The sequence below is a fragment of the Sorangium sp. So ce406 genome (assembly GCF_051474675.1).
In the GTDB taxonomy this organism is placed as follows: domain Bacteria; phylum Myxococcota_A; class Polyangia; order Polyangiales; family Polyangiaceae; genus Sorangium; species Sorangium cellulosum_G.
This window is the reverse complement of record NZ_CP150340.1, coordinates 5493673-5550363: the sequence shown is the minus strand read 5'-3', so window position 1 is coordinate 5550363 and position 56691 is coordinate 5493673. Positions and strand designations below refer to the sequence as shown.

General features: G+C 73.2%; 50 protein-coding genes and 1 tRNA gene (1 of these 51 only partly in view). 30 read left to right on the top strand and 21 right to left on the bottom strand.

Going from position 1 to position 56691, the window contains the following annotated elements; translation table 11 throughout:
• Window positions 1–148 precede the first annotated feature (148 nt).
• The gene (locus WME96_RS20440; RefSeq protein WP_437291769.1) at window positions 149–1069 is read left to right on the top strand and encodes an LpxL/LpxP family acyltransferase; all 921 of its coding nucleotides are present in this window, start codon (window positions 149–151) and stop codon (window positions 1067–1069) included.
• 11 nt (window positions 1070–1080) lie between these two features.
• Here the strand turns inward: WME96_RS20440 and WME96_RS20435 are convergent, their stop codons facing one another.
• The 6 genes from WME96_RS20435 to WME96_RS20410 all read right to left on the bottom strand — a co-directional run bounded on the left by WME96_RS20435 (window position 1081) and on the right by WME96_RS20410 (window position 5840).
• Window positions 1081–1857: an ABC transporter ATP-binding protein gene (locus tag WME96_RS20435; RefSeq protein WP_437291768.1), complete on the bottom strand. Its 777-nt coding sequence runs from the start codon at window positions 1855–1857 to the stop codon at window positions 1081–1083.
• 99 nt (window positions 1858–1956) lie between these two features.
• Entirely contained in the window at window positions 1957–3555 is a 1599-nt protein-coding gene (locus WME96_RS20430) for a hypothetical protein (RefSeq protein WP_437291767.1), read from the bottom strand.
• Window positions 3556–3720: 165 nt separating this feature from the next.
• Complete coding sequence (locus tag WME96_RS20425) at window positions 3721–4965, bottom strand: hypothetical protein (protein WP_437291766.1); 1245 nt, start codon at window positions 4963–4965, stop codon at window positions 3721–3723.
• 30 nt (window positions 4966–4995) lie between these two features.
• Window positions 4996–5196 carry a hypothetical protein gene (locus WME96_RS20420; RefSeq protein ID WP_437291765.1) on the bottom strand — a complete coding sequence of 67 codons (201 nt, stop codon included), beginning with the start codon at window positions 5194–5196 and terminating at the stop codon, window positions 4996–4998.
• Between the two features lie 18 nt (window positions 5197–5214).
• Window positions 5215–5610: a type II toxin-antitoxin system VapC family toxin gene (locus WME96_RS20415; RefSeq protein WP_437291764.1), complete on the bottom strand. Its 396-nt coding sequence runs from the start codon at window positions 5608–5610 to the stop codon at window positions 5215–5217.
• Complete coding sequence (locus WME96_RS20410) at window positions 5607–5840, bottom strand: prevent-host-death protein (RefSeq protein ID WP_437291763.1); 234 nt, start codon at window positions 5838–5840, stop codon at window positions 5607–5609. Before WME96_RS20410 ends, WME96_RS20415 begins: the two co-directional genes overlap by 4 nt.
• A 1163-nt stretch (window positions 5841–7003) precedes the next feature.
• Here WME96_RS20410 and WME96_RS20405 point away from each other — a divergent pair.
• The 6 genes from WME96_RS20405 (at window position 7004) to WME96_RS20380 (ending at window position 13352) form a co-directional block, all read left to right on the top strand.
• Window positions 7004–7231 carry a hypothetical protein gene (locus WME96_RS20405; protein WP_433937176.1) on the top strand — a complete coding sequence of 76 codons (228 nt, stop codon included), beginning with the start codon at window positions 7004–7006 and terminating at the stop codon, window positions 7229–7231.
• 219 nt (window positions 7232–7450) lie between these two features.
• Window positions 7451–9238: a serine/threonine protein kinase gene (locus WME96_RS20400; RefSeq protein WP_437291762.1), complete on the top strand. Its 1788-nt coding sequence runs from the start codon at window positions 7451–7453 to the stop codon at window positions 9236–9238.
• Window positions 9231–9845 carry a hypothetical protein gene (locus tag WME96_RS20395; RefSeq protein ID WP_437291761.1) on the top strand — a complete coding sequence of 205 codons (615 nt, stop codon included), beginning with the start codon at window positions 9231–9233 and terminating at the stop codon, window positions 9843–9845. The genes WME96_RS20400 and WME96_RS20395 overlap by 8 nt, the downstream gene beginning before the upstream one ends.
• 100 nt (window positions 9846–9945) lie before the next feature.
• Window positions 9946–11307, top strand: a complete 1362-nt coding sequence (locus tag WME96_RS20390; protein ID WP_437291760.1) for a glutamine synthetase family protein — start codon at window positions 9946–9948, stop codon at window positions 11305–11307.
• On the top strand, window positions 11304–12458 hold the full coding sequence (locus WME96_RS20385; RefSeq protein ID WP_437291759.1) for an iron-containing alcohol dehydrogenase: 1155 nt from the start codon (window positions 11304–11306) through the stop codon (window positions 12456–12458). Before WME96_RS20390 ends, WME96_RS20385 begins: the two co-directional genes overlap by 4 nt.
• Window positions 12459–12713: 255 nt before the next feature.
• Window positions 12714–13352 carry a sterol desaturase family protein gene (locus WME96_RS20380; protein WP_437291758.1) on the top strand — a complete coding sequence of 213 codons (639 nt, stop codon included), beginning with the start codon at window positions 12714–12716 and terminating at the stop codon, window positions 13350–13352.
• Window positions 13353–13713: 361 nt separating this feature from the next.
• Here WME96_RS20380 and WME96_RS20375 read toward each other — a convergent pair whose 3' ends face one another.
• The gene (locus WME96_RS20375) at window positions 13714–14028 is read right to left on the bottom strand and encodes a hypothetical protein (protein WP_437291757.1); all 315 of its coding nucleotides are present in this window, start codon (window positions 14026–14028) and stop codon (window positions 13714–13716) included.
• A gap of 225 nt (window positions 14029–14253) precedes the next feature.
• Between WME96_RS20375 and WME96_RS20370 the strand changes: the two genes are divergently transcribed.
• The 5 genes from WME96_RS20370 (at window position 14254) to WME96_RS20350 (ending at window position 19456) form a co-directional block, all read left to right on the top strand.
• Window positions 14254–14790: a hypothetical protein gene (locus tag WME96_RS20370; RefSeq protein ID WP_437291756.1), complete on the top strand. Its 537-nt coding sequence runs from the start codon at window positions 14254–14256 to the stop codon at window positions 14788–14790.
• Between the two features lie 111 nt (window positions 14791–14901).
• A tRNA-Gly gene (locus WME96_RS20365) sits at window positions 14902–14974 on the top strand.
• Window positions 14975–15227: 253 nt separating this feature from the next.
• Window positions 15228–16676: a flippase gene (locus tag WME96_RS20360; protein ID WP_437291755.1), complete on the top strand. Its 1449-nt coding sequence runs from the start codon at window positions 15228–15230 to the stop codon at window positions 16674–16676.
• A gap of 272 nt (window positions 16677–16948) precedes the next feature.
• Window positions 16949–18601, top strand: a complete 1653-nt coding sequence (locus WME96_RS20355; RefSeq protein WP_437291754.1) for a protein kinase domain-containing protein — start codon at window positions 16949–16951, stop codon at window positions 18599–18601.
• A gap of 69 nt (window positions 18602–18670) precedes the next feature.
• Window positions 18671–19456: a hypothetical protein gene (locus WME96_RS20350; protein WP_437291753.1), complete on the top strand. Its 786-nt coding sequence runs from the start codon at window positions 18671–18673 to the stop codon at window positions 19454–19456.
• Here WME96_RS20350 and WME96_RS20345 read toward each other — a convergent pair.
• Both WME96_RS20345 and WME96_RS20340 read right to left on the bottom strand, forming a co-directional pair.
• Window positions 19420–19680, bottom strand: a complete 261-nt coding sequence (locus WME96_RS20345) for a GlsB/YeaQ/YmgE family stress response membrane protein (RefSeq protein ID WP_433937165.1) — start codon at window positions 19678–19680, stop codon at window positions 19420–19422. The genes WME96_RS20350 and WME96_RS20345 overlap by 37 nt on opposite strands.
• Before the next feature lie 396 nt (window positions 19681–20076).
• On the bottom strand, window positions 20077–21990 hold the full coding sequence (locus tag WME96_RS20340; RefSeq protein ID WP_437291752.1) for a protein kinase domain-containing protein: 1914 nt from the start codon (window positions 21988–21990) through the stop codon (window positions 20077–20079).
• Window positions 21991–22266: 276 nt separating this feature from the next.
• Between WME96_RS20340 and WME96_RS20335 the strand changes: the two genes are divergently transcribed.
• A complete protein-coding gene (locus WME96_RS20335; protein WP_437291751.1) occupies window positions 22267–23349 on the top strand; it encodes a tetratricopeptide repeat protein in 1083 nt (360 codons plus the stop codon).
• A 78-nt stretch (window positions 23350–23427) separates the two neighbouring features.
• On the opposite strand, the gene WME96_RS20330 is transcribed toward WME96_RS20335, so the two are convergent.
• Entirely contained in the window at window positions 23428–25005 is a 1578-nt protein-coding gene (locus tag WME96_RS20330) for a serine/threonine-protein kinase (protein WP_437291750.1), read from the bottom strand.
• A gap of 237 nt (window positions 25006–25242) precedes the next feature.
• On the opposite strand from WME96_RS20330, the gene WME96_RS20325 reads away from it, so the two are divergent.
• Together WME96_RS20325 and WME96_RS20320 are read left to right on the top strand one after the other, a co-directional pair.
• On the top strand, window positions 25243–27717 hold the full coding sequence (locus WME96_RS20325) for a hypothetical protein (protein ID WP_437291749.1): 2475 nt from the start codon (window positions 25243–25245) through the stop codon (window positions 27715–27717).
• 4 nt (window positions 27718–27721) lie between these two features.
• Window positions 27722–29539 (top strand): ATP-binding protein, encoded by a 1818-nt coding sequence (locus WME96_RS20320; protein WP_437291748.1) that lies wholly within the window; start codon window positions 27722–27724, stop codon window positions 29537–29539.
• Window positions 29540–29598: 59 nt separating this feature from the next.
• Here the strand turns inward: WME96_RS20320 and WME96_RS20315 are convergent, their stop codons facing one another.
• The 4 genes from WME96_RS20315 to WME96_RS20300 form a co-directional block, all read right to left on the bottom strand.
• A complete protein-coding gene (locus WME96_RS20315) occupies window positions 29599–30813 on the bottom strand; it encodes a phosphodiester glycosidase family protein (protein ID WP_437291747.1) in 1215 nt (404 codons plus the stop codon).
• Between the two features lie 90 nt (window positions 30814–30903).
• A complete protein-coding gene (locus WME96_RS20310) occupies window positions 30904–31395 on the bottom strand; it encodes a hypothetical protein (RefSeq protein WP_437291746.1) in 492 nt (163 codons plus the stop codon).
• Window positions 31392–31898, bottom strand: a complete 507-nt coding sequence (locus WME96_RS20305; RefSeq protein WP_433937157.1) for a hypothetical protein — start codon at window positions 31896–31898, stop codon at window positions 31392–31394. The genes WME96_RS20310 and WME96_RS20305 overlap by 4 nt, the downstream gene beginning before the upstream one ends.
• Before the next feature lie 230 nt (window positions 31899–32128).
• Window positions 32129–32887, bottom strand: a complete 759-nt coding sequence (locus WME96_RS20300) for a hypothetical protein (protein WP_437291745.1) — start codon at window positions 32885–32887, stop codon at window positions 32129–32131.
• A gap of 150 nt (window positions 32888–33037) precedes the next feature.
• Between WME96_RS20300 and mutY the strand changes: the two genes are divergently transcribed.
• Together mutY and WME96_RS20290 are read left to right on the top strand one after the other, a co-directional pair.
• Complete coding sequence (gene mutY / locus WME96_RS20295; protein ID WP_437291744.1) at window positions 33038–34264, top strand: A/G-specific adenine glycosylase; 1227 nt, start codon at window positions 33038–33040, stop codon at window positions 34262–34264.
• A gap of 323 nt (window positions 34265–34587) precedes the next feature.
• Window positions 34588–34803, top strand: a complete 216-nt coding sequence (locus WME96_RS20290) for a hypothetical protein (RefSeq protein WP_437291743.1) — start codon at window positions 34588–34590, stop codon at window positions 34801–34803.
• A gap of 89 nt (window positions 34804–34892) precedes the next feature.
• On the opposite strand, the gene WME96_RS20285 is transcribed toward WME96_RS20290, so the two are convergent.
• Entirely contained in the window at window positions 34893–35267 is a 375-nt protein-coding gene (locus tag WME96_RS20285) for a hypothetical protein (protein WP_437291742.1), read from the bottom strand.
• 454 nt (window positions 35268–35721) lie between these two features.
• Here WME96_RS20285 and WME96_RS20280 point away from each other — a divergent pair, with 454 nt between their 5' ends.
• Genes WME96_RS20280 through WME96_RS20270 form a run of 3 tightly spaced genes read left to right on the top strand, consistent with a single transcriptional unit; the run spans window position 35722 to window position 37840 of the window.
• Window positions 35722–36399 (top strand): hypothetical protein, encoded by a 678-nt coding sequence (locus tag WME96_RS20280; protein WP_437291741.1) that lies wholly within the window; start codon window positions 35722–35724, stop codon window positions 36397–36399.
• Entirely contained in the window at window positions 36396–36809 is a 414-nt protein-coding gene (locus WME96_RS20275) for a hypothetical protein (protein WP_061613632.1), read from the top strand. Before WME96_RS20280 ends, WME96_RS20275 begins: the two co-directional genes overlap by 4 nt.
• Window positions 36806–37840 carry a hypothetical protein gene (locus WME96_RS20270; protein ID WP_437291740.1) on the top strand — a complete coding sequence of 345 codons (1035 nt, stop codon included), beginning with the start codon at window positions 36806–36808 and terminating at the stop codon, window positions 37838–37840. The genes WME96_RS20275 and WME96_RS20270 overlap by 4 nt, the downstream gene beginning before the upstream one ends.
• On the opposite strand, the gene WME96_RS20265 is transcribed toward WME96_RS20270, so the two are convergent.
• Window positions 37837–39327 (bottom strand): sulfatase, encoded by a 1491-nt coding sequence (locus WME96_RS20265; RefSeq protein WP_437291739.1) that lies wholly within the window; start codon window positions 39325–39327, stop codon window positions 37837–37839. The two genes, WME96_RS20270 and WME96_RS20265, sit on opposite strands and share 4 nt — an antisense overlap.
• A 76-nt stretch (window positions 39328–39403) precedes the next feature.
• Here WME96_RS20265 and WME96_RS20260 point away from each other — a divergent pair, with 76 nt between their 5' ends.
• Both WME96_RS20260 and WME96_RS20255 read left to right on the top strand, forming a co-directional pair.
• Window positions 39404–40507 (top strand): hypothetical protein, encoded by a 1104-nt coding sequence (locus WME96_RS20260; protein ID WP_437291738.1) that lies wholly within the window; start codon window positions 39404–39406, stop codon window positions 40505–40507.
• 86 nt (window positions 40508–40593) lie between these two features.
• Window positions 40594–42687, top strand: a complete 2094-nt coding sequence (locus tag WME96_RS20255; protein WP_437291737.1) for a hypothetical protein — start codon at window positions 40594–40596, stop codon at window positions 42685–42687.
• Between the two features lie 67 nt (window positions 42688–42754).
• Here WME96_RS20255 and WME96_RS20250 read toward each other — a convergent pair whose 3' ends face one another.
• Window positions 42755–44638, bottom strand: coding sequence for an aconitase family protein (locus WME96_RS20250; RefSeq protein ID WP_437291736.1), 1884 nt, complete (start codon window positions 44636–44638; stop codon window positions 42755–42757).
• 461 nt (window positions 44639–45099) lie between these two features.
• Here WME96_RS20250 and WME96_RS20245 point away from each other — a divergent pair, with 461 nt between their 5' ends.
• The 5 genes from WME96_RS20245 to WME96_RS20225 all read left to right on the top strand — a co-directional run bounded on the left by WME96_RS20245 (window position 45100) and on the right by WME96_RS20225 (window position 52002).
• Window positions 45100–45459 carry a roadblock/LC7 domain-containing protein gene (locus WME96_RS20245; RefSeq protein ID WP_061617885.1) on the top strand — a complete coding sequence of 120 codons (360 nt, stop codon included), beginning with the start codon at window positions 45100–45102 and terminating at the stop codon, window positions 45457–45459.
• The gene (locus WME96_RS20240; RefSeq protein WP_437292334.1) at window positions 45456–45923 is read left to right on the top strand and encodes a type II 3-dehydroquinate dehydratase; all 468 of its coding nucleotides are present in this window, start codon (window positions 45456–45458) and stop codon (window positions 45921–45923) included. The genes WME96_RS20245 and WME96_RS20240 overlap by 4 nt, the downstream gene beginning before the upstream one ends.
• A 39-nt stretch (window positions 45924–45962) precedes the next feature.
• Complete coding sequence (accB, locus tag WME96_RS20235; protein WP_437291735.1) at window positions 45963–46505, top strand: acetyl-CoA carboxylase biotin carboxyl carrier protein; 543 nt, start codon at window positions 45963–45965, stop codon at window positions 46503–46505.
• 22 nt (window positions 46506–46527) lie between these two features.
• Window positions 46528–47874 carry an acetyl-CoA carboxylase biotin carboxylase subunit gene (gene accC, locus WME96_RS20230; RefSeq protein ID WP_437291734.1) on the top strand — a complete coding sequence of 449 codons (1347 nt, stop codon included), beginning with the start codon at window positions 46528–46530 and terminating at the stop codon, window positions 47872–47874.
• 291 nt (window positions 47875–48165) lie between these two features.
• Complete coding sequence (locus WME96_RS20225) at window positions 48166–52002, top strand: FAD-dependent oxidoreductase (protein WP_437291733.1); 3837 nt, start codon at window positions 48166–48168, stop codon at window positions 52000–52002.
• A gap of 99 nt (window positions 52003–52101) precedes the next feature.
• Here WME96_RS20225 and yhbY read toward each other — a convergent pair whose 3' ends face one another.
• The gene (yhbY, locus tag WME96_RS20220) at window positions 52102–52404 is read right to left on the bottom strand and encodes a ribosome assembly RNA-binding protein YhbY (protein WP_437291732.1); all 303 of its coding nucleotides are present in this window, start codon (window positions 52402–52404) and stop codon (window positions 52102–52104) included.
• Between the two features lie 431 nt (window positions 52405–52835).
• On the opposite strand from yhbY, the gene WME96_RS20215 reads away from it, so the two are divergent.
• The 3 genes from WME96_RS20215 (at window position 52836) to meaB (ending at window position 55060) form a co-directional block, all read left to right on the top strand.
• On the top strand, window positions 52836–53588 hold the full coding sequence (locus WME96_RS20215) for an arginyltransferase (protein ID WP_437291731.1): 753 nt from the start codon (window positions 52836–52838) through the stop codon (window positions 53586–53588).
• A 120-nt stretch (window positions 53589–53708) separates the two neighbouring features.
• Window positions 53709–53945, top strand: a complete 237-nt coding sequence (locus WME96_RS20210; protein ID WP_437291730.1) for a hypothetical protein — start codon at window positions 53709–53711, stop codon at window positions 53943–53945.
• 59 nt (window positions 53946–54004) lie between these two features.
• Entirely contained in the window at window positions 54005–55060 is a 1056-nt protein-coding gene (meaB, locus tag WME96_RS20205) for a methylmalonyl Co-A mutase-associated GTPase MeaB (protein ID WP_437291729.1), read from the top strand.
• A 164-nt stretch (window positions 55061–55224) separates the two neighbouring features.
• On the opposite strand, the gene WME96_RS20200 is transcribed toward meaB, so the two are convergent.
• The 3 genes from WME96_RS20200 to WME96_RS20190 form a co-directional block, all read right to left on the bottom strand.
• Window positions 55225–55518 carry a hypothetical protein gene (locus WME96_RS20200; RefSeq protein ID WP_437291728.1) on the bottom strand — a complete coding sequence of 98 codons (294 nt, stop codon included), beginning with the start codon at window positions 55516–55518 and terminating at the stop codon, window positions 55225–55227.
• A gap of 151 nt (window positions 55519–55669) precedes the next feature.
• Window positions 55670–56530, bottom strand: coding sequence for an endonuclease III (nth, locus tag WME96_RS20195; RefSeq protein ID WP_437291727.1), 861 nt, complete (start codon window positions 56528–56530; stop codon window positions 55670–55672).
• Window positions 56499–56691: the final stretch of a Fic family protein gene (locus WME96_RS20190; protein ID WP_437291726.1), read on the bottom strand. It continues 479 nt past the right edge of the window; only the last 193 of its 672 coding nucleotides appear in the window; its start codon lies off the right edge, out of view; it ends in the stop codon at window positions 56499–56501. Before WME96_RS20190 ends, nth begins: the two co-directional genes overlap by 32 nt.

Below are 56691 nucleotides of genomic sequence, written 5' to 3'. Positions count from 1 at the left end.
GCACCCTGGCGATCCGAGGTTCACCGCGGGAACGGCCGTTCGTTCGGCGAGCCGGGGCGCTCCTCGGTCGCTCCGTCGTCCAGGCATCCGGGCGCTCCGGTCGAAGCCTCTCCCGTGACCGTTATGTTTGCGCTAGATAGGCTGCCTCATGCCTGGCCTGCGCGGAGCTCTCCTCTCCGGTCTACGACCCGACTCGGCGTTCTGGCGCCGGGCCCTCACCGCGGGCGTGACGCGCGGGCCGGAGCCCTGGGTGCGCCACAGCCCGCCGGTCTTCGGCGTGCTCTTCGCGGCCGCGCTCCCCGAGCTGCGCCGGCGCGTCGAGCAGAACCTCCGCCGCCTGCGCGGCCCGCGGTCGCGCGTGGCCGACATGCTGGACACCGCCGCGGTGTTCGCCACCTACGGCAGCTGCATCACCGAGGCGCTCCTGCTCACCAGCGGCCGCGGCTACGCGGTGGAGCGGCGTTCGCGGGGCGTCGAGCACTACCACGCGTGCGCGGCGGCCGGCCGGGGGATCCTCATGGTCACGGCGCACACCGGCGGCTGGGACATCGCCGGACAGATCCTCGGCGTCGTGCACCCCGAGGGCGTCATGCTGGCGATGCAGCGGGAGCGCGACGCCGAGGCGCGCGCCATCCAGGACGCGGCGCGGCGGCGCGCCGGCGTCCAGGTGGCGCACATCGGCGACGGGCCGCTCGACGCGCTGCCGCTGCTCAACCACCTGCGGCGCGGCGGCGTCGTCGCCATGCAGATCGATCGCGTGCCGCCCGGGATGCGCAGCCGCGAGGTCCCGTTCCTCGGCGCCCGCTGGCGCGCGCCCGAGGGCCCGATCGCGCTCGCCGCGATGAGCGGCGCGCCCATCCTGCCGGTGTTCACACACCGCCTCGGCTTCCTCGAGTACGAGGCCGTGGTGGCGCCCCCGATCTGGCTCTCCCGCCGCGCCACCGAGGAGGAGCGGGACAGGGCGGCCGCGGAGATGATGGGCGCGATGGAGCGCTTCCTCCGCGCCCACCCGACGCAGTGGTTCCACTTCGCCCCCGACGGCCCCGTCGCGCCGGCGGCGGCGGGCTGAGCGGGCGTGTTCTAGAGGGGACCTTCCGTGAGGCCGTGGACGAACTGCCTGACGCGCGGGTCGTCGCTCGCCTTCGCCTCCTCGGTGGTGCCGTCGAAGATGAGCCGGCCGCGGTAGAGCATCCCCACCCGGTCCGTGACCGTGAGCAGCCGGTCGAGGTCGCTGGAGACCATCACCACGGTCGCGTTCATCGCCCGCTGCTCGGCGCGGAGCAGGTCGAAGATGCGCTGCGACGTCACCGGGTCGAGGCCGGCCGCGGGCTCGTCGTAGAGGACGATCTCGCCGCGCGCGATCGTGGCGCGGGCGACGCCGACGCGCTTCTTCTGGCCGCCGGACAGGCCGGCCGGCGTCCGGTCCTCGAAGCCCGCCAGCGACACGACGCGCAGCCGCTCGGCCACGCGCTCCTCGATCTCCTCCTCGCTCAGGTCGTAGAGCCGCCGCAGCGGGAACGCGATGTTCTCTCCCACCGTCATGTAGTCGAACAGCGCGTTGTTCTGGAACAGCATCCCGAACCTGAGCCGGAACGCCTGGAGCTCGATCTCGCTGAGCGCGTGCACGTCCTTCCCGTCGACGAGCACGCGCCCGCGCTCCGGCCGCAGGAGCCCGGTGATCATCTTGAGCAGCACGCTCTTGCCCGAGGCGCCCGGCCCGATCAGCCCGTACAGGCAGCCCGCGGGAACATCGAGGTCGACGCCCCGGAGGACGGGCATGCCCCCGAAGCTCTTCGTCAGCTGCTCGATCTGGATCATCGGTCGCGTGGCCACGGTCGCCGGGGAAGGGGCGCTCACGCCCGTACCATAGCCCCGTTCGCGGGGAGGGGGCGCGCGCGTGCGCGCTGGCAGGCCCCCGCTGCTGGGAGGGCCGCGCGCGCCCGCGTCATGGCTTCGCTACTTGAACGTCGTCCGCGCCACGTCGAGGCGCGGGTGGGACGGGAACGAGATCCCGCGGATCTGCCCGGCGATGCACGACGCGATGCCCGGGTTCGACGGGCTCGTGGTGACGGTGACGCCCACGGCGCGCCCGTTCTGCACGGCCGCGCAGACGTTCACCTCCATGCTCGAAGGCACGCCGCACGCGTTCAGGTAGCTGCCGCGGTTCAGCACGTTGCCGTAGGCGCCGGCCGTGAGATCGGGCGGGCCGTTGTTGCCGAGCTTGTACTCCTCGACATAGCGCGCCTGCGCCGCCTCGCAGCTCAGGCCACCGCCGAGCGTCGGGTAGCTGCCGCCGCCGCTCGGCCGCGCCCCCCCGCCGGCGCGCGCCGCCTTGGCGCTGCCGAGGCCGGCGTCGACCTCGATCGCGACGCGGTCGGTCGCGCCCTGCACCGCGAGCTCGCGCTCCTTCTTGTGGCTGCGCTCGCGGTACCACCAGCCCGCGCCCGCCGCGAGGATGACGCCCATCAGCGCCATCCCGAGCAGCGCCTTGTACTGCGTGCCCTGCTTCTCGGCCGACACCACGGCGTCGAGCGCGCGCTTCTCCTGCACGATGTCGCGGTTCAGCTTCGCCTGCTCGGCGAACGGCGCGAACTCCTCCCAGTCCTGGATCGCGCGCTCCTCCCCGGAGAACGTGTCGCGCAGCACCTGCTCGCCCGTGAAGGATCCGGACGCGATCTGCTGGAGCAGCTCCACGCTCGAGAACGGCCCGTGGTCCATGCCGTCCTTGATGACGACGTAGCGCGGCCGCGGATCGGACTCGAGCGCGGCCTTGAGGTCCGCGAGCTTGCGGGTCGGGTCGTTGCCGTGCAGGCGCTGCGGCTGCGCGACCGGGATGGCGACCGCGAACGGCCCGTCGCCGGACACCGCCTGGATCTTCGGCAGCGACGGGGCCGACGGGACGCGCGCCTCCTCTCCGTGCCCGCCCGGCGGCATCATCGAGAGGTTGATGTCGACCTCGAAGTCGCCGTCGCCGTCGAGGTGCGACGTGTCGGCGCTCGGCGGCATCGACGAGGCGCTCGGGACGATCTGGTAGAGCGCCTGCGCGAGGGCGGCGAGGTCCGCCGGGCGGTGCTTCGGATCGGCGACGAGCGACTTGCCGAGCACCGTTTCCAGCGCGGGCGGGATGTCGGGGATCACGTCCGCCGGCCGGCGCATCCCCGGGCCGACGCTGCTGCCGGTGAGCAGCTCGTAGAGGATGGCGCCGACCGCGAAGACGCTCGCGCGCGCGTCGCCCTCGGTGCCCTTGCGCTCCTCGGGCGCGAGGCAGGCGCGGTCGCGGGGCAGGGCGGGCGCGGCGTGCGCGAGCTCCTCGACGAGCTGGAGCGCGCCGCCCGCGCGGTAGGCGAGGGACGAGGGGTGCACGAACAGGGTCCGCCCCTGCGCGTGCAGCTCGTGGAGCTGCGTGCAGAGCGGCACGACGAGGCCGATGGCCTCGCGGATATCGAAGCGACGACCGGCCGCGCGGCGCGAATCCATCTCGGCGCGGAGCGTGCCGGCGGGGATGGACATGCCGACTGGCAACGGGGTGAGGATGACCTGGGCCTGAGCAGACATCGGGGAGGAACACTACGACAACACGCCCGCTCCGCTCAACGCTGCGACGCGATGCTTGCGGTGTGGACGTGCGAAGAAGCCTGGCGCCGACGTGTGTTGAGCAGCGTGAGCGTGCGCTTCTGACGTCAGCGTTCTTCAGCGCGCATCGGGTGTGCGTTCGTCGCTTCAGGGGGTGCGCCCGGCGGCGGTCTCAGCCGGGGTGGCGGCGTCTGCGCTGACGGCGAGGGTGTGCCCTGCGAAGAAGCGGAGCAGGTCGGCCTCGCGCGGCTTCGGCCAGCGCGCGTGGTTGATCGCGCCCTTCTTCGCGGAGCAGCGGTTCCTCAGGGCGCAGTGGGGCTCGTCTCTGCTCGCCTCGTCGAGGCGCAGGAACGCGGTCTGCGCGGAGAGCGCGTCGCGCGCGCGCAGCCACCGCTCGACCGACTCACATGGGAACACGTCGTCGCACGCGCGGTAGATCGCCATCGCGGGCGGGGGAGGGCCAGGGCACGCCCACGTGGCGGGCGGGGCGTCGCTGCCGAACGTCGCGGATGCGGCGACGCGATCGGCGCGCATCATCGCGTAGGTCGCCGCCATGTGGCCGCCGTACGAGTCGCCGAGCGCGTAGATGCGCCGCCTGTCGACGAGCTTCTTCTCGAGGAGTTGATCGATGAAGGCGTCGACGGTCGCGACGTCGACGTTGCTGTCGCCCGTGAACTCGGCGTCGAACGGCGACATCGGCGTGTACGTCTTCGAGCCGCGCTCGCGCTCGCCCTGCGTCGGGTTCTTGAAGGCGCGGCCCTGGGGGGCGAGCACGATGAAGCCCGCGTGGGCGGGGTCGCCGGTGAGGTTCCACGTGGCGCCGAGCTTGCGCAGGCCCGTCTCCTTGTCGACGGCGGTCGGGTTGTCGCCCTCGGCGTGGAAGAAGACGAGGAGCGGCAGCGGCGCGCGCGTCTCCACGCCGCTCGGCGCGATCACGCAGGCGTAGCGGGGCGACCCTTCAGCGTCGCGCGCCTCGAGCACCTGGGCGCCGCGGCACGGCGGCCTGCCCAGCGTCTTGCGCAGCTCTCGCCGTGGTTCTCCCTGCTCGGCGACGCACCTCCCCTCGCTGGGCGGCCTCGCCTCGGGCGGCTTCGGCGGCTTCGCGGCGGCGGCGGCCGAGCCGGCCGCGCGGGCGCCTGCGTCCTTCTGGGCCGCGGCCGTCCGGGGCTGTCCGGCGTCGGCCGCGGCGGCGCCGGCGCCTGCGTCCCGCTCGAAGACGCCGAGCAGGTCGCCGCCGTCGACCCCGGACGACGGCGTGGAGCACGCCGCGGCGATCCACGCCGCGGCGCCGGCGAGCGCGGCGCCCGCGAGCAGGGCGCGGCCGCGCCGGGGGCCAGGAGGGGCCGGCGTCGAGGTGCGCCGGGCGCGGAGGCCGGGTCGAGAGCGAGGCACGGGCGAACTGTAGTACGAGGGTTCCGGAGCTCAGCCGGGATTTCTCGCCCGGCAGAGCTCGGCGATCGGGTCGCCCTCGGGCGGCGGCGGGGCGGCGCAGGCGAGCGACCCGAGCACGCGCACGCGCCTGCGCTCCGTGGGCGGCGCGGCGAGGACGATCACCTCGGCCGGTCCTGGGGGGAAGTCCTCTGGAAGCGTGAAGGCGATATGGCGGTCTTCAGCGACGTTCACGTCGAGCTTTTGAGCATATCATGGACACGCCCAGAGGATTGGCGTCTGGTAGGCACGGAGCAAGTGATCCGACGTGACGAGCGTTGCGTCCTCCAACTGGGCTTGCGCCAGCAGCATTCGATCGAACGGGTCGCGATGGTGCAGTGGGAAGGCGGCCGCCGTCCAGACGTGTGCCGCTTCGATGGCCAGCTCCCGCACCGTCGGATGGCCGAGCCACCACGACCGCAGCTGCTCCGGCGGCAAGCTGCCTTGCAGCCGGCCGATGGAGTGCTTGATGGCGAGCTCCCAGCAGGAAGCGACCGAGATCAATACCTGGCTTCCAGGGTCCTGGATCGCATCGACGACCTCCGGTCGCAAGCGTCCAGGATCAGCGGCAAACCAGATCAGGACGTGCGTGTCGAGCAGCCACTTCAAGCTTCGTCTCCCTCGAGCGCGCGCCGGATGTCGTCAGGGAGAGGTGCATCGAAGTCGTCCTTGATCTCGATCTGCCCGCGCAAGCCACCTGCGACCGGCGCGATGCGGGCCGGCGGCTGCGCCTCGCCGAGCGCGATGAGCTCGACGCGCTGCCCACGAAGCGGCGAGAGGGCGGGCAGGGCGCGCACGATGGCGTCGTCCACGAGCACCTGGATCTTGAGCGCTTGCATGCACGTAGGATGCGGCATCGGGGGTAGAACGTCCATGCTCCGGAGGCCGCTGTGACGGAGCGGACGGTGGAGCCGACGGGCCGTGGCACCGGGCGGCGCCAGGGGCGGACGGACGAATGCAGGTATCAAGGGTCGTCTGCCCAATTATCCGGCACGATTGACGAGGTAGGGCGCAATGCAAGCTGACGTGCTGAGCTGGCCCAGCGTGGCTCGACGGATCGATCTCCGAACAGAAGGGCGCGCCGCTTCTTCCACGCACCATGGTTCGTCTTGCGATGGATATCGTGGTTCCGCGGGTACCACGAAGAACCGCTCCTTCGGCACGCGGAGCCGCCCGAGCGTCGCCTCCACGAACTCCGTCGCTGGCCCGTACTCCTCCGGGATCCCATGGTCGGCGACATCACCGGTGAAGCAGACGAGATCGATCGGGATCCCGTCCTCCACGAGAGCGCCGAGGTTCCTCATCTTCAGAGACCCCTCAACCAACCCTCAGCGATGGCGCGTCCGCACGGCCAGCGCGTCGATGACCCGCCTCGGCGCAGGGCGATGTAAGGAGAACGAGCCGCAGCTGCGCCCGGCGCGAGCTGGAGCGCGGCGAGAGGCCACCGGTTGGCGCATCGATGTAAGCTAACTTACTCGATGGTGCCGCCGAGAGGCGGTCAGCGCGAGTTGGAATGCCGCAAAAGGTGGCCGGGGGGTGGTTCGCGTAAGATGTCTTACTCCCGTGTGCTGCTGGGAGGGGGTTGGCGCGCGTCGGGACGCGGCGAGAGCCCACTGGGCGGCGTGTTGACGTGAGCTGTCTTACTTCAGGGCGCCGCCGAGCGGCGCTCGGCGCAAGTTGGAATGCCGCGAGGGGCTGCCGGGTGGCGATTGATGTAAGTTGTCTTACTTCGTGGTGCCACGAGCAGGCGCTCGGCGACGGCGGGAACGCGACCAGATGCCGCCGGGAGGCGACCGAGCACTCCTTCAGACCAGACTGCGAGAGCCAGACCAGACTGCGAGAGCTCGGGCAGACTGTGAGAGCTCGGTCAGCCGCCTGCGCGGATGGTAGAGACCGACGACGGCGCCCGCGCCCGTCCGGCGCGACCCGGACGAACGTACCACGACGACCCCCGGCCGCTTGCGGGGGAGCCCGCCGTGGCTAGGCTGGTGCGCACCCAGCCATGACGCCCTTCGATATCCTCATCGGCACCGCGCTCGCGGCGCTCCTTGCTTTCCAGATCTACGTGACCGTGCGCGTCTTTCGAAGCCGCGTCTACGAGCCCAAGCAGAAGGTCTACCAGGCGCAGCTCGTCTGGCTCCTCCCGATCATCGGTGCCGGGCTGGTGTTCTCGATCCTCCAGGAGGAAGACAAGTCGCGCCGCGACGCCTCCTCGCACCTCGGGAGCTGAGCCGGCGCGCTCTGCCGCCGGGCCGCACCGCCGGTCCGCGCGGTCACGCCGGCGAACCCGCCGGCGTCACGTCCAGCCGCTCGCCTCTCCTCCCTCCGTCCTCCACGCTCATCTGGCCACCTCGGCGCATCCCGCGCGATGCGACGGTGGCACAATCGAACAGGGAATTTCGGTTTCGCCCTTCGGTCCAGCGGCGCCGTGCGCTATGGCTCAGGGAGCATGGCGGACGACGTCTTCGGCATCGTCGGGACCACGCAGGCGGGTAATTTCCACGTCGAGCAGGTGGTCGCAGAGGGGGGATTCGGCGTGGTGTACCGCGCCATCCATGCCGGTTTCCGCGCGCCGGTCGCCTTGAAGTGCCTCAAGGTCTCCGAGGCGAAGACCCCGCGCGAGCGCCAGCTCTTCCTGGAGAAATTCCGCGAGGAGGCCCAGCTCCTCTTCCGGCTCTCCGCCTCCATCCCGGAGGTCGTCCGCCCCCTCCACGTGGACGTGCTGCACCTGAAGCGTGGGGAGTTCGTCCCCTTCCTCGCCCTCGAGTGGCTGGAGGGCGAGTCGCTCGACAAGGTCATCGATCGGCGCAGGCACAACCGGGAGCCGCCGATCCCGCTCCACCGGCTGATGAAGATGATGCGCCCCATCGCCCAGGCGATCGCGCGCGCGCACCGCTTCCCGAGCCCGAACGGCACGGTGTCGATCATCCACCGCGACCTCAAGCCCGAGAACATCTTCATCACGACGCAGGAGGGGACCGAGCGCCTCAAGATCCTCGACTACGGCATCGCCCAGGCGAAGACGCTCGCCGAGCAGGCCGTCGGCCGGGTGACGAACGGCGACCCGCTGAACGCGTTCTCCCCGGCGTACGGCGCCCCGGAGCAGTGGGCGCCGAAGCGGTTCGGGCAGGCGGGAACCTGGACCGACGTCTGGGGTCTTGCGCTCACCATGGTCGAGGCGCTGGTCGGGCGGCAGGTGATCGAGGGCGAGGCGCAGGCGATGATGGGCACGGCGCTCGACGTGAAGCGCCGCCCCACGCCCCGGACCGAGGGCGCCAACATCCCGCCGGAGGTCGACGCGGTGTTCGAGCGCGCGCTCGCCGTGAGCCCGCGCGACCGCACGCGGGACATCGAGACGTTCTGGTCGGAGCTGGAGGCGGCGATGGGGGTCGCGCCGACGTTCGGGCGGGCCTCCGCGGACGACGGGTACTCCGTGCCGCCGCCGTCGTCGTCGATGCGCGCGGCCCCGCAGGTCAAGCGCGCCGCCCACGTCTGGCTCGACACGCCCGCGGACGGCGGATCGCTGGAGATCGACCTCGACATGGCCCCCGCCTCGATGCGCCCGCCGAAGGGCGGCCGCCGCGACGGCCCGGCGAGCAGCATGCGCCCGGCGCCGCCCCCGGACTCGGCCGGCCTCGAGATGGATCTGCCCGAGGGGCCGCCGGCGAGCGCGATGGGCGCGATGGGTCGCGGCGTGGGCGCGCTCGCCTCCGAGGGCGTGCCCGGCAGCGGGCGAGGCCGCGCGGCGCGCGACGATCGCGCGGGCTTCGCGGAGTCGACGCCCGTCGGCGTGCTCCCCCGCGCCGTCGGGATGGAGAGCGCCCCGCCGAGCACGCGCGCGCGCGCCGGCGGCATGGGCATGATGGAGAGCGCGCCGCCGCTGGAGGTGGCGCTCAGCGTGGCGCCGCGCGCGACCTCGATGGCGCCCGCGGTGCGCCCGCTGTCGGACATGCCGTCGACCCGCTACCGGCCGTCGGCGCGCCCGCCGGCGGACCTGCGGCCGCGCCCCGCGGATCCGAAGCCGCTCGCCGGGCCGACGCTCCTCCAGCAGCTCGCCCTGCCCGTGGCCTGCATCGTGTTCGCGTGCGTGCTCACGGTGGCCGACCTCATCATCAAGCGATCGGGCGAGGCGCTGAGCTTCGGCCCGGTGCGCGCGTTCTGGGTCGCCGGCGTGCTGCTCCTCGTCGGCGTCGGCCTGTTCTTCTGGCGCATGCTCGGAGATCCCGGAGATGCCTGACGTGACCCCCGGCGGCGCGCTCGCGGAGCAGCGCGCCGACCAGAGCGTATCGGCCCGCTTCACGCGGCTGATGAACGCGTCGACCTCGCGGTGGGGCGTGCTGACCGATCCCCCGCTCGTGTCGCTCGCCTCGGGCGTCTTCCTGCTCGCGTTCCTCGGCGCGCTCGGCCGCGACGCCGGCCCCTCGGTCGCGCGCGCGCTCGGCGGCCTCGTGCTCGCGCCGCTGGCGATCGCGCTCGTCGTCAGCGTGGCGCTGCGCGGCGCGCGGCGCGCGGTCGTCGCGTGGCTCGCGCGCCAGCCGTTCCCGGTGGAGAACCTGAACGCCGTGCTGAACGGACTGGGCGAGGCGCTCGAGGTCACCTTCGCCGACGCCGTCCCCGAGACGGCGGAGCTCAACGCCGAGCTCGACAAGGTGCACCCGGATGCGTTCGTGACGGGCGGCGTCGAGGACGCGCGCTCGCTGGACATCCGCATCGGCGTCGTCGACTCGAAGCGAAACCCGGCCGTCACCAACCACCGGCGCTACGTCCGCGTCCGCGAGATCGTCGAGCGCGTGCTCGTGCCGCTCGCGGAGCGCTACCCGATCCAGAGCGTCCGGGTGAAGTAGACGCAAGCCGACGCAAGCCGACGCAGCCCGACACAAGCCGACGCCAGGCGCCGCGCGCGGCTTGCCATCCCGCCCGGTACCCCTGCTATCGTCGCGGCCCATGACCGCCTCGACCTCCGAGAAGCTCCTCTCCGATCTGGAAGCGCGGGGCATCACCCGCGCCAAGATCGGCGGCTTTGACATCGACGGGATCCTCCGCGGCAAGTACGTCTCCCTCGAGAAGCTGAAGAGCGCGCTCGGGAGCGGCTTCGGCTTCTGCGACGTCATCTTCGGCTGGGACATCGCGGACGTCCTCTACGACAACGCCAAGGTCACCGGCTGGCACACGGGCTACCCGGACGCGCACGCGGTCCTCGATCCGAGCACGCTGCGCGACCTGCCGTGGGAGCCGAACACGGTGGCCATGCTCGCCGACTTCCGCGACGAGCGCGGCGGCCCGCACCCGGCGTGCCCGCGCTCGCTGCTCCGGAGCGTCATCGCGAAGGGCGAGCGCATGGGCTACTCGGCGAAATTCTCATGCGAGTTCGAGTTCTTCCTCTTCGAGGAGACGCCCCGCTCGCTGCACGAGAAGCGCTTCGCCGGCCTGACGCCGCTCAGCCCCGGCATGTTCGGCTACTCGTGGGTCCGCGAGGGCCAGAACCAGAAGCTCATGGCGGCCATCCTCGACCAGATGCGCGCCTTCGACATCGAGATCGAGGGCCTGCACACCGAGACGGGCCCGGGCGTGTACGAGGCGGCGATCCGCTACGACGACGTGCTCCGCGCCGCGGACAAGGCCGCGCTCTTCAAGGTCGCGATGAAGCAGATCGCCCACGAGCACGGCCTCTCGGTGACGTTCATGGCGAAGTGGAACGCCGAGCTCCCCGGATCGAGCGGCCACCTGCACCAGAGCCTGTGGAAGGACGGCCGCAACGTCTTCGAGGACGCGTCGGCGCCCGACAGGCTCCCGGCCGCGCTGCGCCACTACGTCGGCGGGCAGATCGCGCTCATGCCCGAGCTGACGGCGCTCTACTCGCCCACGATCAACGCCTACAAGCGGTACGTGCCCGGCGTCTGGGCGCCGCTCACGGCGAGCTGGGGCGTCGAGAACCGGACGGCGGCGATCCGCCTCATCGGCCTCGGCACGCCCGGCGCGCGCGTCGAGTACCGCCAGACGGCCGCGGACATCAACCCGTACGTCGCCATGGCCGCGTGCCTCGGCGCGGGGCTCCACGGCATCGAGCACGGCGTCGAGCCGCCGCCGCAGGCGTCCGGGGACGCGTCGTCCGCCGAGTCGTCGCGCCTGTCGCTGCCGCGCACGCTCGCCGAGGCGACGCGGATGCTCGCGGGCAGCCAGAAGGCCCGGGAGATCCTCGGCGAGACGTTCGTCGAGCACTATGTCAGGACGCGCGACTGGGAAGTGCGGCAGTACGATCGCGCGGTCACGGATTGGGAGTTGAAGCGCTACTTCGAGGCGGTGTGACCATGAGCCAGTTCACGGTTTGGAGCTTTCCTACACGCATCCTCTTCGGCGTCGGCGTCGTCGGGCAGACGGGCGCCGAGGCGCGCCGGCTCGGGGCGTCGCGGGCGCTGATCGTCACGGACAAGGGCGTCGTCCGCTCGGGGCTGCTCGAGCCCGTCGCCGCGTCGCTGCGGAAGGAGGGCGTCGAGGTCGCCGTCTTCGACGACGTGCTCGGCAACCCCATCGAGAAGAACGTGCACGACGGCGTCGCCGCGTTCCGCGAGGCGCGCGCCGATCTCGTCGTCGCGCTCGGCGGCGGCTCGCCGCTCGACGTCGGCAAGCTCGTCCGCCTCGGCGTGAACCACGGCCGGCCGCTCGTCGACTACGACGACGCCACGGGCGGCGATCGCTTCATCACGCCCGACGTCCCGCCGATGCTCGCCATCCCGACCACCGCGGGGACCGGCAGCGAGGTCGGCCGCTCGGGCGTCGTGACGCTCGACGTGAACCACCGCAAGACGGTGATCTTCTCGCCGTACCTGCTCGCGAACGCCGCGCTGCTCGACCCGGAGATGACGCGGTCGATGCCGGCCTTCCTCACGGCGGCGACGGGCTTCGACGCGCTCACCCACTGCGTCGAGGCGTACGTCTCGAAGGGCGATCACCCGATGGCCGACGGCATCGCGCTCGAGGGGATCCGCCTCGCCGCCGCGCACCTGGAGCGCGCGGTCACGCACGGCAACGATCTCGACGCGCGCGGCGGCATGATGAAGGCGGCGATGATGGGCGCCGTCGCGTTCCAGAAGGGGCTCGGCGCCTGCCACTCGCTCGCCCACCCGCTCTCGAGCGAGTGCGGGCTGCACCACGGCCTCGCCAACGCCCTCTGCCTGCCGCCGGTCGTCGAGTTCAACGTCGCCGCCGCGGGGCCGCGCCTCGCCCGCGTCTCCGCCCTCCTCGGCGGCCCCGAGGACGCGGCCGCCTGCGCGGACGCCATCCGCGCCCTGCGCACCCGCATCGGGCTGGCGGCCGGCCTCGAGAAGGCCGGCGTCCCGCGCGACAAGCTCGACGCGCTGGCCGACCTCGCCGCTCAGGACGCATGCCACTCGTGCAACCCGCGCCCGTGCTCGCGCGAGGATCTCCGCCAGCTCTACGAGGCCTCCTTCGCGGGCTGACGCGCGCGCCGCGCCGCGCCGCACGGGCACCCTCGCCGCGTCCGACGCGCGCCGCGCGGCGAGCGCGCGTCGGACGCGTGCGGTGCCCGCGACGCTCCGGTGACGCGCCCGCGCCGTCGACGCCCGGAGCGCTGACGAGGCGCTGACGAGCGCTGACCGCGACGGGATCTCGGCCATTTGCCGGCATCCAGCGGGTCGCTGGAGGCCGGCCTACCTCTGGCCGACAATGGATAAATGAGGTAGCAGGGGGGCACGATGACCGTGACGACCACCGAGCGCACCGCGCGTCCAGCGACATGCCAGATGTTCGAGACGCCGCTCATCGAGCGGTTTTCGCGGATTCATCCGATCACGCCGTTCGCCTTCTGGCTCCCGGTCTACGGGTATCTGATCGTCCGCGCCGCGCGCCACGGCGTCGGCCTGCTGGAGGGGATCGGGCTCGTGCTGGTCGGCCTGTTCCTGTGGACGTTCGCCGAGTACGTCCTGCATCGATACGTGTTTCACTACGTCGGGCCGCGCCTGTGGCAGCGCCGGATGCACTTCGTCCTCCACGGGGTGCACCATGATTTCCCGCAGGACGCCGACCGGCTGGTCATGCCGCTCGGCGCCAGCATCCCGCTCGGCGTCGTGTTCTACACGCTGTTCCGCGTCGTTTTTGGCCCTGTTCCAGCGGATCCGCTGTTCGCGGGCTTCGGCCTCGGCTACCTCGTGTACGACGGCACGCACTATGCCATTCACCACTTCCGCATGAGCTCTCGCTGGGGGAAGTGGATCAAGCGCCATCACATGGTCCATCACCACACCGGGGAGCACGCGCGGTGGGGCGTGTCGTCGCCGCTCTGGGACTGGGTCTTCGGGACGATGGGCACCTCGCAGCCGGGAAAAGGGAGCTGACCGGGAGAGCGCGGCGCGGGCTCCGGAGCGCGGGTGTGGTGATCGTCGGGAGCGTGGGAATCGGTCAGCGGCGCCGTGGGTTGAGAGGCCGTGAATCGGTCGCGCCTGGACGCCTGTGCGTGCGTGGACGATGCGGCGCGACAGCGTCGCGCTGAGCCGATCGCGCGTCGACGAGAGGAGGGGGAGGGGGCGGCAGGTCGGCTCGCCGCGCCGCGCGATCGTCACGCGATCGCCGCGCGCGGCCTGGGGCCGGGCGCGCGGCGATCGCGTGACGATCGCGCGGCGCCCGCCGGGGCTCACGCGCGCGGCGGACGGGAGTGCTTGACGTGCGTCGCGACGGGCTCGAGGTTCAGCGGGCGCCTCACAGCGAGGGGGTCGTGCCGGGGGCAGGGGCGGGCTGACCGGCCGGCGCGTCGGGCAGCCGCCTCATCGCGCCGGCATAGAAGGTCCGCAGCGTGTTGCGTCCGCAGTAGGGGCACAGCCACGCCACGTCGAACCGGTCGAGGTGGGCGTTGATGCTGTGCGCCGGCGCGAGCTCCCGATCGGCCTCACCGGAGGCCGACCGACCGCGGGGGGCCCGGGCGGCCCACCCGGCGATGACGTGCCGGTGCTCGTCCAGGGTGGCTGAGAGGCTTGCCTGGCACTCGCAAGGAGTGGAGATGAGGAACCGACTCATGCGTAACCGTCCTTCGTAGATGTTTCCGTAAAACCATGTCGGCATGCCGCGACGCGGCGTGCCCGGGAAGCGTGCTCGGGCAGCGCCCGAGAGCTTTCTCGGCAACCCTGTCCCGGAGCCATGTCCCGAAAGAGACGCGTCCCCATATAAAGGTTGGTCAGTTTGAGCTCAAGGGGTGTTAGCCTGGAGTACGGTCGCCTTGCTGTGACCGAGGAAGGGGAGTCCATGACCGCTCGACGTGCCGCTCGTGAGCGCGCGACGCTGGCGTCCGGGAGGTTGCAGGTCGTCGAGACGCGGCGGCCTGGACCGCGCTCGGTGCGCAGCTTCAAGATCCTGCTCGCGCACGACGCGCGCGCGACGACCTGCGATCCGCTGGCCCGCGCGATCGAGGCCGCGCTGGAGAACGTCGAGATCGTGGACGCGTCGTCGATCGACGACGCCCTGCTCGCGTCGGCGACCGAGCGGTTCGACGCGTGCCTGGTCTGCCTGGATCTGCCGCCGGCCCCGCTCGGCGGCGCGCGCCTCGCGGCCGAGCTCGTGGGCACGAACCACCCGGTCGTGCTCGTGACGAGGAGCCTGCGCTGGCTGCCGCCCGACAGGCCCACGCTGCAGAACCTGCCCTGGATCCCGCCCGACGCGGGGACGGCCGAGATCACCAGGGCGATCACGGAGGCGACCAGCGAGTGCGACAGCATGATCCGCCGGCGCGCGCCGCTGCCCGGCGAGCTGCTCGACGCGCCCGCCTTGCGCGCGCGCCGGTAAGGGCGGCGCGCGCCGCGCGCCCCGCGCCGCGCACTGGGCGCCGGATCGAAAAAGCAGAGGAAGGGGCTTGCTCTGCGGCTCGAGATTCGATAGAAGCTTCCTCCACCTCACGCGGGACTAGCTCAGTTGGTAGAGCATCAGCTTCCCAAGCTGAGGGTCGCGGGTTCGAATCCCGTGTCCCGCTCCGAGGATCACCGGCCCCCTCTTGCGCTGGCGGTCCTCCTGCCGTTGGATGCCGCGAGGCCGAGGAGCATCTCGTGCTCCGACGCCTCCGGGGCGTCTCCCTGAGCTGAGCTCGGGAGCGGACGACCGGCGCTCGCGCGCGTCGCGCGCTGCGCGAGACGGACATCCTCTGGGGGCGCACGACGCCTGAATCCGGGTACCTCCCGCTGCGTGGACAGCGGTGCCCCACAACATTGGGACACTCGGAGGTGCTCATGGAGGATGGCCGGCGCATCGCGCTGAACGCGGCGCTGATGCTCCTCAAGCAGGCGATCATGGCCGTCCTCGGCGTCGTGTTCGTCGGCTACCTCGCGCGGAGGGTGGGGGTCGCCGCCTGGGGCGAGTTCCAGGCCTCGCTCGCGATCGCGAGCATCGTCACGATCGCCGCCGGCGTGGGCGTGAGGGGATACCTGGCCCGCGAGGTCGCCGTGCGGCCGGAGCTCGGACCGCGTCACCTCGGCGCGGCGCTCGCCATCCGCGGCGTCACCGGCACGCTGGTGCTCGGCGCGACGGTGGCCGTCGTGCTCGCGACCCGCTCCGGCGTCGGCGCGCAGCTCGTCGTGCTCGCCGCGGCGTCCCAGCTCGCGACGCTGCTCTACTCGACCATGTGGCTCTCGTTCGAGGCCCACGAGCGCTTCCAGTACATCCTCTACGCGGAGCTCGGCGCCAGGCTGTTCGTCATCGCGCTCTCGGCGGCCCTGCTCGCGCTCGGCTTCGGCGTGGTCTCGGCGGCCGCGGCGTTCCTGCTCGGCAACGTGCTCGAGCTCGGGATCACCGCGCACTACCTCCGCTCCCGGCTCTACCGGCCGGAGTTCGCGACGCCCCCCGCCGAGCTCTGGCTGATCGCGAAGCGCAGCCTGCCGATCGGCGCGCTCGGCGCGCTCGCGAGCGCGCTCCTCCAGGCCGACCGCGTCATGCTCCGCGCGCTCTGCGACGAGCAAGCCGTGGGCGTCTACAGCGCCGCCTGGGTGCTCAGCGAGAACTTCCGCATGCTCCCCGACGTCCTGCTCGGCGCCGCCTTCGCCGCGGGCATGCGCCTCTACGCCCAGGATGGCGACGCGTTCGGGCGCCTCTACAGCGGCTGCATGCTCGTCGCCGCGCTCTTCGGGCTGCCGGTCGCCGCGGGCGTCGCGCTGCTCGCGCCGGACATCATCCGGCTCGTCTACGGAGCGACGGGCGACTACGCCCCGTCGGCGGACGTCCTCCGGATCCTCGCCTGCGGCGTCCCCGTGACCTTCGCGTTCCAGGTCGTGACGCTGCCGCTGCTCGCCGCGAAGCGCGAGGTCGCGATGGTGCGGATGCTCGCGGTGACGCTCGTCGCCAAGCTCGCGCTGAACCTGCTCCTCCTGCCGCGCTACAGCGCCCTGGGCGCCGCGTGCGCGACGCTGGCCGTCAGCGCCGGGTCGCTGATCGCGTCGTGGGGCATGACCGCGCGCTGGGCCCAGTTCGTCGAGCTCGGCCGGATCGCCGCGATCCTCGCCGCGACGGCGGTGATGGCCAGCGCGGCCTACGCCGCGCGCGTCCTCGCCGGCATGTGGGCGTCGATGGCGGTGGGCGTCGCCGTGTACGTCGTCCTCCTCGTCGCCCTGCGCGCCGTCTCCTTCGGCGAGCTGCGCGCGCTGCTCGCGCGCCGCGTGCGCGCCTCGCCGGCCGCGGTGGCGTGACCCGCGCGCGGCGCCCGCCTCGCCGGCCCCGCGGCGCGACCGATGTCCGCCGCGGGCGGGCCCGGCGAGCGCGCCCTCCCGCGCGCGCGGAACGAGGGGCGATCCAGATTCCGCATTTTTCGCCGGAGATGCCGCTCGCCACGGGTCTCTGTGGTTGCCGACATGCGCTCTCATCCGGCGGGATTCACGCAGGAGGAGCACGACACCTGTGGCCCGGAGGTGACGGTGCAGCGGTCTTCCTCGTGGCATGCAGCGTGAATAGCGGAGGGCCGATGTGGCGGCGCGGGCAGGTCCGGGGGCTGGCCGGGGTGGGGCGACTCCGGCAATGGATGGCGCGGCGGCCGTCCTCGCTCCGCGCCCTCGGCGCGCCGGGGCGAGACGAGGTGAGCGCGGCGGAGCAACCGTGGAGGTCCAGGGAGACGGACCTGCCCATGGGCGACGGCGGCTACGCGCTCCTCGCGCGCCTGTCGGCAGGCGGCATGGCGGAGCTGTTCCTCGCGTGCCGGCGCGGGACGGCAGGTATCGCCCACCCGGTCGTCGTGAAGCGCCTTCGCCCCGAGGCGCGGCGCGATCCATCGATCGTGCGGATGTTCCTCCGGGAAGCCTGGATCAGCGCACGGCTCCAGCACCCGAACGTGATCCGGTTCCACGACTTCGTGTTTCACGAAGGGCGCCATCACCTCGTGGTCGAGTACGTCCCGGGCTGCGATCTCGCCGCGGCCGCGCGCGCGCACTTCGCCGAGGGGCGGCCGTTTCCGATCGAGGCGGCGATCGAGATCGGCCTGGGCGTGCTGCGGGCGCTCGAGCACGCGCACGGGCTCCGCGACGACGTGGGGAGCCTCGTCGGCCTCGTGCACCGCGACGTCAGCCCGCAGAACGTGCTCCTCTCGCTGGAAGGCGAGATCAAGCTCATCGACTTCGGCGTCGCGAAGATGACGGCGACGAGCGGGATGGAGGACGCCGGCCCCCTCGGCCCGGCGTGGTCGGCAGGGGGGGCGGCGCCGTCGAGCGGCGCCGGCACGGTGAAGGGCAAGCTCGGCTACGTGGCGCCCGAGCAGCTCCGCGGGCAGCGGATCGACGCGCGAGCGGATCTCTTCGCGGTCGGGGTGATCCTGTTCGAGCTGCTGACGGGTCGGCGCCTGTTCCACCGGAAGGACGACGGCGCGACGATGCGCGCGGTGCTCTCCGGCGAGGTGCCGGCGATCGCGCCGCTCCGCCCGGCGTGCCCTGCGCTGCTCGAGGAGGCCGTGCGGCGCGCGCTCGCGCGCGATCCCGAGGGGCGCTTCGAGACCGCCGCGGACATGGAAGAGGCGCTCGCCGAGGTGCTCGCGTCGCTGCGCAGCGCGCCGAGCGGGCGCGACGAGCCGAGCTCGAGCGAGCGCGGCCTCCTCGCGGGCCAGGAGCTCGCGGCGCTCGTGCGCGAGGTCACGAGCGGGCGCGATCGGCACCGATCGATGCTCGTGCGGGGCTGCCGGCGATCTGCCGGGCTCCGCGGTCGACCCGGCGCGCGGCCAGGGGCCGCGAGCCGCCCTGGAGAGGGCTGGAGCGCAGCGCCCGCGAGCCGCCCTGGAGAGGCGTCGCGGCGGACGGCCGAGCGGCGCCCCGGGGACGAGCGCGACGAGGCGACGCCGCGGCTGCGCGGGCTGGAGGGCGGCGCGAGCCCGCCCGAGGAGAGGAGCGCGCAAGGCGATCTCAGCGACGCCAGGGACGCCGCCACGCCGCACTGGAGGGACGCGCGCCCGCCGCGGCGCCTTCGGCTTCTGTCCTGGCTCGTGATCGCGGCCGTCACGTTCGCCGCCGGGGCGATCGCGGGCAGGGCGATCGGCGCGACGAGCGCCGGCTCCTCCAGCGCTCATCGCCCGCGCGGCGACAGCGCGGAAACCGCGCGGTCCAGGGCAGAGGTCCATTCGGCACCGCGCCGGTGATGCGTCGAACGCGAACGGCCCTTTGCGGTGGCACGGGCAGCGCCGGGCTCGCTAGCCTAGCCGGCCCTGATGTTCGTCCGGAATCTCCTGAGCCGTTCCTTCGCCATCGCGGCGCTGGCCGTACCCCTCCTCGCGAGCTCCACGAGCGGGAGCGCGCTGCCGCGCCCCGCCCCCGGCGCGCCGGAGGAGCCGAGCTGGCTCGGCGCGGCCATCGAGGGGCAGTCGATCTGCGTCGGATCGACCGTGGCGAGCGCGGGTGAGCTCGGCGACGTCCTGTACTACCGCAGCGCGCCGGGCGAGCGCGGCGAGATCTCCGTCGGTTACTACGCCTTCTTCTCGGAGGAGCGGCCCTGGGGCAACAACTGGCTCACCTGGACCGTGCTGCCCGCGCTCGCCGTCGACCTCGTCTACACGCACGGGCTGTTCTTCGGTCCGGGGATCCAGCGCGTCGCTTACGGCAAGGGCGACGTCGAGGGGTTCAGGATCATCTACAGCGTGGGCGAGGACGGGCGGCTCGCCGTCGAGCGCGGGGTCGCCGACCGCGGCGATCACAGCGAGGTGCAGCTCGATCGCGCCGATCTGCTCTCGGTCGATCCCGCGCGGCCGACCGTCTACTCTCGGTGGTGGAGCCACCAGCTCGGCGGGCAGGGCGCGGCGCCGGGCGATCTCGTGACCCGCCGCTGTTACGGCGCGGGCGCCATCCGGCCGCTGCCCCCGGACGTCGCGCTCGACTTCCGCCTGGACCGACGCGCCGGGCCGGCCCGCGTCGTGCCCGCCGCGGCGCTGCTCGCGCAGCCCGCGGCGCCTCGGCAGCGCGATCAGGACCTCGCTTTCCGGCCGAGCGTCGCGTTGTAGATCGCGAGGAGGATGACGGCGCCCAGGATCGACGTGAAGAAGCCCCCGCTCGACTGGTACGAGGGGTAGATCCCCAGGGCCCGTCCGATGAAGCCGCCGAGCAGGGCTCCGGCCATGCCGAGCAGCGCTGTCACCACGAAGCCACCCGGGTCGCGCCCCGGGGTCAGCAGCTTGGCGATGACGCCGACGATGAGCCCGAACAGGATCCACAACAGCACAGACATGGTTCGCTCCTCTCGACACCGGGTCACGCCGAGGGGCGTCTTCCCGGGTCAACGCGGAGGCCAGCGTTTGCAGACGACGTGCCGGGCGCGGTGCGCTCCGTTCGCACCGCGGTGAGGCGGCGCCCCGCGGCCAGCGCGCGCGGCGGTGATGCCTTCGAGCGCGCTGGGCATCGGCTGTACGCGGCGCGCGGCGGGCGCGGCGAGGTCGAGGATCGCCGTGCTGCAGGCGCGCGCTTCACGTCGCGGAGTGAGCGCTTCGTTCGCACCGCACCTGCGCCTCGGCGCTCGCCGTCGCCCGGCTCCTCGCCGCACCCGCGGCGCCGCGCCCTCGATCCCGGCGTCGGGCGAGCGGGCGCTGGCGCGTCGCCCGGGCCCGTCGCTGCCCGGCGGGGGCGCTCACGGCGGCTCGACGGGGCAGGCGTGCTCCGGCGCGCCGAGCGCCCTCTCGCGCGCGTCGCCGGTCGGGGTCGCGTCGTCGTCCCGCCGCGGCGAGGGTGAGGGCGAGGTGAGCGGGGCGAGCGCGGCGCCGGCCGCGCTGAAGAGCAGGCACAGCGATCCGCCGAGCACCGTGGCCGCGACGGTGCCGAGCACGACCGGCGCGAGCCGCCGTCGTCGCCGCCGGCGCAGCCCGCTCGGGCTCCGCAGCCCGCCGGACAGGCGCGCCCGGAGCAGGACGAGCGGGGCGAGCGCGGCGTCGAGCCCGGGGCTGCGATGCGCGTGGGCTGGAGCGGGGGAGGGAAGGGCGACCGCGGCAGGGGCGGGCGGCACGGCGAACGAGGGAAGCGACGCCGCGGGAGGGGGAAGCGAGGCCGCGGCCGGCGCAGGCGGCTCGCTCGTCGCCGGCGCGCTGACGGGCACAGGGGGCGCGGCGAGCTCGACGAGCGCGGCCGGCAGGCACGGCGCGGCGCGGTGGCCGACCCAGGTCGTCGCGGACGAGGCGTCGCGGCGCGCGCTCTGCGACGAGCACGGCGGATCCAGCGGCGCGCTCCCCGGGCGCGACGAGGCGCGGTACCCCACCCACGTCGTGGTGCCGACGGCGCGCGCCGTCGCGGCCTCCTCCGCGGCGCGCGCCGAGCGCGACGAGGGCGCCGCCGCGGCGCGCGCGATGTGGGCCGGGGGCCGAGCGCCGCCCGCCGCGGCCAGCTCCTCCGCGGCGGCGCGCGCTCTGCGGCGAGCGAGCGCGATGTACGCGAGCGCCTCGCGCAGCGCGCGCGCGCTCTGCGGGCGATCGTCTGGATTCTTGCGCAGGCACTGTAGAATCAGCGCCTCCAGATCCGGATCGATCGCCGGATGCAGCGCGCTCGGCAGGGGCGGCGGGGACTCGACGTGCGCCGCGGCGAGCGCGACGGCCGTCGGGCGCTCGAACGGCAGCCGCCCCGTCGCCATCTCGAAGAGCAGCACGCCGCACGCGTAGATGTCGCTCCGCGCGTCGACGGGCTGCCCTGCAGCCTGCTCCGGGCTCATGTAGGCGGGCGTCCCGATGACGAGCTTCCCGCTGTCCTCGTCGGGCACCGCGAGCAGGGGCGCGCCGGGGAGCGCGTCGGGCCCGTCGTCGCGGAGCAGCTTCGCCGTGCCGAAGTCGAGGAGCTTCACTTGCTCGAACGGCTCCCCGTCGTCGTCGACGCGCGGCACCAGGCGGATGTTCTCGGGCTTGACGTCGCGGTGGATGACGCCCGCGTCGTGCGCGTGCTGCAGCGCGGAGCACAGCGGGCGCATGATCGCGATGATGCGCTCCGCCGGCAGGATCGGCGTGGCGTTGAGGAGATCGATGAGGTCCTCGCCGTCGAGGTGCTCCGTGACGAGGTACCAGAGGCTCGGCGTCGCCGCGTCGCGCCCGACGTCGTCCGCGCCGTGCAGGCACGACGGCTCGCAGCCGAAGTCGAGGACCCGCACGATGTTCGGGTGATCGAGCCGGCTCGCCGCCAGGGCCTCGACATGGAACCTCCGGACCGCGTCCCCGGCGAGGATCCCGCCGGAGCGCGATCTCGCGTCGCTGCGCGGCCGCTCGCTCACGCCGCTCGACCCTCGAGGGCCGAGGTCCATCCCGCGCGGCGGCGCGGAGGGGCGCGTCGCGCAGGCGCGATCGCCCGCCTCGGCGCCGCCGCGCGGCGACGCGGCGCGCTCGCGGATGATCTTCACCGCGCACGCGCGCCCGAGGCCGACGTGCCGCGCGCGGTAGACGCGCCCCATCGCGCCGGCGCCGATCATCTGCTCGACGAGGTACCGCCCCCCGAGCAAGCGTCCCCTGAGGAATCGCTCCGAGGACGGGAGTCCCGCGTCGAGGGGCGCGGAGGAGCGGAGGCAGTCCATGGCGCTCCCCACGCAGCAGAATGGGTGCCATCGCGCTGTGCGGACGGTTCACAGCGCCCCGCAGACGGAGCGGCGGGCGCCGCCGCGCCGCGCGCCCACGGCCGCCGCGCCGGCGCGGAGCTCCCCGGGCGCTGGCCGCGCGGGCCGCGAGGAGACCGCGCCTTCGGCGGGAAATCGCGCGCCGCCGTCCCCGCGCGCGCGGGGACGGCGGCGCGCGGGGGCTGAATTGTTCTGTTGTCGACGGCCTGTGATAGCGTGGCGCGCGAGGAGGCCCGAGTGCTCTTGAGACGATCCATTCCGTTCGCTGCGGCGCTGTTCCTGTTGCTCCCGACAGGCGTGGTGCACGCGCAATCGGACCAGGACAGAGCGGCGGCCCGATCGCTGGCCACGCAGGGCGCCGAGGCGTACACGTCCGGCCGCTTCGATGAGGCGATCGATCTGCTCGGCCGCGCCGAGGCGCTCGTGCATGCGCCGACGCACCTCCTCCTGATCGCGCGCGCGCAGGCGCGCCTCGGCCGGCTCGTCGCCGCCAAGGAGACGTACCTGAGGATCGTGCGCGAGGAGCTTCCGCCCACGGCGCCGTCTCCCTTCAAGAGAGCTCAGCAGGACGCGCGCGAGGAGCTCGCCGCGGTCGAGCCCAGGATCGCCTCGCTGCGCATCGCCCTCGAGGGCGCCGGCGGCCGGAAGATCGGCGTGAAGCTGGACGGCCAGCCGGTCGCGGACGCGCTGCTCGGCGTTCACCGCCCGATCGACCCCGGCAACCATGTGGTCGTCGTGGCGCCGCCGGGCCTCGCGCCGATAGAGCAGGCGATCACCCTCGCCGACGGCGAGCGGAAGGAGATCAAGATCCCGGTCCCGGAGAGCCCTGTCGCGGCTCCCCCGCCGGACGGCGCGGGGGCGGGGGAGGGCACGTGGGGCGGCGCCGACACCGGGGTTCCGCCCGGCGCCCCGTCGGGCACCCCGGAGCGGAAGACGAACATGCTGCTGCTGGGCGGGGGCATCGCGGCCGCGGCGCTCGGGGTCGGCGGCGTCGTGGTCGGCTCGGTGTTCCTCGCGAAAGGTGGGTCGACGCAGAAGGAGGCGAACGATCTGAACGCGAAGCACGGCTGCGAGGTGCAGGGGGGCGCCGGCGGGCTGGAGTGCGGGCCGCTGATCCAGCGCAGGATCGAGACGCTCGACGCCGACGCCGCGTCGCAGAAGACGACCGGCGCCATCGGCCTCGTCACCGGCGGCGTGCTCCTCGTCGGCGGCGCGACGATGATCGTGCTGGAGCTGACGTCCAGGCCGGAGCCGCCGAGCTCGGCGTGGATCGCGCCCTACGTGACGCCGACCGGGATCGGGGTGCGCGGCGCGTTCTGATCGGCGCGCTCCGGCGCGCGACGAGGCGATCCGACGCGCTTGCCGGGTGGAGCGCTTCTCCTGCCGCGCGCCGCGCGCTCAGTAGCCGAAGTCGGGCTTCTGCGGCTTCGTCGACGGCGTTGTCGGCTTCGTCGACGGTGTTGTCGGCTTCGTCGACGGCGTTGTCGGCTTCGTCGACGGCGGCTTCACGACGGGCGGGGGCTTCGTCGGGGTGGGCGGCGTCTGCGGGGGCAGCGGCTTTACGGGCGCCTCGGAGGCGGTCGGTGTCGCACTGGGCTCGGCGGAGGCGGTCGGAGCAGGCTCCCCGACCGGGGCGCTCGCCGTCACGAGCGGCTCGGACCGCGGCGGCGGCTCCGTCGTCGGCGGCAGCGGCGGCGCGGTGACCGTCGCGCTGACGGCGGCGCTCGGATCGGCGGTCGCCGCGCTCGTCGTCCCGCCGCGGCCGAAGGTGAGCCAGGCGGCGACGCCCGCGCCGAACAGGGTGGCCGCCCCGGCGATCGCGAGGAAGAGCGGCGCCCTGGACGGGGGGCGGGTCGCGCGGCCCGTGACGCCGGACGACGCGCCCCACGAGTTGGCGGTGAGCTGCGGTGTGTGGCCCATGTTGGGCACCGGTGGCGTGTGGCCCATGTTGGGCACCGGTGGCGTGTGGCCCATGTTGGGCGCCGCCGGTCCGTTCTGGCCCCCCCACGAGCCGTCGGCCCGGACGACGACCGGCGGCGTGGTCGTCTCGGGCGGGGCCGGCACCGACAGCCCGGGGAAGGACGTCCTCCCCGTGCTCAGCAAGGCCAGGCTCGGCCGCGCCGCAGCCCAGGCGAAGAGGGCGCTCTTGAACTCCGCGCAGCTCTGGAAGCGAGCCCCCGGCTCGCGCGCCATCGCCTTCTGGATGATCCCGGAGAACTCGACGTCGAGGTCGGGCACGAGCTGCTGGGGCAGGGGCGCTTTCTCGAGGACGATCTTGAAGAGCAGCTCGTTGAACGTCTCCGCGTCGAACGGCACCTGGCCGGTGGTCGCCTGATAGAGCACCACGCCCATGGCGTAGATGTCGGTCCGCTGATCGACGGGGTTGGAGCCGCGCGCCTGCTCGGGCGACATGTAGTAAGGCGTGCCCACGACTGCGCCCGTGCGCGTCATGCTCATCTCCGCGCCGGCGAGCTGCGAGAACTTCGAGACGCCGAAATCCAGCACCTTCACGAAGTTGCTGAGGCCGGCCTTCGTCGGGATGATGAAGATGTTGTCCGGCTTGAGATCGCGGTGGATGATCCCCGCCGCGTGCGCCGCGCCGAGCGCCTCGAGCACCTGGGCCATGATCGGCACGGTCGCCTCGGGCCCGAGCCGCCCCATCCGCTGGATCTTGGCCCCGAGGGTCTCCCCCTCGAGGTACTCCATGACCATGTACCGCGTGCCGTCCGGCAGCACGCCGAGGTCGAGCACCTCGCAGATGTGATCGGAGCCGATCCGCGCGGCGGCCTGGGCCTCGCGCTCGAAGCGCGCGACCGACTCGGCCTGGCTCGAGATGTTCGCGTGCAGCAGCTTGATGGCGACGCGGCGCCGGATGCGCACGTTCTCGCCCTCGAAGACCGCGCCCATGCCCCCCTGGCCCAGCAACCGGACGATCCGGTACTTGCCGTCGATGATCTCGCCGATCATCGGGCTCATGACACCATTCCCGGTGCGGAGAAGCAGATCACGCCGCCAGGCTAGCACGGTCGCCCGAGCGCGGCCTACGCCCTCGCGGCGCGAGCGCCGCGCTGCGCCGCGCCGCCCGCCCGCCCCCGTCCTCGCTGCCCGCATCCCCGGGGCTGTCGCGGCGGCGCTTCGTGATAACGTCGCCCACGTATGGCGGTTTACGAGCTGTCGGTCGATGGCGCCCTGGTTCGCGAAGCGGAGAAGGTCGTGTCTCTCGCGGGTCGCGAGTACCCGACGCTCATCATGCGCTGGGAATCACGCCTGTTCGACCAGCCCTGGCTCACCACGCTGGTGCTCGACTACGTGATCGCGCTGCCGCCGCTCATCGTCGGGCAGGCGACGTTCAACGAGGTCAGGATTGCCGCCTTCACGGGGCGCGCTGGCACGAAGTTCATGTACTTCGGCACCGAGATGAGCGCGAGCGTGCCCCGCATCGCGCCCGAGATGGAGAACGCGATCGCGCCGGCGGCGCTCTACCAGGAGTTCCGGCTGGACGAGCAGACTTGCCCTATCCCCTATCTGAAGCTGATCCAGGTCAGTCCGCGCATCTACGGGGAAGGGCTCCAGAACTACTACTCGCCGCCGATCAAGGTCGAGCGCTACGACGGGGTGGCCTCGCCGGACCTCATCGCTGACTTCTTCCCCAAGATCGTCGCGAACCTCGACCCGGTGAAGGGGACGACGCTGGTCGATCCCGCGCAGGGCTTCTGGACGGGCGCGCGCTTCCTCGGCGCCACGGCGATCGCCATCGTCCGGCAGGGCCGCGTGGTCGGGCTGCACCGCCGCGCCGGCAAGACCGACAAGGACCCGGTTCCGCCCGAGGTGAAGCGGCGCGACCCCCGGCTCGACGTGCGGGGCGACTGGGTCGCCGTCGACGTCGGCGCCGCGTCGACCGCCGTCGCCGTCCGGGGAGAGCGCGGCGGCGCGGAGTTCCTGCGGATCGGGGCCGACGCGCCGCTGCGGGTGTCGGCCGACAACGAGAACCCGAGCGAGGTCGCCTTCGAGGCGCTCGCCAGGACGACGAAGGCCTGGCGCGACCGGGTGATCCTGCCGCTGACGCGCTGGGGCGACGTGCTCGTCGGGCACGCCGCGCGCGACATGCGCCTGCGGCAGGGCGCCGACGCGCACGAGCGCGCCGCGGCGTCCCTCCCGGCCCTCGCGCTGCTGCGCGAGCGGACCGAGCGCGGCGAGCCGTTCCGGCTCCGCGGCAGGAGCGACCCCGACACGGCCGAGTCGCTGAAGAAGCCGGCGCCGCCCATCATCGACGAGGAGGGGATCGGCGCGCACGACCCGTTCGATCCGATCGAGCTCTACGCGTACTACGTCGGGCTTCACGTGAACCAGCGCGCGCGGGGGCTCCACACGCGCTACGCGATCACGATGCCGACGGGCTGGTCGCCCGAGCGCCGCGCCAGCGTGCTCATCGCCTTCCGCCGCGGCCTCTTCCGGAGCCTGCCCGCGGGCCTCTGCGAGTACCACGACGTCGACGGCCTCCAGGTCGTCGACGCGGGCCCGTCGGCGATCGCCTACGCTGTCCAGGCGTTCCGCATGTTCGGCATCCAGCCGCGGGACAGCGCCGTCCCGTTCTGCGCGATCGACGCCGGCGCCAGCGAGACGGGGATCGCCTTCGGAATCCTCCGCAGCGCCAAGGCGCACGAGGAGGCGCAGGGGCTGGAGCGGATGGTCGAGTACCTCGACCCGGTGGCGATCCCCTGGCTCGGCGGCGAGCGGCTCCTCCACCGGATCGCCTACCGGGTATACGTCGCGAGCCAGGCCGCGATGCGCGAGCGCCGCGTCCCGTTCGAGCGCCCGTCCGAGGAGGGCGCGCTCGACGGCGCCGAGGAGCTCTTCGCGGCGTCGCCCGACGCGCGCGCCAACACGTGGGCGCTGAAGGAGCTCCTGCGGCCGATCCTCGAGCGGGGGCCGAGCGCGCCCGTCGAGGAGCGGCTCGCGCTGGTCGGGCTCGACGGGGCGGCGTCCGTGGTGCCGCTCTCGATCGATCGCGGCGCGCTCGCCGCCGCGATTGAGGCGTGGTTCCAGGACGGGATCGACATGTTCCGGCAGCACCTCGCGGGCGCGATCGCCAAGATCGGGCGCGAGCCGGATCCGTACCAGGGGCTCCGGATCCTGCTCGGCGGGCGCCTCGGGATGAACCAGCGCTTCGCGGAGCTGCTCGCCGGCGCGCTGCCCGCGGGCGTTCAGGTGCACCGCTTCAAGGAGCCGGACAAGGCGAACCTCGGCGCGCCGACCGTCAAGATGGCGACCGCGCTCGGCGCGCTGTCGCTGCGGTTCGATCGGATCGGGGCCACGCTGCGCGCCGAGAAGCGCGACGCGTTCCGCTACCGCGTCGGGCGGGCGCGCCACGGGCAGCTCGCCGACGTGCTCGATCCGTCCGTCGACTACGACGCCTGGCGCGAGATGGGCGCCTGCCTGAAGCCGGACGTCGAGATCCTGTTCATGGCGGCCGAGGACGAGGGGGAGGTCGCCGCCGACGATCCGCGCGTGCGCCGCGCGGTCTGCGCGCTCGGGCGCGGCGCCGTCGGGCAGCGGCTCTACATCCGGGCCGTCGGGCCGGCGCGCGCCGAGGTGAGCGTGGGGCCGCCCGGGGGCGATCCGGCGGCCGGCGCCGTGTGCTGGACGGTCAACCTCGAGACCGGCGCCGCAGACAAGACCGGCGGCTGAGCGCATGGCGGCTCCGCGGCTTCACGCGCCACACGGCGGCCTCGATCCCGAGGCCGCGGCCCACGCCGGGGTCACGCCGGGCGGCGGGCCCCTGGAGGCCACGCAGGGCGACGACGCGCCGCCGGCGGCCGAGCCCGCGCTCCGGGCTGACGCTCCGCCGCGCGATGAGCGCGGCGACGCCGATGAGCGCGGCGACGCCGAGGGGCGCGACGTCGCGGACGCCGGGCAGACCGAGGCCCGGCTGGCCGCGCAGCTCGCGCGCGCCAAGCGCGAGCGCGAGCGCACCGCGGTCGAGCTCCGCGCGCTCTTCCGCGCCATCCCCGACCTCTGCCTCCGCCTCGACGCCGAGGCCCGGATCGTCGACTGCAACGAGCCGCGCCTCTCGGAGCTCCGCGTCGCGCCGGAGGCGCTCCTCGGCAAGCGCATGACGGAGGTGCTCCCCGGCGAGCTCGGGGAGCAGATGGAGCGCGCGATCCAGGAGGCCCGCGAGGCGGGCGGCGTCGTCGCGCTGGAGCACGCCCTCGCGGCCGCGGGCGGCGAGCGCCACGTGGAGGCGCGGGTGGTGCCGTTCCTCGACGCCGACGCCCTCGTCCTGCTCCGCGACATCACCGAGCGGCGGCGCACCGAGGAGGCGCTCCGGCAGCGCGAGGAGCGCTCGCGCGAGTCGCAGAAGATGGAGGCGCTCGGCCGGCTCGCCGGCGGCATCGCGCACGACTTCAACAACATGCTCATGGTGATGCTCGGCTACGGCGAGCTCCTCCTGCGCCGGCTCGGGCCCGACAGCGCGCTCCGGCGCGACGCCCTCCAGATCACGAAGGCCGGCGAGCGCGCCGCGGCGCTCACGCGGCAGCTCCTCGCGATGAGCCGGCGCAAGGCGCTGCAGCGCGAGGTGCTCGACATCAACGCGGTGGTGCTCGACATGCAGACGATGCTCCAGCGCCTCATCGGCGAGAACATCGATCTGCGGACGAACGTCGGGCAGGATCTCGGCTCGATCAAGGTCGACAAGAGCCAGCTCGAGCAGGTGCTCCTCAACCTGGTCGTGAACGCGCGCGACGCGATGCCGAGGGGCGGCAGGCTCGTCGTCGAGACCTCGCTCGGCGAGCCCGGCGCGAGCCCCACGGCAAAATCGTTCGCGCCGGCGGAGCTCGACGAGGACGCCGCGCCCGTCGCGGGCGGCCCTCCCTACGTCGTGCTCTCGGTGAGCGACAGCGGCCACGGGATGGACCAGGACACGCTCTCGCACCTGTTCGAGCCGTTCTTCACGACGAAGGCGCGCGGCAAGGGCACCGGCCTGGGCCTCGCCACCGTCTACGGGATCGTGAGCCAGAGCGGCGGGCTCATCGAGGTCGAGAGCGAGGTCGGGCGCGGGGCGACGTTCCGCGTCTATCTCCCGCGCGTCGAGGATAGGGCCGAGGCGGCGCCGCCGCGCGCGCGGCCGTCGCCGGCGGGCGGCGACGAGACGGTGCTCGTCGTCGAGGACGACGACGCCGTCCGCAAGCTCATCGTCGAGGTGCTCGAGCGGCGCGGCTACGGCGTGATCTCGGCGGCGAACGCCGAGGAGGCGCTGGACGTGCTCGCGCACGAGGGGGGCGACGCGATGGACCTCCTGCTCACCGACCTCGTGATGCCAGGGATGAACGGCCGCGAGCTCGCGGAGCGCGCGCTCGCGATGCACCCGCGCGCCCGCGTGCTCTACATGTCCGGCTACGCCGAGGATGTCCTGGCGGGCGCCGAGCGCGACGGCGAGCTCACGCTGCTGCAGAAGCCGTTCACGCCCGACGCGCTCGCGCAGCGCGTGCGCGACCTGCTCGACATGTAGCGCGCGGAGGGAGCCCGGCCGCCGCGCCCGCTGGCAGCGCCGGCGGCGGCGATCGCGCGCTAGGAGTCCGGCCGCCGCCGCCGCAGGTAGAAGAAGTCGCGCGGGGACGGCTCGGCCACGTACTCCTCCGGCTTGTACTCCACGTCCGGGATGATCGCGGACGTCGCGCGCGGCGCGCCGTCCGCGCCGCGGTCGTACAGGAGGAAGCGCGGGTAGGCGTGGTTGACGTCGAGCTCCGCCACGTCGTGCGCGCCCGCTGCCTTCATCCCGTGGGCGAGGGTGCGCGCCGTGACCGCCTCGCCGAGCCCGTAGAAGAGGCGCTTGCCGGTCGCGTCGACGCCGATCGCCGACCGACGGATCACCGTCTCGCCGCTCACGGTCGCGCCCCAGTCGCGGTTCGAGTCGTAGAGCGCCTGGTGGGGCTCGCCCTGCTCGACCAGGCACGGCGGCGTCTGCCGGTAAGCGGCCATGCGCGCCTCGTCGCCGCGCAGCTCGGGCCAGGTGCGGATCCGCACCGCGCCGTTCCGGTAGAGCGCGATCGTGCAGGCCCTGTCGCGCGGCGGCAGGAACGTGTCGCCGTCGAGCATCATCCCGTAGTGGCCGTGCATCGCCTTGAAGCCGCCGTTGAAGGCAGCGATGAGATCGCCGGCGTGGTCCTCGGGCACGAGCCCCGGGCGACGTTCGATCGGGATGTCCGGCGAGAACGGCTCCTTCGTGCCCGCGACGAGCTGGAGGTCGACGCGCTCGAGGTCGATGGCCACGACGGCGACCGCCGCGAACACGCGCCGCACGTCGGGGTGCACGACGCTCTTCCAGAGCACCGGAGCGTCGTCCGGCCGCGCGGGGTCGGCGATCGGCGTCCAGACGCCGTCGCCCGTGGCCGCGACCTGCGGGAAGGGCGGCTCGTACGACGAGGGCGGCGACGCCGGCTCCACCGCCCGGCGCTCGCCGCGCCGCTCGGCCTCCGCCGCGGCGGCGGGCGCCGGCTCCCAGAACGTCTTCGGGGCCGCGTGCCGGTAGATGGCCCGGTTCAGGCGGTCGGCGATGCCGTAGGCCACGTCCTCGGCCCACGCGACCGGCGCCGGGCCGACCACGGCCCGCGCGCCGTCGGCGAGCGCCGGGCCGAAGCCGCGGACCTCGTGGATGCCGTACCAGAGCGCCTCGACGGCGATCGCGCAGATCGCCGCGCCGCGCAGCGCGCGCTCGGGCAGGCGAGGGCGGCGTCGCCGCCTGCGCGGGGACCCGCTGGCAGAGGGGGGCGAAGGCTTGTCCACGGCGAAGCAGAGGCTACCCCATTGTGCGGGCAGCCCCAAGTTCCGGGCGTCGAGCGGCCGCGGCCGTTCAGCGGGCGCCGCCGGCGCTCGCTACGGCTGCCCGTGCGCCATCGTCCGCGGGCCATCCTTGAACAGGATCTCGATCTTGCCCCGATCGATGACCTTCGCGACCACGCCGTCGCCGAACTTGCTGTGGTGGATGAGCTCCCCCTCGCCGAAGGTGAGGGTGATGCGGTACGGCTTGAACGCCCCGGAGGGCTGGCCCGCGATGGCGCGCTCCCAGGCGAGCGTCTGATCGCGCTCGGCGCGCTGGGCGGCGGTGAGCCGCTCCACGCCGCCGCCGCGCGGCGACGCCGAGGCCGCCCTCGGCTCGCCGGTGGTCCGCGCCGCGGCGCGCGCGGCCGCGCGGCTCTCGCGCTCGCTCTTCGGCGCTCGGTAGAGGTGGTGCGACATGCAGGTCTTGCACTCGACCTTCTTCACCACGTCGCCGACCATGGCGATGATGCGATGGGTGAGATCGAGGCGGCACTTGGTGCACCAGGCATCGACCTCGCCGCCGGTCCTAAGCTTCTTCGTCGTCACTTCTCCTCGCGGCGCCGGTCTCGCCCGGTCTCTTTGCTTCGGTCCTTGACGTTCACTTGGGCGGTGACTTCCGGTTTGGGCAAGCCGGTCCTCGGCTCGTCCTGGCTGTCGTCTCTCTTGGCCGCGTCGTTCGGCACGAAGCGGATCTCGGTCTTGATCTCGAAGGAGAGCTTCGTCAGCACCTTCGTGATCTCGTCCGCGAACTGGGTGTGCTCGAGCACGTCGCGGATCTCCTTCGCGACGACCCGGTAGAGACCGTTCTTGGTCTCGTCGATCTGCGTATAGAGGTAGTGGAGGACCTCTTTGGGCAGCTTGAGGTCGCCCACGAAGTGCCGGATGCTCTCGGGCCCCTCGCTGAGCCTGTCGATGCCGCTCTCGACGGCGCGCTCGACCACGCGCTTGAAGATCTCCGGGATGGCGCGCTCGAAGAGGCGCTTCTTGTCGCCTTCGCCTTCCACCTTGTCCCCTTCGTCATCGCGGAGCGGCTCGGTGTCGTCGGCCATGGCTCGGGCTCCCCTAGCGGGACGGGGCGGCCACGTCAATGCGGGGGTGCGTGCGGGGTGCCGGCGTCGCGCCATGGTCCTTGGATCTGCCGGATTTCGATGACGATGGGGAGCCCTTCGCGCGCTTCCGTCAGCCGGGAGAGCTCTTCCCTCGGCCCGCTCCCGCCCGCGCAGGACGTCGCCGCGCCCAGGGCGGAATGCGCCGAGGCCGGTCGGCCGTCCGCGCGGGCTCAGAGCTCCCCGTAGGCGTCGGTCTCGTCGGTCTCGTACGGATCCACGCCGCCGTCCTCCGACGCCGAGCGTCTGTACGATCTCAGGACCCACACCTCGGCAGCGAACCGGCCTGCGCCGCGCCGGGCGCTGATCTCGACGGTGGCGTCGTCGTCCTCGAGCGGGCAGAAGGGCCGATCCGGCTGGACGATCGGCCAGGCGTCCTCGGTGCCGTCGCTCGCGATCATGGCCCCGCGGCTGCTCCGCACGGCGACATCCAGGTTGAGGATCCCCGGCCCGCCAACGGCGAACACCCGGTAACACGCGCCCCGGAGGGCCTGCAGCGGCTCCGAGACGATCGCGCCGCCCTCGGCCACGTGCCCCTCGATCGCCTTGGTCGAGAGCCGCCGCATGCCGTTCTCGGGGCCGCAGAGCAGCGACAGGCGGGTCACGTCCTTCACCGGTTCGCCGCTGATCTTGAAGTTTCCATAGCAGCGGACCCAGGGGCCGCCGACGCGCACCGGGAGCACCGGCAGGTCCGGATCTCCGGGGGCTCCGGCGTCACCCTGGCCTGCGTCGGCGTCCGACGGGCCGTCGGACCCGGCCGTGACCACGGGGCGCGGCGGCGCCGCCGAGAGCACGATCGGCGGCCCGGGCTGGCCTTCCCAGGGGCGCGGCTCCTCGCGGCACCCCGGCGCGGCGAGCCCGAGGAGCAGGGCGGCGCCGAGGCGCGCGGCCCGAGGGTGCGACGGGGAGAGGCTGGCGCGCCGGGACGACACCGCGGTCGGCTCTGCGCTAGAGTCCCGCGCGATGGAAGCGTTTTCTGAGCGCAGCGAGCGGCAGCCGGGTAATCCGTGCCAGGCGCGCGGAGCGCGCGAGGCGCCGCGCGGAGGAGCGCGGTTCGGGCGCAGCGGGCGGGCCCCTCGCGCGTGAGCACGACGCCCCGATCGCCCGCGCGCGCGGGCGCCAGCCCGGCCCAGAAGCGCGCCCCGCGCCGCCGCAACCCGCCCGTTGAGCAGCACGGCGCGCCCCCGGCGGCGGCGGCGGACCCGAGCGAACGCGATCGTGAGATCGCGGCCGCCCTCGCCGCGTGGTTCGACCGCGTCGCGCGCGACCTGCCGTGGCGGCGGACGCGCGACCCCTACGCGATCTGGCTGAGCGAGGTGATGCTCCAGCAGACGCGCGTCGAGACGGTCATCCCGTACTACGAGCGGTTCCTCGCCCGCTACCCGACCGTCTTCGCGCTCGCCTCTGCCGAGATCGACGATGTGCTCTCGCTGTGGAGCGGCCTCGGCTACTACCGCCGCGCGCGCGTGCTCCACCTCGCGGCGCGCGAGGTCACCCTGCGCCACGACGGCGCGCTCCCCCGCGACGTCGCCGCGCTCCGCGAGCTGCCCGGCGTCGGCGCGTACACCGCGGGCGCGATCGCGAGCATCGCGTACGAACAGCCGGTGCCGCTCGTCGACGGCAACGTCGCCCGGGTGCTCTCCCGCATCGAGTGCATCGACGACGACATCCGCAGCGCCTCGGGCACGCGCAAGCTCTGGTCGGCCGCGGAGCGCCTCGTGCGGGGCGCGGCGGGCAGCGTCCATCCCGGACGCTTCAACCAGGCGCTGATGGAGCTCGGCGCGACCGTCTGCGCGCCCCGCAATCCTCGCTGCGACGCCTGCCCCGTCGACGGCGCATGCGCCGCGCGCGCCCTCGGGAGGCAGGCAGAGCTGCCGGTGATCGCCCCGAAGCGCGACGTCCCCGCGGTCGCGATGGTCGCCGCGGTGGTGCGGTCGGGCGACCGCGTGCTCTTCGTCCGGCGCGCCGAGGGAGGGCTCTTCGGCGGCCTCTGGGAGCCGCCCATGGTCGAGGCGCGCGCCCTCGCGGACGCCCGCGCGCTCCTCGAGCAGGTCGGCGTCGGGCCTGACGCGCCGCTCCGCGAGGTCGGCCGCGTGCGCCACATCCTCACGCACCGCCGCCTCGACGTGACGGTGGCGCGCGCCGAGGTGGCGGCCCCCTGGCGCTGCCGGGCAAAGCTTGCCTCCCCCTACGAGAAGGCGGCGTGGCTCGATCCGGACGTGCTGGATATCGGCGTTTCCAAGCTCGCGCGAAAGGTCCTGTCCGCGGCGTCGGCGCAGGACGGCGGTTCCGCGCGCCGATCGCGGTAGGACCGCGCCCTCGCACGCCGGATCGCGCGCGATCCGGCCTGCGGAGAGGCCGGAGACGGCCCTCGGGGTCGCTGTCTCGTGGCGCTCCGGGCTCTCCGCGCTCCGCTGCGGGCGTGGAGCTGCGCCGCCTGCGACCGAGCCGCCGCGACGCAGCGGCGCGGGTCAGGGCGAAAGCCATATGTCGCCGTGGAACGCTCCCGACACCGGCGCCGCGGTGCGGGCGCAGTGGCACGGAAGGCGCTTGGTGGGATGGCGGGCAGGCCCTCTAGCCTCGTGGCCCCGGCGGTGGCCGGAGCTCGATTGAAGCCTGGGAGCTCAGCAACATGGATGCGCGACGACGGACCACAGAGATGCTGCCCACGCCGAGCGCGGCTGTGCGATCCATGACCGTGATGGCGGACGACGGCGCGCTGTACGTGCTTCCGCTGTGCGAGCGGATCGTGCTCGACGTGCTGGCCTACGAGGACGAAGGCCTGCTGGCCTTCATCCGCATCGACGGCGAGGTGGTGGCGGAGCTGCCCGTGCTCGGTCAGGCGTGACCGAACGGCACGCCAGCGCGCGACGTGCGCGGCGGAGCGCCCCACCTCCTCGACGCGCGGCAGCGGCCTCGAGCGCGCCGCGCCGCCGCTCAGCCCACGTGCCGCCGCATCCGCTGGGTCACGGGCAGCTCGTCCTCTCCCTCGTCCTCCGGCTCCACGGACTCGACATCCTCGTCCTCCAGGAGATAGGGCAGGTCGCCGTCGTCGTCGTCATGCGACATGGCCACGTCGCTCATGTCCTGGCCCTTCGTGGCCCCTTCGAGGAACTCCGCCCCGAGATCGCTCGCCAGATCGGCGGCGGCATCGGCGGCGTCGGGGTTCACCTCGAACTCGGTGCTCCCGGCGTCGTTCGGGTGGTGGTGGTAGCCGCGCACCTCGTCGTCGAGCGTCGGGATGACATCGCTGAGCTCGCTGCGCGGGTTCACCTTGCCGCGCAGCGGGGGCGCCGTCTCGGCGTCCATCATGTCGGCGAACGGCTCGTCCAGCTCGCTCGTGCCGAGCCCTCTCGGGGCGCCCCGGCGCGTCTCGGCCTGCTTGCGCGGCCTTCCCGGGTCGCTGCGATCTTCTCGTTCACGGCGCTGCGTCGGGCTCGTGCGCGGCGCGCGTAGGGTTGACGAATGCGGGGCGGTGCTCTGCCTGCCTCGGGTGCTTGAATTGCTCACGGTGGTCTCCGCATGCAGGGTCCGGTCCGCAGGTGAAGCGGGCGGATACGCCAGGGGGGCGAGGACCGTGCCGAAGGGGGCGCACACCGCCCGCGCCCGCGGCTGCGAGGCTCGGCGACAGCGAGACCGCCGTCGGTAGCGGGTCGCCCACGCGTCATCGAGGCGGCGTCGAGCGCGGCGCGCCGTACGCGCCGGGCGGGCGGGACGCAATTGAGCGTGCCAGCGGGCGCCGCCTCGGGGTAGAAGGCGCGTGGCGATGCTGGAACTCCGGACCGGGCTCTCGCTCGTGGCCGTTCTGCTGGGGGCGTCCTGGGGGCGCACCGCCGCCGCCCAGCCCGCTGCCGGCCGAGAAGCCGGGGCGGTCGAGGAGGCGCAGGCCGGCGAGGAGCGCGGGGGCTCCGATCTCGAGGCGTACCGCGAGCTCGCGCGGCCCCCGGGGACGGCGGCGCGCGTCGTGTCGACGGTCGCGATGGGGCGGGGGCTCCGGTTCAACAACCCCTACCGCCTGCAGACGCAGCTCGGCGAGACGGCGGAGTCGCTCTCGCTCACCGCCGGGTACCTCGATCTCGGCGCCGCGTTCGCGCTGGGGCCCGCCGACGGCGTTCAGCACGGCGCCGCGCTGCGCCTCTCGATCGCGGTGGGCGGCGTCCCGCAGGAGTCGCTCACGCCGAGCTACTTCGTCGCCTACCGCGGCGTCCCGCGCGTGCTCGGCTACGGGCGGCTCGGGGCGGCGATCCTGATCGAGCCCGACGTGAACGTCGGCGGCGAGCTCGCCGTCGGGCTCGGGTACTTCCTGCTCGCGGGCGTCGCGCTCTCGGGCGAGATCGTCGGGGATCTCTTCTACGGCGCCGCGACCTACGACGCGGCCTACACCGTTTACCCCGTCGTCTCGGCGCAGCTCGGGCTCCTGATCGACCACGAGCTCTTGCCATGAGCCTGCCGGGACGCGCGCGGCGCCGCGGGCGCCTCCGGGCGAGGGAAGTCGCAGGCGTCGCGGCGCTGCTGCTCCTCGGCGGCGTCGCGCCGGTCGTCGGCGACATCGGGAGCTGCGGGCAGGCGCCGGAGGAGCTCGATCCGTACAAGTTCTTCGCGCTCAAGGCGCAGATCGATTGCGCCCAGTGCGAAGCGTGCGGCCTGCGCACCCGCGCCTGCGCCGCCGCGTGCGGCTTCGAGGTCGCGCCGGAGTTTCCGCCCGGCTGCTACCCGCTGGTGCACGACGGCGAGGTGTGCCTGCACAAGCTGAAGCTGGCGAGCTGCGACGAGTACCGCGCGTACGCGGCGGACGAGCGCCCCTCGACCCCGACAGAGTGCAATTTCTGCCCATTGTCGGGGGAGGCGCCGTGAGCGCGCGCTGCGCGGCCATGCCCCGCCGGCGCCTCGCGGCCGCCGCGCGCGTGCTCTCGCGCGCGGCGCTCGTCGCGGCGCTGTCCGGGTGCGCCTCGCGGCCAGCGATCCTCGCGAACCACGACGACTACGCCGCGTACCGCGCGACCCGCGTGTCGCGGACCCTCGAGGGGCGGCTCGCCGCGGCGTCGAGCTACCTGGAGCGCTACCCGGACGGCGCCTTCGCCGGCGAGGTGCGCGCGTACCTCGCGCGGGCCGAGCCGATCTACTACGCCGCGAAGCGCGGGACCGCCGCGGGGCTCACGGCATACCTCGCGACGCTGCCGAGGGGCGCCTTCCGCGACGAGGCGACGCACCGGCTGCGCGCGCTCGTCCGCGACCGCAGCGCGGGTGATTCGCTCTCGCGCGCCGCCCGCGAGGCGGAGGCGCAGCTCTCGAGGCAGCGGGCGGCGCGCGCGCGCGTGCGCGAGGAGCTCGCCGCGTGGCTGAGCCGCTTCCTGCGCAAGGATGCCTGGGGACGGCCCCTCGCGGAGGCGCCCGCCGAGGTGGTCGTTCCGTTCGGCTTGACGCTGCCGGCGCCCCAATGCGCGCCTGCCGACGAGCGCGCGGGCCCGGGCGCGGTCGTCTGCGCGAAGCGGATCGAGCTCCCGTTCGTCGTGAGCTCCGGCGGCGAGAGCGCGCCGCGGCGGGCGGAGCTCGAGGTCGCCGTGCTGGAGGACGCGGCGGGCCGCCCGATCGAGGTCGCGCTCCGCGGGCCCGACCTCTTCACGCGCCTCGAGGAGGCGCGCTCGGCGCGCGAGGTCACCCCTGACGATCCCGAGGGGCGCATCGGCGGGATCGCGCTCGCGGTGGAGCTCTCGCGCGGCGCCTTCGCGGCGCGCGTCTCGGCCGACGCGTCGTGCAGGCGCGAGGCGGAGGCGCCCGTCGTGCTCCACCTGGAGTGCGACGGGGTCCGCCTCGTGGCGCGCGCCGCGGTCGACACGGGCGAGGACGACAGCGTGACGATCGCCGTCGCCCCGCCGGCGCGCTAGCACCGCTTGTTCTTCTTCTTCCCCTTGAGCTTCGCCGTGTTCTTCGGGCAGACGTCCTTGATCGCCGCGGAGCGCTCCTTGTAGAGCGCCTTCATCTCCTCGAAGACGGACGCCTGCTCTCGCTTGAGATCCTTCGTCTCCCCCGGATCCGCGACGACGTCGAAGAGGTCGAAGGCGTCGTCGTCGCCGTAGGCGATGAGCTTGTACTGCCCGTGGATCAGCGCGCGGCGCCGGTCGTTGTCGCTCGTGCGCGGCAGGTCGACGATGACGTCGCGCGGCTCGGGCTTCGCGCCGTGGAGCTCGGGCACGAGGCTCTTCCCCGGGAAGGACGGCTCGGACGGGGCGCCGGTCAGCTCCAGGATCGTCGGCGCGAGGTCGATCGAGCTGCGCGGCTCGTCGATCCGGCGCGGGGTGATCCCGGGCGCCTGGATCATCAGCGGCACGTGGGTGAGCACGTCCCACACCTCGAAGCCGTGGCGGAACATCTTGTGCTCGCCGAACGCCTCGCCGTGATCCGCGGTCACGATGATCGCCGTGTCCTTCCCCCACGGCTGCTGCGCGACGAACTCGAGCAGCTTGCCGACGTGCATGTCGGTGAACTTGACCTCGCCGTCGTACTTGTCGCGGGCTCGCTTGCCGAACGGCTCGATCCCCGCGTGCGTCATGTACACGTCGTGCGGATCGAGGAAGTGGAAATACGCGAAGAAGGTGCCCGAGGTGTTCGCCTTGTCGGAGAGCATCTTCATCGCGAGCTCGAGGTGCCCCGGGCTCGTGACGTTCCGATCGGTCGTGTTGTCGGCCGAGAGCCCCGGCACGATCTCGTACACGTCGAAGCCCTGCCGGAAGCCCGCCTTCTGGTCGAAGTAGAAATGCGCGTGCGCGCTCATCGTCCGCACCCCGGCCTTCTGCAGGAGCTCCGGGAACATGAGGACGCTGTCGGGGTAGTTGCCGAAGAAGTAGCCGCTGCGGTCGACCTCGCTCGGGTAGCGGCCGGCGAGGAAGCCGCCGACGCTCATCGACGTGTACGACGAGATCGCGTAGTGGCGCGTGTAGCTGACCGCCTTCTTCTCGAACGCCGTCAGCGTGGGCGCGATGTCGCGCTCGTAGCCGTTCCACGGCATGTCCGCGCGCAGGCTGTCGATCGAGACGACGAGCACGTTCATCTTCCCGCGCTGCGCCGCCGGCGCCCCCGCGCCGCCCGCCTCCGCGCCGGCGCCGCCGCTCGCGGCGGCCGGCGCGGCGCTGCCCCCGGCGGCGGCCTGCGGCCCCGTCGCGGCGGGCTCCTGCCGCGCCGTGGGCTCCGGTGTACGCGCGGGCGGCGGCTGGCCGTCGCCCTCGCGGGAGCAGCCCGGACCGGCGCCCGCGAGCGCGAGCGCGAGCGTCGCCGCGAGGCGCCGGAGGGCCGGGCGTGATGGCCTCGAGGCGGAGGAGGACGCCAGCGGTCCTCCAGGCTCCCAGGCGCTCGTACGTGAAGCGACCGTGTGCATGTGGCCGTCTTACTCCGACTCGCGCCGCTCCGCCAAAGCCGCACACCGCGGGCGAGTTCCGGTATGCTCTCGGGTCATGGCCCCGGCCCCTCGGAAACCTCCCCCGCTGCCGCCTCAGGGCCGCTCGCAAACCGCGGCGAGAACGGGGGAGCGCGCGGCGACCGAGCAGCCGAGGTCGCTCCCGCCCAACGCGCCGCGGCGCGTCGGCGAGCACGTCAGCCAGGCGCTCAAGGATCACATCACCGAGATGGCGCTCGGCCTGCTCGAGGAGCAGATGCAGGCCCGCATCGTCCACTACCGCGCCGACCTCGAGACCAACCCCGAGCTCGACGCGGTCACCGCGCAGGTCGTCGCCCAGCTCAAGGTGATCCAGGCCTCCGCGGGCGCGGGCGGGGCGAAGAACCACGACGCCATCCGCGAGGCGCACGAGAAGACCCTCTGCACCCTGCTCGAGCGGGTCATCCCCGAGGACCGCATCTCGCTGCTCGTCGAGCGGCGGCTCAAGAAGATCCACAAGAACCTCGCCCGCCTGTTCTTCCAGTCCGAGCTCCACGAGAAGACGCGCGGCCGCGACGGCGCGCCCAAGGTGATCCACCACGGCGAGCAGGCGCTCTTCTATGTCCTGACCCGCTACAAGAACCGGATCGAGGCCGAGCTCGACGGCTTCGAGTTCGCGTCCGAGGAGGCGCGGGAGCAGTCGTTCGAGCTGCTCGCGAAGCTCACGAAGGACATGCAGGACGCCTTCCTGTCGCGGCGATCGAGCGAGCTCAGGCGCATCGTCTCGGTGGTGCACGTCGTGCTCGTCGACTTCTTCAGCGTGCGGCTCGCCCAGAACCTCGCCGAGGTCGCCGCGCGGGTCGTGCGGGACGCCCGCACGTTCGAGGGCAGGGCGTACGCGTACAAGGTGACGAGCGACGCGTTCCCTCGCTTCCGCGCCGCGTTCGAGCGGCACCTCATGGTGATGCTCGTCGGCTTCGCCGAGGACGAGCTGGTCGCGCAGCTCGCGGACACGGCGGGCGCCGAGCGCGACGAGACGATCCTCTTCATCACCGATCCGCACCTCTTCAGCATGATCTGCGGCGAGGTCTGCGAGGGCCTGTACGAGTTCCTCTGCAACGAGGGCTTCCTCGACCTGCCGCCAGACTGGCGCCGCGCCTCGACCGCGCCCTCTGACGGCTGATCGACGGCTGACTGACGGCTGACTGACGGCTGACCGCCCGCCGCCCACCGTTCACCGAACGCTGATCCAGGAGATCCAGGGACATCATGAGACGCCACGACGTCGCGCGAGCGGGCTCCGGCCTGCTCCTCGCTCTCACGCTGCTCGCCGGCTGCGCGCGCGGCCCTGATATCGACGCCTCGGGGCTCGCGCTGCGGCGCGTGGTCATCTACAGGAACGGGGTCGCGTACTTCGAGCGCCGGGGGCTCATCGACGCCGATCAGGTGACCTTCCGGGTGCGCAAGGAGAAGGTCGGCGACTTCCTCGCGACGCTCGCGGTCATCGAGGCCGGCGGCAGCAGCGTCCGGAGCGCGTCGTTCCCGGTCGAGGTCGACGACGGTTCCGACGACGACGCGCCCGCGCAGCCCGGCCCGGAGGTGACGACCGCGCCGCGGCCGCCGGGGGACAAGGGCGCGAAGGCGCGGGACGAGGACGAGCTCGAGAAGGTGAAGCTCACGCTCGACGGGCGGGAGCACGATCTCGTGGTCGGCTACGTGGCGGAGACGCCGGTGTGGCGGCCCTCGTACCGGCTCGTGATGGGCGCGGCCGGGTCTCCGGGCGCCGACCCGCGCGCCGCGTCGAAGCAGGCGCACCTCCAGGCGTGGGGCATCGTGCAGAACCTCTCGGGCGAGGACTGGAAGGGGGTGAAGCTGTCGCTCGTGGCGGGCGCGCCGCTCGCGTTCCAGGCGACGCTCGATCAGGCGGCGATCCCGCCGCGCCCCATCGTCAGCGACCAGGGCGAGGTGATCGCGTCCGTGCCGACGAGCGAGACGACCTTGGCTGCCGAGGCCGCGCCGCCGCCGCCGCCGCCGCCGCCCGCGCCGATGCCGGCGGACGCGCCGTCGGCCGAGGCGGGCGCGGCCGACGAGTACTACATGCGCGAGGCCGAGGAGGCCCAGGCCGACGGCAGGCTCGGGGTCGCGACCCGGGCCGACGCTGCCAAGCCGAAGCGGCGCGCCATGTCGGCTCCGGGCGGCGCCGCGCCGGCGGCGGCGCCGCAGTGGAAGGGGGACGCTCCGGTCCAGCAGTCGAAGGCCATGGAACCCAGGCCGATGAACCCCTCGCCGCCGCGCAACGTGAGCGCCCTCGCCGCGGTCGCGATGGAGGCGGGCACGACGCGCTACGACATCCCGTTCCCTGTCGACATCCCCGACCGGAGCGCGACGATGGTCCTGCTCCTGGCGAAGCAGGTGCCCGGCGAGTCGATCTTCCTGTTCGCGCCCGACGGCGGCGTGCCCGCGTCGAGCTCGCACCCGTTCCGGGTGGCGCGCTTCACCAACGACACGAAGGGGCTCCTGGAGCGCGGCCCCATCGCGGTCTTCGAGAACGGCGCGTTCCTCGGACAGGGCATGGTGGAGCCGCTGCCGCCCGGCGCCACGACGACGGTGCCGTTCGCGCTGGAGCGGGGCCTCGCGGTCGACACGACGCGCGAGGAGAGCGCGGAGGGCGCGCGCCTCGCGAAGATCGAGGGCGGCGCGATCGAGATCGAGCGCGACTGGGTCACGCACACCAAGTACGCGGTCCGCAACGGCGGTGACGCCGCGGCGAGGACGCTGGTGAAGCACCCCCGCCTGCACGGCACGCGCCTGCACGCGCCGCCGAAGGACACGGAGGACAACGTCGGCACCGGCAGCGCGCTCGTGCCGATCGACGTGCCGCGGCGGGGGACGGCGGTGCTCGACGTGGACGAGCGGCGGATCTTCCGGCAGCAGATCGACTGGCTCAGCCAGCTCGCCGACGACGCGGTGCAGGCCTACCTGAAGGACCCGCGCGCCGACGCGGCCGTGGCGAAGCAGCTCGGCCAGGCCTGGGAGATCCGGGGGAAGCTGCGCCCCGCGATCGACGAGCGCGACAGGCTGATCGCGGAGCAGCAGCGCCTCGAGCAGCAGAGCCACGAGCTCCGCCAGAACCTCCGGGCCATCGAGAAGAACCGGACCGCCGACGAGCTCCGCCGCGACCTCACGGATCGGCTCGCGAAGTCCTCGGCGCGCCTCGACGAGATCACGAAGCGCGTCATCGTGCTCGAGATGCAGATCAACGAGCAGCAGATCCGCTTCCGCGATCTCACGAACGAGATCAAGCTCCTCGCCCCGCTCTCGCCGGTGCGCGCGGCGCCCGCAGCGCTCCGCTTCGGGCTCTGAGCCCGGCGGGGATGGCGCCATCCCCGCCGGGGGCGCGACGCCGCTCGGCGGGCGTCGCCGCTCGCCGCTACCTCGCCGGTTTGGCCGCGCTGGGCGGCTGCCGCACGGTGCCCGCGTGCGTCCAGCTCCGCTCCATGCCGGTGGCGAGCCACGCCACCTCGACGCGCTCGCTCCCGAAGACGGCCGCGACGCGATCGCCCCACTGCGCCGGGGCGGGCAGCTCCACGCTCTTCTGCTCCTTGATGCTGCCGAGCTCCTCCGCGCCGACGAGGAACGTGGCGATGCCCTCGCTCGCGAACGCCGACACCGCGGTGCTCGGGACGAAGGGCGCGACCACCGCGCGCACCGAGGAGAGATCGGTCGCGCGCTCCGCGACCGCCCGCACCTCGTCGAGCGTCGACAGCACGAGCGCCACGCCGCCGGCCGCCTTGCCCTCGGCCGGCGCGGCCTGCGCCTTCTCTTCCGCGACCGGCGGCGCCGCCTCGACGGGGGCAGGGGCCTTGCGCCCGCGCGCCCCGACCGCCGCGCGCCCGTTCCCCTTCGGCACGCCGGCGAGCACGTCGAGCGTCAGCGGCCCCTTCCAGGGCACCGCCGGCGGCGCCGGCGGCGGCTTCTTCGTGCTCACCTGCTCGCCCTTCTTGTCGCGGAGGATCAGCACGTCGTCGGTCGGCAGCGCGCGCGGCACGGTCACCCGCACCGGCCGCTTGAACGACCGCGGATCGCCGACCGCGCCCGTGGCCACCGCGTAGGCGAGCGTCTCGGCAGAGGCCACGACGAACGACGGCGCCCCGGCGATGCGCGGCTCCGGATCGGCGGTGCGCAGCGACAGGCCGCCGGGCGGCGGCGGGTAGATCTCCGACGTCACGACGCGCCGGTCCGGCTCGACGATGCGCGCGCCGGTCGCGACGAGGTCGACCAGCGCGCCCGACTGCGCGAGCACCTCGAGCACCTGCCGCGACGGCGGCGCGACGAGCAGGTCGAGCCGCGAGGGGACGCGCTTCGACTTGAGCAGCAGCGCCGCCGCGAGCATGTCGCGCAACGTCACGCCGGAGTCGCCGCCGAGGACGACCTGCGCCACCGGCTTGCCGGCGAGATCGCGGACCGGCCGCACGACGCCGTCCTCGTCCATGAGCAGCGGATCGACCGTGCCGAGATCGATCGAGACGACCTCCTCGCACGGCGCGCCCGGGTCCGGCACGAGCGCGCGGTGCGCCTTCGACCTGCGCTGATCGCGGAGGAAGACCTCGGTCTTCTCGTCGCTCACGAACAGCGCCGCCGCCGCGCCCACCTGCGGCGCGATGCCGCAGAGGACCGCGCGGTCGCCGACCGAGAGCAGCCGCGCGCTCGGCCCGGCGAACTCGAGGATCACCGGCGCGTGGTGCTCGCCCTCGATGCGCCGCACCACCTCGTCGAGGTTCCTGCGGAGCAGCTCGAGCGCGACGTCCCGCGCGCACACGAACGGCCGCACCCTCCCCGAGAGGTGGATCTGCACGCTCCGGGGCGGCCTGAGCCAGGCCGAGCCCGTGGCGAGCGCCTGGCCGAGCTGGCTCGGCGAGACGACGAGCGACAGCATGCCGATGCCGCCGACCGTCGCGAGCCGCGGATCGTCGGTGAGGGCGAGCCGCGCGGGCGCGGCGAAGCGCTCGAGGTGCACCGGCGCGGGGAAGCCGATGCCCGGCCGCGCGATCGGGATGTTGTAGGTCGGGAACTCGGGCGACACCGAGTGCGGGCTCCCCTCGTCGACGTCGGCGAGCGAGCTCGCGTCGGCCACGCAGGTGCCGTCGTAGGCGACGGCGACCTCGACCGGCGTCTTCTTCATGCCCGTGGCGATGGCCTCGGCCAGCGCGCGGGAGGGCGCCCTGGAGAGGATTACCTGGTCGACCTTGACCTGGACGAGATCACCGCGAAGCTGAGGATCCGTCGCCCGCCCGGCGAGGATCTTCTGGGGCATCGTGCGGGGGGGATCCCCGGCTCGCGCACGCATAGATGTTGGGCCGTCCTTATTTCTTGCTGAGCTGGAGGGTACGGCGCACGCCGTTCCCGACCACGTTTGACGTCGTCCCGTCGGCGAGACGCGCCGGCGGGATTCGCCCCGGGCGTCGCCGTGAGCGAAAGAACGGCCGCACGTTAGCCGCTCGCCGGGACAAGGGTCAAGGCGTGCTTTGGAGCGGGCCCCTTGGGGCGGGAATCGCCCGGCTGGGACCAGGATGCAAGAGGCAAAGCGCCCTCGCCGTTCGACCCCGTTCAGCGGGTCCCGCTCTTCCAACGTTGCCCTTGTTCCCCTGCCGCGCCGCTGGCGGGCGGGCGGCGCGGGCGGCGCGTGACCCGCGCCGACATCCCGGACGGGGCGCGGGACGCAGGGGCAGGTTCGTTTGTTTTCCCGATCGTGCCGCGCTTGGGTAGTCTCGGCGCATGTTCCAGGCCGTGCTGAAGGAAGTCGTAGAGAACACCGAGGGCGGCATCGCGACCCTTCTCATGGATTTCGAGGGGATCGCGGTCGACAGCTACTCCAAGCCCGGGGCCGCGTTCGACATCACCACCATCGGCGCGGAGTTCAGCGTCGTGTTGAAGTCGATCCAGCGCGCCGCCGAGATGCTCGACGCGGGCAACGCCGCCGAGATCGCGATCCAGGCCGAGAAGGTCACGACCCTGATCCGCGTCGTGAACAGCTCGTACTTCGTGGCCTTCTCGATGACGCCCGACGCGAACATCGGAAAGGCCCGTTACCTGCTGCGCACCAAGGTGCCCGTGCTGCTGAAGGAGCTCTCCTGAGCGGCTTCAGGATCTCGGTCATCTCCGGGCCGAACCTCGATCGACTGGGCAAGCGCGAGCCAGCGATCTACGGCACGGCCACGCTGGATGACATCCACCGCGCCGTCGAGGAGGCCGCGAAGGCCCACGGCGCCTCCGTGTCGTGCATGCAGTCGAACTGCGAGGGAGAGCTCGTGACCGCGATCAGCCACGCCGGCGATCGCGGCTTCCACGGCATGCTCCTCAACGCCGGCGCCTACACGCACACGTCGATCGCGCTGTACGACGCGATCCGCGCGAGCGCGCTCCCGACGGTCGAGGTGCACATCTCCAACCCGGACGCCCGCGAGCCGTTCCGCCGCCGCTCACGCATCGCGCCGGCCTGCATGGCGCGCGTGGCGGGCTTCGGTCCGAGCTCGTACGTGCTCGGGTTGCTCGGGTTGCTCGGGCACCTGGAGAAGGCGCGACCGGACGAAAGAGGTTGAACATGAGCCGTCACTCTGGTTGAAAGGCGGCAAACATCGATGGCCGAACGTCCTTCCATGAACATCAACCTCAAGCAGTTGCGGGCGCTGGTGCGCCTCCTCGAGAAGCGCAACGTGAGCGACTTCGAGTTCGAGGACGAACACGTTCGCATCCGGCTCACGCGCGGGGGCTTCGTACCGCAGGGCGGGGCGCAGCAGCTCGCGCCCGCCGCGTTCCAGATCCAGAGCGCGCCGGTCGCGCCGCCCGCCCTGGCGCCCGCGCCGGCTCCCGCCGCCGCGCCGGCGCCCGCCGCGGCGCCGCCGGCTGCAGCGGCGGCGCCCGCCGCGGCGAGCGACGAGGGGATCACCTACGTGACCTCTCCCTTCGTCGGCACGTTCTACCGATCGCCGTCGCCCGACGCGCCGCCGTTCGTCGACGTCGGCAGCGCGATCCGCGTGGGCCAGGCGCTCTGCATCATCGAGGCGATGAAGCTGATGAACGAGATCGAGGCGGACTCCCCGGGCACGATCGTCGAGATCCTCGTCGACAACGGCAAGCCGGTCGAGTTTGGCCAGCGTCTCTTCAAGGTGCGGCGCAGCTAGCGCTGCCCGGGGCGAGGGTGCCGTGTTCCAGAAGATCCTGATCGCCAATCGCGGCGAGATCGCGATGCGTGTCATCCGCGCCTGCCGCCTGCTCGGCATCCGCACGGTCGCGATCCACTCCGAGGCGGACGCCGCGGCGCTGCACGTCCGGTTCGCCGACGAGGCCGTGTGCGTCGGCCCGGCCGACGCGTCGAAGAGCTACCTCAACATCCCGCAGATCATCGCGGCCGCCGAGGTCACCGGCGCCGACGCGATCCACCCCGGCTACGGGTTCCTCTCGGAGAACGCGAAGTTCGCCGAGCTCTGCAAGAAGTGTCGCCTCACGTTCATCGGGCCGACCGCGGAGGCGATGCGGACGTGGGGCGACAAGGTCTCCGCGCGCGCGGTCGCCAAGCGCTTCGGCATCCCGATGCTCAGCGGCACCGGCGTGCTCACGAGCCCGGCGGACGCGGCCGAGCAGGCCGAGCGGGTCGGCTACCCCGTGATCCTGAAGGCCTCCGGCGGCGGCGGCGGCAGGGGCATGCGCATCGTCCGCCACGCCGGCGAGGTGCAGCGCTCGTTCGAGATCGCGACGCAGGAGGCCCTGAGCGGCTTCAAGAACCCGGACGTGTACCTCGAGCGCTACGTCGAGGCGCCGCGCCACATCGAGTTCCAGGTGCTGGCGGATCAGCACGGGGGCGTGTGGACGCTCGGCGAGCGCGAGTGCTCGCTCCAGCGCCGCCACCAGAAGGTGATGGAGGAGTCGCCGAGCCCGGCGATGGATCCCGAGAAGCGCGCCAGGATGGGCGAGATCATCCGGGCCGCGATCCTCGAGACCGGCTACACGGGTCTCGGCACGCTCGAGTTCCTCATGGACGAGCGCGGCGAGCTCTACTTCATGGAGATGAACACCCGCGTCCAGGTCGAGCACCCGGTCACCGAGATGGTGACCGGCGTCGATCTCGTCGCGCAGCAGATCCTCGCCGCCGCCGGCGAGCGCCTCACGCTGCCGGACACGCGCCCGTGGAGCTTCCGCGGCCACGCGATCGAGTGCCGGATCAACGCCGAGGATCCGCGCTCGTTCGTGCCGTGGCCGGGGCTCATCACCGAGTACCACTCGCCGGGCGGCGTCGGGATCCGCGTCGACTCCGGCGTGTACGGCGGCTTCCGGGTGCCGAGCTCGTACGACTCGCTGGTGGCCAAGGTGATCGCGCACGGCGCGAACCGGGCCGAGGCGATCGCGAGGCTCCGGTGCGCGCTCGACGAGTTCATCATCGGCGGCATCCGCACGAACATCCCGCTGCACCAGGCGCTGCTGCGGGATCCGGACGTCATCGAGGGCAACATCTCCACGCACACGATCGAGCGCGTGGTCTCTCAGGGCTTCTGACCGCGACGCACCGTCGCCCGCACCGCCGCGGTCGGCCCGCGCCGCCATGACGCGCGCCGCCGCCCTCGGTGACGGCCGCGGCGGAGCGCGCGTCGCCGTGCGAGCGAGCGGCGCCCCGTCGCGCCGCCCGCCGCGAGCGCGCAACGCTTGCGCTCGCGGCGATACGACCGCAGCGCGGGATCGACGAATGTTGCCCGGGAGACAGGTCGGAGGTACGCCCCGGTGCTAGTTTACGTCGCCCTCGAGATCGGGTGAGCAAACCCCTTGAAATAGAAAGCATTTGTCGCGGGTATGGAAGCGAACGCTGGAGTGCAGGCTGACTTCTCTTCGTGGGTGCAGGCGACCTCCGAGGTTTCCGAGCTCGAGCTCGGAATCCCTGGTTTCGGATACGCCGACCTCTTCGACCCGGCGAAGCTCGCCGAGCTGACGGAGCGCTTCGAGGACTACTTCCGCTCGTCGGACGAGGGCGCCTACGCGCGCTTCGACGCGTACCGTGCGTTCCTGCGGTCCGATCAGCCGGCCGCCTCCGGGGCCGCCGGCGACGCGGCCCGGCCCGCGCTCACGTCGGAGCAGGTCTCCGAGGCCCTGCTCGCGGCGGCGCCGTACGTCGGCCGCTTCGTCGCCAGGCTGTTCCGCGTCGAGCGCGAGGTGCAGGCGCAGATCGACGCGACCCTCGAGCGGAGCGTCCTCTGGGACTTCAAGCGCGAGTTCTCGAAGAAGCGGCTGTTCAAGCCGAGCCCCGGCAAGGCGTGGCAGGGCACGCCCGTCGAGGCGGCGCACGCGGCGCGGCGGTCGCTCGTGGCGATGGGCGCGCCGGCGAGCGTGCTCGACAGCGGCTCCGCCGCGGAGGAGCTCGCGATCGCGCGCGCGGCGCTCGCGCTGATCGAGGTCGACGAGATCGCGCGCAAGGCGGCCAAGGCCGGCGGCGCGCGGTGGACGGACGAGCTCCGCGGGCGCGCGGCGAAGGCGCGCGCCGCGCTGCGGGAGGACCCGGCGCTCGCAGAGCGCGTGGCGCAGGCGGTCGCGGTCGTCGGCGACGCGCCGACGGAGGCCGAGGACGCGGCGGTGGTCGCGTTCGCGCTCGACGCCCTCGAGGCGTGGCTCGCGGCGCGCCGCGCGGACGAGCACGACCCGGCGCGGCGCTGGCCGACGCTGAAGGCGCCGCGCACGCTCGACCACCAGGCGCTCGTGCAGCTCCACCGCAAGCACGACGCGAGCGGCGGCGGCTCGGCCGAGCTCCTCGTCGGCCCGGAGCACCACCGGCGGGATCGCGACGGCTTCGCGCTGACCGACCGGCGCGCCGGCCCCCGCGAGGTCGAGAGCCAGGTCGACTACTGCCTGCTCTGCCACGACCGCGACAAGGACTCGTGCTCCAAGGGCCTGCGCGACAACAAGACCGGGGCGATCAAGTCGAACCCGCTCGGCGTCGAGCTCCACGGCTGCCCGCTCGACGAGAAGATCAGCGAGATGCACACGATGCGCGGGAAGGGCGAGTCGATCGCCGCGCTCGCGCTCGTCTGCCTCGACAACCCGATGTGCCCCGGCACCGGCCACCGCATCTGCAACGACTGCATGAAGGCGTGCGTCTTCCAGAAGCAGGATCCGGTGGACATCCCGCAGATCGAGACAGCGGCGCTCACCGACGTGCTGTCGCTCCCGTGGGGCCTCGAGATCTACGGCTTCCTCACGCGGTGGAACCCGCTCGACGCGCTGAGGCCGCACGCGCTCCCGTACAACGGGAAGAACGTGCTCGTCGTCGGCCTCGGCCCGGCGGGCTACACGCTGGCGCACCACCTCACGCGGCAGGGCTTCGCGGTCGCGGCGATCGACGGGCTCAAGATCGAGCCGCTGCCGGTCGAGCTCACGGGCGACGAGACGCGCCCGCCGCGGCCTGTCCGCGATTTCAAGCGCCTCTACACCGAGCTCGACGAGCGCGTCCTCCTCGGCTTCGGCGGCGTCAGCGAGTACGGGATTACCGTGCGGTGGGACAAGAACTTCCTCACCGTGCTCTACGTCACGCTCGCGCGGCAGCGCTTGCTGCGCATTTACGGCGGCGTGCGGTTCGGCGGGACGGTCGATCTCGACGACGCTTTCCGGCTCGGGTTCCACCACGTCGCGATCGCGGCGGGCGCGGGGCGGCCGACGATCATCCCGCTCAAGAACAACCTGGCGCGCGGCATCCGCAAGGCGTCGGACTTCCTGATGGCGCTGCAGCTCGCCGGCGCCTACAAGCGCTCGGCGCTCGCGAACCTGCAGGTGCGCCTGCCCGCGGTGGTGATCGGCGGCGGCCTGACCGCGATCGACACCGCGACGGAGCTCGCCGCGTACTACGTCGTGCAGGCCGAGAAGACGGCGGACCGGCTCGACGCGCTCATCGCCGAGCGCGGCGAGGCCGCCGTCCTCGCGATGTTCGACGAGGAGGAGCGGGAGTTCCTGGCCGAGCAGCGGCGCCACGCCGAGGAGATCCGCGACGAGCGCGCGCGCGCCGCGCGCGAGGGGCGGCCGCCGCGGTTCCAGGGGCTCGTCGACACGTGGGGCGGCGTCTCGCTGGTCTACCGCAAGCGGCTCATCGACTCGCCGGCTTACCGGCTGAACCACGAGGAGGTCGCCGCGTCGCTCGAGGAGGGCATCCGCTACGTCGAGAACCTCGCCCCGGTCGAGGCGGTGCTCGACGAGCGCGGGTGCGTCTCGTCGCTCGTGTTCGATCGCCAGGCGATCGTGGACGGCAAGTGGCGGAGCACGGGCGAGACGGTCACGATCTCCGCCCGCACCGTGTGCGTCGCGGCGGGGACGAGCCCCAACGTCACGTACGAGAAGGAGCGCCCGGGGTCGTTCGCCTTCGACAAGTGGCGGCAGTTCTTCCAGCCGCACCGCGCCTACGTCGGCGAGGACGGCGCGCTCAAGGTCGAGCCGTCCGCGGCGCGGGAGGGCTTCTTCACGAGCTACAACGACGGCGAGCACGCGGTGAGCTTCTACGGCGACAACCACCCGCACTACGCGGGGAGCGTCGTGAAGGCGATGGCGAGCGCGAAGGACGCGTACCCGTCGGTCGTCGCGCTCTTCCAGCGCGACATCGCGCGGCTCGGCGAGGAGCCGCAGGCGGCGCGCGACGCGCGGCGGCGCGACCTGTTCGCCCGCCTCGATCACGACTTCGTCGCGGTGGTCGAGCGCGTCGAGCGGCTGACGCCGACGATCGTCGAGGTGGTCGTGCGCGCGCCCGCGGCGGCGCGGAAGTTCGAGCCGGGGCAGTTCTACCGGCTGCAGAACTACGAGGTGAGCTCGCCGGTGATCCGCGGGACGCGGCTCGCGATGGAGGGGCTCGCGCTGACGGGCGCGTGGGTCGACAAGGAGAAGGGGCTGCTCTCGCTGATCGCGCTCGAGATGGGCGCGTCGTCGCGGCTGCTCGCGGCGCTGCGCCCGGGCGAGGAGGTCGTCGTCATGGGGCCGACCGGGACGCCGACGGACATCCCCGAGGGGGAGACCGTGCTGCTCGCGGGCGGCGGGCTCGGCAACGCCGTGCTGTTCTCGATCGCGAAGGCGCTCAAGGCGCGCGGCGATCGCGTCATCTACTTCGCCGGCTACCGCCGGGGCGAGGACCTCTTCAAGCAGGACGAGATCGAGGTGGCGACCGATCAGGTCATCTGGTGCACGGACGGCGGCGCGGAGATCCCCCCGCGGCGCCCGATGGATCGCCATTTCCGCGGCAACATCGTCCAGGCGATGCGGGCCTACGCCGAGCGGCAGCTCGGCGGCGAGCTCGCGCGCCTCTCGGAGGTCCGGCGCATCATCGCGATCGGCTCGGACAAGATGATGAACGCCGTGCGCGAGGCGCGGCACGGCGTGCTGGCGCCGCACCTCGATCCGAAGCACGTGGGCATCGCGAGCATCAACTCGCCGATGCAGTGCATGATGAAGGAGGTCTGCGCGCAGTGCCTCCAGCGGCACGTGGATCCGGAGACGGGCAAGGAGACGCTGGTCTTCTCGTGCTTCAACCAGGACCAGCCCATCGACCACGTCGACTTCAAGAACCTCGCCGCGCGTCTCCGCGCGAACACGGTGCAGGAGAAGCTGTCGAACGCCTGGCTCGATCACCTGCTCGCCGAGCGCCCCGAGCTCCGGCACGTGTGACCGCGGCGCGGTCGGCGCCGTCGCCCGCCGGCGCGCGACGGCGCCGTGTGGCCGCGCGCGTCGCGCTGGCGACCGCGCGGCCGCGCCCGATCGCTCGGGTCAGCTACCGGTCGGCAGCTTGATCTTCGGCTCCTTGGGGTGGCGCCGGTACAGCAGGATCGTCCGGCCGAGGGTCTGCGCGATCTCGGCGCGGAGCCGCTCGGACAGCGACTCGGCGACGTCTCCGATGTCGTCGGGGCACTCGGTGCCCAGGCGTACCTTCACGAGCTCGTGCCGCTCCAGCGCCGTGTCGACGGCCGCGACCACGCCGTCGGTCAGGCCGGCCTTGCCGAGCTGCACGACCGCGTCGAGGTGATGCCCCAGCGCCCGGAGGTGGCGGCGCTGCTTTCCTGTGAGATCCAAAGCGTTCGGCCTTTCTTGGGCGCCCGCGCCGATCGGGTCCGTGCCTGGACCGCCGTCTCGCGGGCGCGCCGGGTCATACCGGCCCCAAGGCAAGAGGAAAAGGGGCGGGCGCGCCGCGCGGGCTCCGCAAGCCAACCGCCTCGACGCGTGGGTGGGCATGTGAGGGTAAATGTGCGATAGTTTCGGGCGTCCACGCGGGCGGGCGGGGTGTTGTCGTCCGGCGCGCGCGTGTACCGCGTGTGTGCCGCGCTTGTAACCAGGGAGCGGAGCGCGCCGTGCGGCGTCGCGCGCAGCGCAGGGATTTGCTTGACGTGGCCGTGCAACAGGCATCCCCTGGCTCTAGCGGCCGGCGTATCGACGGGGGCTCGAACGCTCGGATCGACGGCAACATGGGCTCATCGAGCGAGCGAGAGGCGGTATCGGCGCAGGACGTGGATCTCCCTCGTCTGGACGAGGTGGCGGACCCGATCGAGCTCACGGTCCACGACGAGGTGAGCCCCTGCCCGTACCTCCCGGACGCCGAGGCGCGGATGCCGCTCCGGGTGCCCATCCGGCCGCTCACGCGCGCGGAGTTCGACCGGAGGCTGGTCGCGGGCAACCGTCGCCACGGCAAGCTGCTCTACCGCACCCAGTGCCCCTCGTGCCGCGCTTGCGAGCCGATCCGGATTCTCGTGCGCGACTTCGTCCCTGGGCGCACGCAGCGCCGGGTGCTCCGGCGGGGCGAGCAGGTGATCGACGTCGAGATCGGCCCGCCGGTGACGACGCGGGAGAAGGTCGCGCTGTACAACCTGCACAAGCACGGCCGGGGGCTGATGCGCGACGACGGCCCCCTCGGCGCGGCGGGCTACGAGGCGTTCCTCGTGGACAGCTGCTGCGAGACGTTCGAGATGCGCTACCGCGTCGGCGGGCGCCTCGTCGGGGTCGCCGTCGTGGACCGGGGGCTGGAGTCGCTGTCCGCGGTCTACTCCTTCTATGATCCCGAGCTCGAGCCGCTGAGCCCCGGCGTCTTCTCGATCCTGAAGCAGCTCGAGCTGTGCCGCTCCTGGGGTCTCCGGTACCTCTACCTCGGGCTCTACGTCGAGAAGTGCTCGCGGCTGGTCTACAAGGCGCAGTACCTGCCGCATGAGCGGCTCATCGACGGCCGCTGGCAGCGCTTCGACCGGCCCGCGTCCGCAGCGCCCTGACGCGAGCGTGCCGCGGTGCCGGGCAGCGCTTCGACCGGCCTGTACTCGCGGCGCCGCGACCGGGGCGCGCCGCTGGATTTCGCGAGCGCTCCGATTCGAGGACGTGTCAAGAACGTGCCCATGCGGAACCGCTCCCTGGCGTTCACCTCCTGCGCTGTGCTCTCGGCCCTGCTCACCGTCGCATGCGGCCAGACGAGGCCGATCTTCGACCGCGGCGCCGGGGGCGCCGGGGGCGCCGGCTCGTCCGCGAGCGGGGAAGGGGGCGCGGGTGGAGCAGGCGGCGAGCCGGCCGCTGACGGCGGCGGCGGGGCCGGCGGCGATGGGAGCGCGTCCGGCGACGGCGGCGGGGCAGGGTAGGGGCCCCGTATCGCCCGCGCGCGGTTGTATCCCCGCATCGCCGAGCCTAGACCGCTCGCGTGCACCCGCTCGCAGAGAAGGTCCTCGCCCGCGACACGCGCGCGACGGCGCGGGCCTGCCGGCTCGTCGACGATCGTGCCGGCGACCATGCCGCGATCCTGAAGGATCTCTTCCCCCACACCGGCCGCGCCTGGATCCTCGGCGTCACGGGCAACCCGGGGGCGGGCAAGAGCACGCTCACCGACCGGCTGATCGGCGCCTTCCGGAAGCAGGACCGCCGGGTCGCCGTGGTGGCGGTCGATCCCACGAGCCCGTTCACCGGCGGCGCCATCCTCGGCGACCGCATCCGCATGCAGGCGCATTTCGGAGACCCCGACGTGTTCATCCGTTCGCTCGCGACCCGGGGTGCCCTCGGCGGGCTGTCGCGCTCGGCGATGGATGTCGCGCGCGTGCTCGACGCATGGGGAGCCGACGTGATCCTGGTCGAGACCGTCGGGGTAGGGCAGGACGAGCTCGAGATCACGCGCATGGCGCACACCACCCTGGTCGTCGCGGCGCCCGGGATGGGCGACGAGGTGCAGGCCATCAAGGCGGGCATCCTGGAGTGCGCCGACGTCTTCGCCGTGAACAAGGCCGACCGGGACGGGGCCGACACGGCGGTGCGCGACCTGGAGCTCATGATCGCGCTCGGCGGCGAGGTGGCGAAGGCCTCTGGGCGGGCGCGCGGTCACAGCGCGGCGGCGCTCCATGCCCGCGCGGCGGACGCGGCAGGTCCGCCCGGCGAGCCGCCTGAAGGGCCCTGGGTGCCAGCGATCGTGCGGACGGTGGCCACGCGCAACGAGGGCGTGGCGTCGCTCGTCGAGCAGCTGGAGGGGCACCGGGCCTGGCTGTTCGGGACCGAGGCCGGCGCGGCGCGCCGGGAGGAGCGCCTGCGCGAGGCCATGCACGTGCAGCTCCGCGACGCGCTCACCGACGCCGCGGTCGTCGTGCTCGGGCCCGCGCTCGAGGCGGCGGTGCACGCCGTCGCGCGACGCGAGATCGACCCCTACACGGCGTCGGAGCGGCTGGTCGAGGCGTTCCGTACCGGCGTCGTCACGCGAGGCACCGGCGCTTGAGCGCGGCCGGAGCGGGCACCGGAGCCTGACCGCGGCCGCGCCGGCTGCCGCCTGGCGACCTCATGCATGGCGCGGTCGTCGGGCCTGTCTCGCCCGGAGCGCCGCCATGCTCCTCGCGCGTGCTCTCCGGGCCATGGCTGCTCGGAACCTTCGCCGGATACAGCCTATCTGAGGCACCGATCCAGCGCGTCTCTCTCTCCCTTGCACGAGATATCCCACCTGTAGTCTCGGCAGATCCCGGTGTCGTCCTCGCACGCGAGCAGCTCGTCGTACCTGTCGAGACAGCCGCGGCGATCCGCGTCTTCGTACCGGTAATCGTAGCGATCGAGGCACTCGTCGTACTCGCGATCGCTGCACCCCTCGCAGTCGCACTTATAGTCGCAGAGATCGCTCTCCAGGCTGCCGCACCCGGCGGTGAAGAGACACGTGAGAGCGACGATCAGGTGCAAAGCCTTCATCGCCCGAGTCTACCTCGCGCCCTCGGCGCCAGGGCAATAACAAGCAGCAGCTCGCGGCGGGGGCGCGCCGGGCAGCGATGCGCTGCGCTGACCAGCGCCGCGCCTCCGCCCCGGCGCGCTCGACTCGCCACCTCCGCAGCGCGGGTGACGGTCACGGCTGCGCGTCGCGGCGGCGAGGCGGGCGCGGCGGCTTGCGCCCCACGTTCTCCGCGCGAAACGCGCTTGGGCACGCGTCGCTGATCCCGCAGCCTCCGCACGCCGGCTTCCTGGCGAAGCAGATGCGGCGGCCGTGGAAGACCAGTGTGTGGGACAGCATATCCCGGTCACGCTGCGGGAAGAGCGCCCCGAGATCGCGCTCGATCTGCTCCGGCTTGTCGCTCTTCGTCCAGCCGAGCCGCTGCGCCAGGCGCTGCACGTGGGTATCGACCACCACGCCTTCCGGCGCTCCGAAGGCGACGCCGAGCACCACATTCGCTGTCTTGCGCCCGACGCCAGGCAGCTTGACGAGCTCGGCGAGCGTCCTCGGCACCTCGCCGCCGTGACGCTCGATGAGGCCCCGCGCGAGCCCCACGATGTTCCTCGCCTTCTGGTTGAACATGCCCATCCCGAGCCGCCGGAGCAGCGCGGCGACCTCGGCGGGCTCGGCGCCGGCGAGCGCGCGGGCGTCGGGGTAGGCGCCGAACAGGTGCGGCGTCACCTTGTTGACCAGCACGTCCGTCGTCTGGGCGCTCAGCACGGTGGCCACGAGCAGCTCGAACGCCGACCTGTGATCGAGCTCGCAGTGCGCGTCCGGGTGCAGCGCGCGCAGCTTCGTGAACGTGGCCTGGGGCGGCGTGCTCGGCCGCGCGCGCGCCGGCGCCGACCGGGCCGCGGCGGCGGCCGGCGCGGCCGCCCTCGCCCGGGCCGCGGCGGCCCCGGGCGGGCGGCGCGCGCTCCGTCCGGCGGGAGCCCCGCCCTGCGCGGGGCCGCGCTGCGTTGTCTCAGCTGACGAAGGCGCGCTTGCGCGTCTCATGCTCATCGAGGAGCTTCTCGACGCTCGCGAGGGCGTTCTCCACCGACTCCTGCACCATCTGCAGCACCGTCGTCGCCGAGCCCTTCAGCGCCTCGTAGTAGCGCTGCCGCTCGGTCGAGTGGATGATCGACGGGGGCAGGCCGGTGCGGAGCAGCAGCATG

Coding starts and splice junctions, on each gene's coding strand:
- WME96_RS20440 (WP_437291769.1), top strand. CDS start 149: ATGCCTGGCCTGCGCGGAGCTCTCCTCTCCGGTCTACGACCCGACTCG.
- WME96_RS20430 (WP_437291767.1), bottom strand. CDS start 3,555: ATGTCTGCTCAGGCCCAGGTCATCCTCACCCCGTTGCCAGTCGGCATG.
- WME96_RS20410 (WP_437291763.1), bottom strand. CDS start 5,840: ATGCAAGCGCTCAAGATCCAGGTGCTCGTGGACGACGCCATCGTGCGC.
- WME96_RS20405 (WP_433937176.1), top strand. CDS start 7,004: ATGACGCCCTTCGATATCCTCATCGGCACCGCGCTCGCGGCGCTCCTT.
- WME96_RS20400 (WP_437291762.1), top strand. CDS start 7,451: ATGGCGGACGACGTCTTCGGCATCGTCGGGACCACGCAGGCGGGTAAT.
- WME96_RS20395 (WP_437291761.1), top strand. CDS start 9,231: ATGCCTGACGTGACCCCCGGCGGCGCGCTCGCGGAGCAGCGCGCCGAC.
- WME96_RS20390 (WP_437291760.1), top strand. CDS start 9,946: ATGACCGCCTCGACCTCCGAGAAGCTCCTCTCCGATCTGGAAGCGCGG.
- WME96_RS20380 (WP_437291758.1), top strand. CDS start 12,714: ATGACCGTGACGACCACCGAGCGCACCGCGCGTCCAGCGACATGCCAG.
- WME96_RS20375 (WP_437291757.1), bottom strand. CDS start 14,028: ATGAGTCGGTTCCTCATCTCCACTCCTTGCGAGTGCCAGGCAAGCCTC.
- WME96_RS20370 (WP_437291756.1), top strand. CDS start 14,254: ATGACCGCTCGACGTGCCGCTCGTGAGCGCGCGACGCTGGCGTCCGGG.
- WME96_RS20360 (WP_437291755.1), top strand. CDS start 15,228: ATGGAGGATGGCCGGCGCATCGCGCTGAACGCGGCGCTGATGCTCCTC.
- WME96_RS20355 (WP_437291754.1), top strand. CDS start 16,949: ATGTGGCGGCGCGGGCAGGTCCGGGGGCTGGCCGGGGTGGGGCGACTC.
- WME96_RS20350 (WP_437291753.1), top strand. CDS start 18,671: ATGTTCGTCCGGAATCTCCTGAGCCGTTCCTTCGCCATCGCGGCGCTG.
- WME96_RS20345 (WP_433937165.1), bottom strand. CDS start 19,680: ATGTCTGTGCTGTTGTGGATCCTGTTCGGGCTCATCGTCGGCGTCATC.
- WME96_RS20340 (WP_437291752.1), bottom strand. CDS start 21,990: ATGGACTGCCTCCGCTCCTCCGCGCCCCTCGACGCGGGACTCCCGTCC.
- WME96_RS20330 (WP_437291750.1), bottom strand. CDS start 25,005: ATGAGCCCGATGATCGGCGAGATCATCGACGGCAAGTACCGGATCGTC.
- WME96_RS20320 (WP_437291748.1), top strand. CDS start 27,722: ATGGCGGCTCCGCGGCTTCACGCGCCACACGGCGGCCTCGATCCCGAG.
- WME96_RS20305 (WP_433937157.1), bottom strand. CDS start 31,898: ATGGCCGACGACACCGAGCCGCTCCGCGATGACGAAGGGGACAAGGTG.
- WME96_RS20290 (WP_437291743.1), top strand. CDS start 34,588: ATGGATGCGCGACGACGGACCACAGAGATGCTGCCCACGCCGAGCGCG.
- WME96_RS20285 (WP_437291742.1), bottom strand. CDS start 35,267: ATGATGGACGCCGAGACGGCGCCCCCGCTGCGCGGCAAGGTGAACCCG.
- WME96_RS20280 (WP_437291741.1), top strand. CDS start 35,722: ATGCTGGAACTCCGGACCGGGCTCTCGCTCGTGGCCGTTCTGCTGGGG.
- WME96_RS20275 (WP_061613632.1), top strand. CDS start 36,396: ATGAGCCTGCCGGGACGCGCGCGGCGCCGCGGGCGCCTCCGGGCGAGG.
- WME96_RS20265 (WP_437291739.1), bottom strand. CDS start 39,327: ATGCACACGGTCGCTTCACGTACGAGCGCCTGGGAGCCTGGAGGACCG.
- WME96_RS20260 (WP_437291738.1), top strand. CDS start 39,404: ATGGCCCCGGCCCCTCGGAAACCTCCCCCGCTGCCGCCTCAGGGCCGC.
- WME96_RS20255 (WP_437291737.1), top strand. CDS start 40,594: ATGAGACGCCACGACGTCGCGCGAGCGGGCTCCGGCCTGCTCCTCGCT.
- WME96_RS20250 (WP_437291736.1), bottom strand. CDS start 44,638: ATGCCCCAGAAGATCCTCGCCGGGCGGGCGACGGATCCTCAGCTTCGC.
- WME96_RS20245 (WP_061617885.1), top strand. CDS start 45,100: ATGTTCCAGGCCGTGCTGAAGGAAGTCGTAGAGAACACCGAGGGCGGC.
- accB (WP_437291735.1), top strand. CDS start 45,963: ATGGCCGAACGTCCTTCCATGAACATCAACCTCAAGCAGTTGCGGGCG.
- WME96_RS20225 (WP_437291733.1), top strand. CDS start 48,166: ATGGAAGCGAACGCTGGAGTGCAGGCTGACTTCTCTTCGTGGGTGCAG.
- WME96_RS20210 (WP_437291730.1), top strand. CDS start 53,709: ATGCGGAACCGCTCCCTGGCGTTCACCTCCTGCGCTGTGCTCTCGGCC.
- WME96_RS20200 (WP_437291728.1), bottom strand. CDS start 55,518: ATGAAGGCTTTGCACCTGATCGTCGCTCTCACGTGTCTCTTCACCGCC.
- nth (WP_437291727.1), bottom strand. CDS start 56,530: ATGAGACGCGCAAGCGCGCCTTCGTCAGCTGAGACAACGCAGCGCGGC.